At 43.0% G+C, this 57,671-nt stretch carries 47 protein-coding genes and 1 pseudogene (1 of these 48 running past the window's edge); 24 read left to right on the forward strand and 24 right to left on the reverse strand.

The features are described 5' to 3' along the window. The 3 genes from W293_RS0112440 to xthA all read right to left on the reverse strand — a co-directional run. On the reverse strand, window positions 1-422 hold a 422-nt coding region (locus W293_RS0112440; RefSeq protein WP_025652747.1), incomplete at its 3' end, for a helix-turn-helix domain-containing protein. 187 nt (window positions 423-609) lie between these two features. After that, entirely contained in the window at window positions 610-1,833 is a 1,224-nt protein-coding gene (gene argJ / locus W293_RS0112445) for a bifunctional glutamate N-acetyltransferase/amino-acid acetyltransferase ArgJ (RefSeq protein ID WP_025652748.1), read from the reverse strand. A 68-nt stretch (window positions 1,834-1,901) separates the two neighbouring features. Beyond that, entirely contained in the window at window positions 1,902-2,726 is an 825-nt protein-coding gene (gene xthA, locus W293_RS0112450; protein ID WP_025652749.1) for an exodeoxyribonuclease III, read from the reverse strand. A 204-nt stretch (window positions 2,727-2,930) separates the two neighbouring features. On the opposite strand from xthA, the gene W293_RS0112455 reads away from it, so the two are divergent. From W293_RS0112455 to W293_RS0112475, 5 genes are all read left to right on the forward strand, one after another. Then, window positions 2,931-3,548: a hotdog domain-containing protein gene (locus W293_RS0112455; protein WP_025652750.1), complete on the forward strand. Its 618-nt coding sequence runs from the start codon at window positions 2,931-2,933 to the stop codon at window positions 3,546-3,548. 12 nt (window positions 3,549-3,560) lie between these two features. Next, window positions 3,561-4,418 (forward strand): ATP-binding cassette domain-containing protein, encoded by an 858-nt coding sequence (locus tag W293_RS16440; RefSeq protein ID WP_025652752.1) that lies wholly within the window; start codon window positions 3,561-3,563, stop codon window positions 4,416-4,418. 390 nt (window positions 4,419-4,808) lie between these two features. Continuing rightward, entirely contained in the window at window positions 4,809-5,600 is a 792-nt protein-coding gene (locus W293_RS0112465; protein ID WP_025652753.1) for an ABC transporter permease, read from the forward strand. A 417-nt stretch (window positions 5,601-6,017) separates the two neighbouring features. After that, complete coding sequence (locus W293_RS0112470) at window positions 6,018-7,715, forward strand: AMP-binding protein (RefSeq protein ID WP_025652754.1); 1,698 nt, start codon at window positions 6,018-6,020, stop codon at window positions 7,713-7,715. Between the two features lie 765 nt (window positions 7,716-8,480). Then, entirely contained in the window at window positions 8,481-10,181 is a 1,701-nt protein-coding gene (locus W293_RS0112475; RefSeq protein ID WP_025652755.1) for an AMP-binding protein, read from the forward strand. A gap of 541 nt (window positions 10,182-10,722) precedes the next feature. Here the strand turns inward: W293_RS0112475 and W293_RS0112480 are convergent. The 5 genes from W293_RS0112480 to sohB all read right to left on the reverse strand — a co-directional run bounded on the left by W293_RS0112480 (window position 10,723) and on the right by sohB (window position 16,546). Continuing rightward, window positions 10,723-11,592, reverse strand: a complete 870-nt coding sequence (locus tag W293_RS0112480) for an SDR family oxidoreductase (RefSeq protein ID WP_025652756.1) — start codon at window positions 11,590-11,592, stop codon at window positions 10,723-10,725. Window positions 11,593-11,764: 172 nt separating this feature from the next. Next, window positions 11,765-12,529 carry a histidine phosphatase family protein gene (locus W293_RS0112485; protein WP_025652757.1) on the reverse strand — a complete coding sequence of 255 codons (765 nt, stop codon included), beginning with the start codon at window positions 12,527-12,529 and terminating at the stop codon, window positions 11,765-11,767. Window positions 12,530-12,577: 48 nt separating this feature from the next. Then, window positions 12,578-13,861 (reverse strand): phosphotransferase family protein, encoded by a 1,284-nt coding sequence (locus W293_RS16445; protein ID WP_025652758.1) that lies wholly within the window; start codon window positions 13,859-13,861, stop codon window positions 12,578-12,580. 201 nt (window positions 13,862-14,062) lie between these two features. Then, a complete protein-coding gene (locus tag W293_RS0112495; protein ID WP_025652759.1) occupies window positions 14,063-15,313 on the reverse strand; it encodes an acyl-CoA dehydrogenase family protein in 1,251 nt (416 codons plus the stop codon). Between the two features lie 258 nt (window positions 15,314-15,571). Further along, on the reverse strand, window positions 15,572-16,546 hold the full coding sequence (gene sohB / locus W293_RS0112500) for a protease SohB (protein WP_025652760.1): 975 nt from the start codon (window positions 16,544-16,546) through the stop codon (window positions 15,572-15,574). Between the two features lie 507 nt (window positions 16,547-17,053). Here sohB and aspS point away from each other — a divergent pair. The 3 genes from aspS (at window position 17,054) to W293_RS0112520 (ending at window position 20,849) form a co-directional block, all read left to right on the forward strand. Further along, window positions 17,054-18,868, forward strand: coding sequence for an aspartate--tRNA ligase (gene aspS / locus W293_RS16450; protein ID WP_037025616.1), 1,815 nt, complete (start codon window positions 17,054-17,056; stop codon window positions 18,866-18,868). Window positions 18,869-18,947: 79 nt separating this feature from the next. Further along, window positions 18,948-19,922, forward strand: coding sequence for a lysophospholipid acyltransferase family protein (locus W293_RS0112515; RefSeq protein WP_025652761.1), 975 nt, complete (start codon window positions 18,948-18,950; stop codon window positions 19,920-19,922). A gap of 210 nt (window positions 19,923-20,132) precedes the next feature. Beyond that, entirely contained in the window at window positions 20,133-20,849 is a 717-nt protein-coding gene (locus W293_RS0112520; RefSeq protein WP_407074194.1) for a glycosyltransferase, read from the forward strand. A gap of 16 nt (window positions 20,850-20,865) precedes the next feature. Here W293_RS0112520 and W293_RS17445 read toward each other — a convergent pair whose 3' ends face one another. Both W293_RS17445 and W293_RS16455 read right to left on the reverse strand, forming a co-directional pair. After that, window positions 20,866-21,204, reverse strand: coding sequence for a glycosyltransferase (locus W293_RS17445; RefSeq protein ID WP_227502373.1), 339 nt, complete (start codon window positions 21,202-21,204; stop codon window positions 20,866-20,868). After that, on the reverse strand, window positions 21,120-21,875 hold the full coding sequence (locus W293_RS16455) for a glycosyltransferase (protein WP_227502372.1): 756 nt from the start codon (window positions 21,873-21,875) through the stop codon (window positions 21,120-21,122). Before W293_RS16455 ends, W293_RS17445 begins: the two co-directional genes overlap by 85 nt. Before the next feature lie 573 nt (window positions 21,876-22,448). Between W293_RS16455 and W293_RS0112530 the strand changes: the two genes are divergently transcribed. From W293_RS0112530 to W293_RS0112545, 4 genes are all read left to right on the forward strand, one after another. Continuing rightward, a complete protein-coding gene (locus tag W293_RS0112530) occupies window positions 22,449-23,459 on the forward strand; it encodes a Stealth CR1 domain-containing protein (protein ID WP_025652763.1) in 1,011 nt (336 codons plus the stop codon). Window positions 23,460-23,503: 44 nt separating this feature from the next. Further along, window positions 23,504-24,670 (forward strand): nucleotide sugar dehydrogenase, encoded by a 1,167-nt coding sequence (locus W293_RS0112535; protein WP_025652764.1) that lies wholly within the window; start codon window positions 23,504-23,506, stop codon window positions 24,668-24,670. Between the two features lie 305 nt (window positions 24,671-24,975). Further along, window positions 24,976-25,725, forward strand: coding sequence for a hypothetical protein (locus tag W293_RS0112540; RefSeq protein WP_025652765.1), 750 nt, complete (start codon window positions 24,976-24,978; stop codon window positions 25,723-25,725). Between the two features lie 5 nt (window positions 25,726-25,730). Next, window positions 25,731-26,582, forward strand: a complete 852-nt coding sequence (locus tag W293_RS0112545; protein WP_025652766.1) for a glycosyltransferase family 25 protein — start codon at window positions 25,731-25,733, stop codon at window positions 26,580-26,582. Between the two features lie 35 nt (window positions 26,583-26,617). Here W293_RS0112545 and W293_RS0112550 read toward each other — a convergent pair whose 3' ends face one another. The 5 genes from W293_RS0112550 to glnE form a co-directional block, all read right to left on the reverse strand. Next, a complete protein-coding gene (locus tag W293_RS0112550; protein ID WP_037025597.1) occupies window positions 26,618-27,712 on the reverse strand; it encodes a glycosyltransferase in 1,095 nt (364 codons plus the stop codon). A gap of 7 nt (window positions 27,713-27,719) precedes the next feature. Next, window positions 27,720-28,550: a glycosyltransferase family 25 protein gene (locus tag W293_RS16820; RefSeq protein WP_025652768.1), complete on the reverse strand. Its 831-nt coding sequence runs from the start codon at window positions 28,548-28,550 to the stop codon at window positions 27,720-27,722. A gap of 102 nt (window positions 28,551-28,652) precedes the next feature. Continuing rightward, a complete protein-coding gene (locus tag W293_RS0112560; protein WP_025652769.1) occupies window positions 28,653-29,495 on the reverse strand; it encodes a glycosyl transferase in 843 nt (280 codons plus the stop codon). 110 nt (window positions 29,496-29,605) lie between these two features. Continuing rightward, the gene (locus W293_RS0112565) at window positions 29,606-30,535 is read right to left on the reverse strand and encodes a branched-chain amino acid transaminase (protein WP_025652770.1); all 930 of its coding nucleotides are present in this window, start codon (window positions 30,533-30,535) and stop codon (window positions 29,606-29,608) included. Between the two features lie 426 nt (window positions 30,536-30,961). Then, a complete protein-coding gene (gene glnE / locus W293_RS0112570) occupies window positions 30,962-33,811 on the reverse strand; it encodes a bifunctional [glutamate--ammonia ligase]-adenylyl-L-tyrosine phosphorylase/[glutamate--ammonia-ligase] adenylyltransferase (protein ID WP_025652771.1) in 2,850 nt (949 codons plus the stop codon). Between the two features lie 727 nt (window positions 33,812-34,538). Between glnE and tusD the strand changes: the two genes are divergently transcribed. The 4 genes from tusD to W293_RS0112590 all read left to right on the forward strand — a co-directional run bounded on the left by tusD (window position 34,539) and on the right by W293_RS0112590 (window position 36,119). Continuing rightward, window positions 34,539-34,973 (forward strand): sulfurtransferase complex subunit TusD, encoded by a 435-nt coding sequence (tusD, locus tag W293_RS0112575; protein ID WP_025652772.1) that lies wholly within the window; start codon window positions 34,539-34,541, stop codon window positions 34,971-34,973. 64 nt (window positions 34,974-35,037) lie between these two features. Then, the gene (locus tag W293_RS0112580; RefSeq protein ID WP_025652773.1) at window positions 35,038-35,361 is read left to right on the forward strand and encodes a hypothetical protein; all 324 of its coding nucleotides are present in this window, start codon (window positions 35,038-35,040) and stop codon (window positions 35,359-35,361) included. 69 nt (window positions 35,362-35,430) lie between these two features. Next, window positions 35,431-35,760, forward strand: a complete 330-nt coding sequence (locus W293_RS0112585; protein ID WP_025652774.1) for a hypothetical protein — start codon at window positions 35,431-35,433, stop codon at window positions 35,758-35,760. Then, complete coding sequence (locus W293_RS0112590; protein ID WP_025652775.1) at window positions 35,757-36,119, forward strand: TusE/DsrC/DsvC family sulfur relay protein; 363 nt, start codon at window positions 35,757-35,759, stop codon at window positions 36,117-36,119. The genes W293_RS0112585 and W293_RS0112590 overlap by 4 nt, the downstream gene beginning before the upstream one ends. Window positions 36,120-36,194: 75 nt before the next feature. Here W293_RS0112590 and W293_RS0112595 read toward each other — a convergent pair whose 3' ends face one another. Further along, a complete protein-coding gene (locus W293_RS0112595) occupies window positions 36,195-36,758 on the reverse strand; it encodes a tRNA (cytidine(34)-2'-O)-methyltransferase (protein ID WP_025652776.1) in 564 nt (187 codons plus the stop codon). Between the two features lie 376 nt (window positions 36,759-37,134). Here W293_RS0112595 and W293_RS0112605 point away from each other — a divergent pair, with 376 nt between their 5' ends. Beyond that, window positions 37,135-37,275, forward strand: a complete 141-nt coding sequence (locus tag W293_RS0112605; RefSeq protein ID WP_037025595.1) for an entericidin A/B family lipoprotein — start codon at window positions 37,135-37,137, stop codon at window positions 37,273-37,275. A gap of 122 nt (window positions 37,276-37,397) precedes the next feature. On the opposite strand, the gene hemW is transcribed toward W293_RS0112605, so the two are convergent. Further along, the gene (hemW, locus tag W293_RS0112610) at window positions 37,398-38,717 is read right to left on the reverse strand and encodes a radical SAM family heme chaperone HemW (protein ID WP_037025603.1); all 1,320 of its coding nucleotides are present in this window, start codon (window positions 38,715-38,717) and stop codon (window positions 37,398-37,400) included. Between the two features lie 692 nt (window positions 38,718-39,409). Between hemW and W293_RS0112615 the strand changes: the two genes are divergently transcribed. The 5 genes from W293_RS0112615 (at window position 39,410) to accC (ending at window position 45,438) form a co-directional block, all read left to right on the forward strand. Further along, a complete protein-coding gene (locus W293_RS0112615) occupies window positions 39,410-39,883 on the forward strand; it encodes an EVE domain-containing protein (RefSeq protein WP_025652779.1) in 474 nt (157 codons plus the stop codon). A 195-nt stretch (window positions 39,884-40,078) separates the two neighbouring features. After that, a complete protein-coding gene (locus W293_RS0112620; protein WP_025652780.1) occupies window positions 40,079-41,119 on the forward strand; it encodes a hypothetical protein in 1,041 nt (346 codons plus the stop codon). 652 nt (window positions 41,120-41,771) lie between these two features. Then, window positions 41,772-43,139: an MATE family efflux transporter gene (locus W293_RS0112625; protein WP_025652781.1), complete on the forward strand. Its 1,368-nt coding sequence runs from the start codon at window positions 41,772-41,774 to the stop codon at window positions 43,137-43,139. Window positions 43,140-43,508: 369 nt separating this feature from the next. After that, window positions 43,509-43,937, forward strand: coding sequence for an acetyl-CoA carboxylase biotin carboxyl carrier protein (gene accB / locus W293_RS0112630; RefSeq protein WP_025652782.1), 429 nt, complete (start codon window positions 43,509-43,511; stop codon window positions 43,935-43,937). A 139-nt stretch (window positions 43,938-44,076) separates the two neighbouring features. Then, window positions 44,077-45,438, forward strand: coding sequence for an acetyl-CoA carboxylase biotin carboxylase subunit (accC, locus tag W293_RS0112635; protein ID WP_025652783.1), 1,362 nt, complete (start codon window positions 44,077-44,079; stop codon window positions 45,436-45,438). 162 nt (window positions 45,439-45,600) lie between these two features. Here accC and W293_RS0112640 read toward each other — a convergent pair whose 3' ends face one another. Both W293_RS0112640 and leuA read right to left on the reverse strand, forming a co-directional pair. Next, window positions 45,601-46,221, reverse strand: a complete 621-nt coding sequence (locus W293_RS0112640) for a hypothetical protein (RefSeq protein ID WP_025652784.1) — start codon at window positions 46,219-46,221, stop codon at window positions 45,601-45,603. Between the two features lie 284 nt (window positions 46,222-46,505). After that, window positions 46,506-48,302 (reverse strand): 2-isopropylmalate synthase, encoded by a 1,797-nt coding sequence (gene leuA, locus W293_RS0112645; RefSeq protein WP_025652785.1) that lies wholly within the window; start codon window positions 48,300-48,302, stop codon window positions 46,506-46,508. Window positions 48,303-48,505: 203 nt separating this feature from the next. On the opposite strand from leuA, the gene W293_RS0112650 reads away from it, so the two are divergent. Continuing rightward, a complete protein-coding gene (locus W293_RS0112650; RefSeq protein WP_227502371.1) occupies window positions 48,506-49,009 on the forward strand; it encodes an Lrp/AsnC family transcriptional regulator in 504 nt (167 codons plus the stop codon). Here the strand turns inward: W293_RS0112650 and W293_RS0112655 are convergent. The 5 genes from W293_RS0112655 to W293_RS0112675 form a co-directional block, all read right to left on the reverse strand. Next, the gene (locus W293_RS0112655) at window positions 49,006-50,256 is read right to left on the reverse strand and encodes a YbfB/YjiJ family MFS transporter (protein WP_025652787.1); all 1,251 of its coding nucleotides are present in this window, start codon (window positions 50,254-50,256) and stop codon (window positions 49,006-49,008) included. The genes W293_RS0112650 and W293_RS0112655 overlap by 4 nt on opposite strands. Window positions 50,257-50,396: 140 nt before the next feature. Next, the gene (locus tag W293_RS0112660) at window positions 50,397-51,749 is read right to left on the reverse strand and encodes an ABC1 kinase family protein (protein ID WP_025652788.1); all 1,353 of its coding nucleotides are present in this window, start codon (window positions 51,747-51,749) and stop codon (window positions 50,397-50,399) included. A 71-nt stretch (window positions 51,750-51,820) separates the two neighbouring features. Beyond that, a complete protein-coding gene (locus W293_RS0112665; RefSeq protein WP_025652789.1) occupies window positions 51,821-52,624 on the reverse strand; it encodes a HesA/MoeB/ThiF family protein in 804 nt (267 codons plus the stop codon). A gap of 47 nt (window positions 52,625-52,671) precedes the next feature. Next, window positions 52,672-53,532, reverse strand: a complete 861-nt coding sequence (gene prmC, locus W293_RS0112670) for a peptide chain release factor N(5)-glutamine methyltransferase (RefSeq protein WP_025652790.1) — start codon at window positions 53,530-53,532, stop codon at window positions 52,672-52,674. Window positions 53,533-53,559: 27 nt separating this feature from the next. Further along, window positions 53,560-55,383, reverse strand: coding sequence for an AmpG family muropeptide MFS transporter (locus tag W293_RS0112675; protein ID WP_025652791.1), 1,824 nt, complete (start codon window positions 55,381-55,383; stop codon window positions 53,560-53,562). Window positions 55,384-56,204: 821 nt separating this feature from the next. Between W293_RS0112675 and katG the strand changes: the two are divergent. Further along, window positions 56,205-57,671 (forward strand): annotated as a pseudogene (gene katG / locus W293_RS16465) (catalase/peroxidase HPI); it runs 726 nt beyond the window's last position.

Genomic DNA, 57,671 nt, shown 5'->3' on the forward strand with positions numbered 1-57,671 from the left:
ATACGACCACGAGTCTCAGCAGTTAAACGCTGCCGATAAGGCTTGGCTTTACGTCTGAGACACTGCCATAACCTGCCGCCCTTACGCTTGTTTGTCCATATATAGCGATAAATGCTCATATGACTGAGTCCACCATGAACACCTGCTATTTGCTGGGGACTCCAGTTCTCTTTAAGCTTGTCTGTGACCCAGTCCCATACGTCAGCGATGATGCTGAGCGCATTGTTTGATCGTCTTGCACAAGCTTTCTTGTGAGCGTTATTGACTCGGTAACCGCGCAGGCTTTTATTGCGTCTGATTTCTCTTAATATGGTACTGGGACTTCTGTTTAACGCCCGCGCTATAAAATTAATACTATGTTCTGCCCCTATAAGGGCATAAATCTGGTATCGTTCCCCTAGGCTTAGATGCGTATAGTTCATGGTTGCAATCTCACTTTGGTCGGTGGATAAAGACTTTGATGCTAGCGCATCTAGGTCTTTTTTTCACCTCATATTTGGTATTGCACTTCATGTGTTAATCTAAGCAACATAAAAAATGGCCGAAGTAAGCATTACTCCGGCCATTTTTCACCATCTACTTTTTGCTAATTAGCACTTAGTACCATCATTAACTTCGGTAATCAGCATTTATCTTGACATAATCGTAAGACAAATCGCAGGTATAAACGGTATCGCTAGCGTCGCCACGTGCCAGATCAATATGAATGGTAATCTCAGGACGACTCATGACGGTCTTACCCGCCGCTTCCGTATAGCTGGGAGCAACACCACCATTTTGGCAAATCATCACCTCATCTAGATAAACATCGACTTGCTCGGTATCCAAATCTTCGATACCCGCATAACCCACTGCGGCAAGGATACGACCCCAGTTGGCATCACTAGCGAAGAACGCGGTCTTGACCAACGGAGAATGTGCAACCGCGTACGCCACATCGCAGCACTCTTGCGTCGTCTTGCCGCCCGTCACTTTTACAGTCATAAACTTGGTAGCGCCTTCCCCATCACGTACAATCAATTGTGCCAGACGGACGAACACCTCGGTCAAAGCTGAAACTATAGCCTGATAATGCGGGTGTTCTGGACTGTCAATCATATCAGCGCTGGCTGTACCGGTGGCAATCAATACGCAACAGTCATTGGTCGAGGTATCACCATCGACAGTAATACGGTTAAAAGACTGCTCATTAATGGCACTTAGCATCTCTTGTAATAAATCAGCCGCAATATTGGCATCGGTCGCCACATAGCCAAGCATGGTCGCCATGTTTGGTCGTATCATGCCTGAGCCTTTTGACATGCCGGTAATATGATAGCTGCTACCTGCGGCGTCGACCTTTTGGCTAGCAAGTTTAGGGACAGTGTCTGTGGTACGGATACCATTCGCCGCCACCAGCCAATTATCAGCGGCTAAACTGGAAAGCGCTTTATCTAAGCCTGCGATGACCGCCTCACTGTTTAGTGGCTCGCCAATCACTCCAGTCGAAAACGGCAACACAGAACTGACATCCACGCCTGCTTTACTGGCCAGCGCTGTACAGATATCAACTGCGCGGCGTTTGCCGTCTGCACCCGTCCCAGCATTGGCATTGCCCGTATTGGTGACCAAATAGCGCGGACTGGCTTTGGCAAAATGCTCACGCAATACTCTTACTGGCGCAGCGCAAAAGGTATTTTTAGTCGTGACCACGGCACTGTTTGCCGTCTCAGCAATCTCAATCACCACCAAATCATTACGATCTTTGTAGCGTACGCCTGCAGCGGTCGCACTTAACTTAATGCCATCGATAGGATAAATAATATCAGGTACTGCAACATTTCCAACAGCCATAGTGACTTCCTTACTTTCCAGTTTTTATGATTATAAATAGAATGTTATTTGTGAGTGTTCAACACGCCCTAGGGTTTGCTTAAGTTAAATGCTGACCAGATAGGCGCATGGTCAGAGGGTTTTTCCATGGCACGTAGCTCATAGCTGATACCGGCATCGACACAATCATCAACTAGATCTGAGGTGCACAAGATATGATCGATACGTAGACCACGTTTAGGGTCATCGTTGAAACCGCGGCTGCGGTAATCAAACCAGCTATACAACTCTGTACTCTCTGGATAGTGCAAACGATAAGTATCGGTCAACTCGCGTGACATTAGTGCTGCATACCATTCACGCTCTTCTGGCAAAAACGAGGTCTTTCTGTTTTTCAACCAACGTTTGGCATTAACTTCACCAATACCAATATCGATATCTTCTGGGGCAATATTCATATCACCCATGACGATGAGCGAGCGACCTTCTGTTATTAGGGTATCGATATATGCTATCAAATCGGCATAATAAGCACGTTTCATGGGAAATTTGGTCGGGTGGTCTTGGCTTTCACCTTGAGGGAAATAGCCATTGAGCACATCAACTTCACGACCGTCAAATTCATAACGCGCATGGATAAAACGCTTTTGTGCCTCAACGTCTTCACCAGGAAAGCCTTTTTGCACAAATATAGGCGCAACCTTGGACAAGAGCGCCACGCCATAATGTCCTTTTTGCCCAAAATACTCTACGTGATAGCCAAGGCTTTCTATGTTCTCTAGAGGAAATTGCTCGTCATGTACTTTGGTTTCTTGTAGACCCATCACATCAGGATCGATTACCTCACGCACCGCCTCTAGCTGATGTTGACGAGCGCGAATACCATTGATATTAAAACTGACAAAACGGGTCATAAATTATCCTATACTGATTGATTAAAAGACGGTGCTGATACGCGTATATAAATCACTATGATAACAGACGTAAGCAAGCCTGACTGTTGCGTGCCCTGATATCTTAAGCTAGAGTAGCTGTTATTACGACGATGGCTATTAAATGAAAGCGAGCGCCTCAGGCCGATTACACAACACTTATTAAAATAATTATTGAGCATTGTTATGACAACCACTATTAGCAAAAACGCCAACACCTTGCCAAAGACAAAAAAACAAATCACGCCATTATTTGCAAAAGACTACAACGTCTATATTAACCATACTGACGCTGGCGGTATAGTCTACCACGCCAATCATTTGGTGTTTTTTGAAAACTGCCGCCGCGATTGGTTTGGCCAGCTGGGTTTAAATGGGTATTTCTTACAGACTGATGAGGGTCAAGTACAGCATTTTGTGGTGAGTCAGGCAGACTTACAATATAAAAGAGCCATTCTGCTGGATGAAGTCATTAGTGTGCGTGTCGATAAAATCGAGTTAAAACCTGCCAGCATCGTTTTTTACCAGAGCATTCACCGTCATAGTCCAGACAAGGCCTCTACTGATAATAACCTTACCGATAACGCTTCTACCGATAGCGTCAAGAACAGTGCCAAGAACAACGCCAACGCCAATAATAGCTTATTAAGTAGTGGTAAAATCGTCATCGCTTGCGTGCAAAATCAAGTCAGAGCAGAGCCGGATGTTGCCGTTGCGAGCGCTGCACCAATGCGTCCAATTCGTGTGCCAAACAAACTGCGTGAGGCCTTACAAGAAGCGATTGATCAACCTATAAATACATAATGATGCCGACCTATGAGCGTTGATAATGACATGCCTATCGTTGAATTTAAAGACATCTGTGTCCATAGTAAGCGTATCACGCTAATCGATACTGGTGATAAACAGCCCACTATTAGGGCACAAACAAATAACTTGTCTGCCACCTATGATAAGTGGACGCGCAAATTCAGAAAAAACGCTTCTTCTAAGCAAATATTATCGACACCCAAAAGAGTCTTGATAAACAACGTTAGCGGTACATTATTAGCAGGTCAAGTGACCCTTTTGACAGGGTCTTCTGGCAGCGGCAAATCCGTTTTACTGCGTGTGCTTGCAGGCTTACTGCCGATGAGCAGCGGTAAAGTCTGTTTGCGTAATGATAAAGAGTTAAATAATAGAAGTGATAATAGCAGCCTTTATCATAGTATTCATAATACGCCGCCGCCTGAGTGGCGCGCGCGTATCGCCCTACTGGCTCAGCAGCCACAATTGCTAGAAGGCACGGTACTTGAGAATTTGCAAATGCCCTATCGCCTACAAGCGCATCAACACCTTGACTTTGATATTGACTGGCATATCGCTCAGCTTGTTAAGCTCGAACGCCGCGCTGATTTTTTACAGCAAGCGGCTGGTTATTTATCTGGTGGCGAGCGCCAACTGGTCAACACTTTACGTCTTTTACAACTAAACCCACAAGTGCTGTTATTAGACGAGCCGACAGCAGCTTTAGACAGCGATACTTCAGCCCAGCTGGTATACTTACTGATTGACTGGTTACGCGGTGATGCCCAGCGCAGCGTATTGTGGGTGACGCATGATATGCAAGACATTATGCCATTAGCCGACAGACATTGGCACATGCAAGCAGGCGTCTTAACCGAAGTGAGGTAGCATTATCATCAGCCTTCAGTCGTTACTGTTGCTGCCAATAGTGACGGCATTTAGGGTCTGTTGAACATTCAAATGTGGCACTGGCAGTGGCTATTTTTTAAACAATACGCAGTGAAGTTTTTGACGCCTAGTCATTCTAGGTTAGATAATTTCGCCATGTATTGGCAAAAAATAGCCCTGCCCTGAAAGGCTGATACTAAAATCACCCCAAACGTTGTTGTAAACCTAGCTAAGGTCTCGACATTATCGTCGGTTTACGCCTGATTTGATAAAAGGTTTGGGACGATTTTAGCAATCAGCAGTCCTAATATTTGAATGTTCAACAGACCCTAATATTTATTGACCTACATCACACCTTAACTCCTTAAACCCCTTTGATAATGAGCCGCTATGAACGCGACGGACGATATGCAAATATTCCTCACCTATGGTGATATTGCGCTTGCCAGCAGTTTAATTATTATCGTGCTTATCATCTCTTGGCGACTGCGTTTAGCTTTAACCAAAACACTATTAACAGCTGCTATTCGCACCATCGTTCAGCTCAGCTTTATCGGTCTGATTTTGGCATGGATTTTTGCTCGTGAACAGTGGTACGAAGTCCTACTCATACTGACTATCATGACCGTAATCGCTGGTGCTGCAGCCAAAAATCGAGTCAAACGCAGCTACAAAGGTTTATTCACTGACACCTTGCTCGCTGTCAGTCTATCAGCCGTATTGGTCACCAGTATCGCAATCATGCTTATATTAAGAGTACAGCCGTGGTATACACCGCAATTCGTCATTCCCATATTAGGCTTAATATTAGGCAATTCTTTGACCGCCATCTCCTTGACCAGCAACCAGTTGATTGAGGCCTTTCATGAGCAGCAAGGACGTATTGAAACGATGTTGAGTCTCTCTGCCAGCCCGTTCGAAGCTGTGCATGAGCAGATAAGAGCCGCCATTATTAATGGCATGACCCCAACGCTAAACTCTATGCTGGTGGTTGGTATTGTCAGTCTGCCAGGGATGATGACTGGGCAAATACTAGCGGGTGCAGATCCTACTCAAGCGGTACGCTATCAGATTATCACTATGTTCTTGATCTGTGTTAGTAGCACGTTGGGATGTACTATCAGTGCGTTACTGATTTACCGACGTTTTTTTAATAGCAAACAACAGTTTACCTTGCCTTAGTGACCATGCGTCTTATTTATCTTGCCTCAGATATAAATCTAATTATCTAATTTTTGTATGTACTGCTCAGTACTTGCATGCTAATATTGCCTACAATTAGATTCATGCTAATGTGTTACTCAAATGTATCATTATATTCTCTCTAGTTGATATAACAGGTAATTAATAAGACGTTTTTCGTACCAATCAGATCTTTTGGTATGGATTTACCCATACGGTTGCTTCGCTTATTTACCACTTTTTATCATGATATAAAATATATAATGGCAACAAAATCTTAGCAGCCAGTCAATAGATAAGGATGTTATCGCTCTCAGCGGCAAATGGTTCACGTCAGCGCTGATTTGTTTTATTGACACGGATATGACTGCTTTCTCACCAAACCTTAATCTATATTAAACCTCAAGGACGCTGACTATGACGTTAAATAAACCTTGGCTTGCCCAATATCCGGCAGGCATGCCGAAGTCGATCGATCCAGATAGATATGGCAGCATAGTAGAGCTATACGAAGAATGCTTTGATCGCTTCCGTATGCATCCCATGAGTATCTGTATGGGCGTCACCCATACGTATGACGACATTGATAAAGCGTCGCTCGCCGTTGCTGCATGGCTGCAAGCTCAAGGGTTACCTCAAGGTACGGTGGTTGCGCTCATGATGCCAAACGTCCCGCAATATTTGCCAACCATGATTGGTATTTTGCGCGCCGGTTATGTCTGTACGCCTGTCAATCCCCTATATACCGGTCGTGAGCTACGCCATCAATTGAATGACTCGGGTGCTCAGGTTATTTTTGTGGTTGATAACTTTGCCCAAGCGCTCGAGCAAGTTATCGACGAGACCAATATCAAGCGTATTGTCCTATCGAAAATGGGCGATATGATGGGTCTAAAAGGTATCTTAGTAAATACTATTATTCGTCAGGTTAAGCGTCTGGTACCCAAGTACAAGCTGAACGATCCTAAGCATGAAGTCACTAAGTTCCCTGACGTTCTTAAAAAAGGTAGAAACCTACCGCTACAAAAACCAAGAATGGCCTTGGACCAAAAAGCTTTTTTACAGTATACAGGCGGTACTACTGGTCTATCTAAAGGGGCGATTTTATCGCAGCGTAATATCGTGGCAGCTTCTATGCAATCAGAAGCATGGACACGCCCTATTACCTCGGAGATCAATGAAGTCTATATCAATATGGTCATGGCCTTACCGCTGTATCATATCTTTGCCTTTATGTTGAGTTTGCTCGGCATGCGCTCGGGCTATACCTTTATCTTGGTACCCAATCCACGTGATATCCCTGGATTTATCAAGACCTTGTCAAAACAACCGTTCCATATCTTCCCAGCGGTCAATACTCTATTTAAAGGATTGCTTGATAATCCAAACTTCAAAGATCTCAATTTTAGCTCATTGCGTATCTCACAAGCCGGTGGTATGGCAGCGACTGAGCAGACAGCGACACGCTGGCTTGAGACGACGGGCTGTGCGATGATTGAAGGTTGGGGCATGACTGAAGGTGTCGCGGTAGGCACCGCCAACGTCATTACAGATCGTAAATTTAACGGTACGATTGGTGTTCCCGTCCCTAGCGTCGATGTGATTGTCATCGATGATGAAGGCAATCGTGTGGGCGTCAACCAAGCTGGCGAGATGTGTGTCAAAGGTCCTAACGTAACCTTAGGCTATCTGAATAGAGACAGCAGTGATGACTTCACCAGTGACGGTTATTTCCGCACTGGCGATATCGTTAGCATGGACGAAAAAGGCTACTTTAGACTGTTAGACCGTAAAAAAGATATGATTTTGGTCTCAGGCTTCAACGTCTTCCCGAACGAAATCGAATCGGTCATGCTCGATTGTGAAGGTATTCTTGATTGCGCGGTCATTGGTATCCCTGATGATCATCAAGGCGAAGCGGTGAAAATCTATGTGGTACCAGAAGATAATAACGTCACCAAAAGTACCATTAAAGAGTTTGCATTGGATAATTTGACTGGCTATAAATGTCCACGTTATATCGAATTCGTCAGCGAGCTACCAAAGAGTAACGTCGGTAAAGTGTTGCGTCAAAAACTGCGTGAAAAGCATGACGCGGATCACCCTCAGTTATAAATAAACTGAACGCAGTCACATATAACTGCTCTATAAATTTGGTTGTAAAAAGCGCTTTACCTATATGGTAAGGCGCTTTTCTTTGCTCAACTCTTCAAAAAAGTATAGTGCTGATTCTTATAAATTTGATTTGACACTCTGTGTCCTACCCCTGAATGCTAATCGTTAAAGTATGATTCTGGTTAGAAAACGCATCAATATATTGTAAAGCCAATTTTAAAAAAGGTGACTCGAACAGCGTGCTATATAATACTGTTATACTTCATTAGATTTTTTCTATGATATAGAAAAGCTTATCCTGACTTATCTACCGCTTATCGTTTTTACTTGCAACACATATCACTTTATTTATCAAATTTATATATGTACTGTGAAGTACGCTTATCATAATGTTGACTTCAGTTGTATTTGTGTTAATGTATTGCCAAAATATGTCAGTCTACGTTCTAAAATTTAATTGATAAGGTTTTTATTGAAAGTAACTTATAAGGGTTATTGAGACTAAGGGTTATTGAGACGTGACGATATTTTCTAAGTGACATTTAGATCAATAAATGTACTTATTTGCCGTTTATTCTACAAAGGTCTTCATTCTTTGTAATTAGACAAAATTGTGTAAGGGCCACCGTATGTTAGCAGTCAGTTAATAGTTAGGATAGCACTCAGCACCGCGTTTATTACTACGCAATGATTTATGGTGTTGACAGGGATGTGACTACTTTCTTCTAAGACCTTAACTTATATTAATATTTAAGGACGCTAAATATGACCGTGAATAAACCTTGGCTTGCTCAATATCCTGCAAGCGTGCCCAAGACGATCGATCCTGACCAATACGAAAACCTGATAGAGCTTTATGAGGAATGCTTCGACCGCTTCCGTCAGCATCCCTTGTCTATCTGCATGGGTGTGACGCACACTTATGGAGACGTTGATAAGGCCTCCCTAGCCGTTGCAGCATGGCTACAAGCGCAAGGCATTCCTAAAGGCAGTGTGGTTGCGCTCATGATGCCAAACGTCCCGCAATACTTGCCAACGATGATTGGTATTTTGCGCGCCGGTTATGTGTGTACCCCTATTAATCCGCTATATACGGGTCGTGAGCTGCGCCATCAATTGAATGATTCAGGTGCTCAAATTATCTTTGTGGTCGATAATTTTGCTCAAGCACTGGAGCAAGTCATCGATGAGACAGCCATCAAGCGTATTGTCCTATCAAAAATGGGCGACATGATGGGCCTTAAAGGTATCTTGGTCAATACAGTTATCCGTCAGGTAAAGCGCCTCGTACCCAAATATAAGCTTGATGATCCTAAGCACGAGGTAACCAAGTTCCCTGAGGTCCTTAAAAAAGGTAAAAACTTACCGTTTCAAAAGCAGAAGACCTCTTTAGAGCAAAAAGCTATCTTACAGTATACTGGCGGTACCACGGGACTGTCTAAAGGTGCTGTATTATCTCAGCGTAACGTGGTAGCAGCGGCGCTACAGTCAGAAGCATGGTATCGCCCTGTGACCTCAGAAATTAACGAAGTCTATATTAATATGGTCATGGCCTTGCCGCTGTATCATATTTTTGCCTTTATGCTAAGCCTACTGGGTATGCGTTCAGGCTATACCTTTATCTTGGTACCAAATCCGCGTGATATGCCGGGCTTTGTCAAAACCCTGTCAAAACAACCGTTCCATATTTTTCCTGCGGTTAATACCCTATTTAAAGGCCTGCTGGATCAACCAAGCTTTAAAGATCTCAATTTTAGCTCGTTACGTATTTCACAAGCTGGTGGTATGGCTGCTACTGAGCAGACTGCGAAACGCTGGTTAGAAGTGACTGGTTGCCCGATGGTTGAAGGTTGGGGGATGACTGAAGGTGTGGCCGCAGGTACGGCCAATGTCATCACTGACCGTAAGTTCAATGGTACTATCGGCATACCCGTACCTAGCGTTGACATCATTATTGTCGATGACAATGGTAAACGTGTAGGACTACACGAAGCGGGCGAGATGTGTATCAAAGGGCCGAATGTCACGTCAGGTTACTTTAATAAAGACAACAGCAATGACTTTACCAGCGACGGTTACTTCCGTACCGGCGATATTATTAGCATGGACGAAAAAGGCTACATTACCTTATTAGACCGTAAAAAAGACATGATTTTGGTCTCAGGCTTTAACGTCTTTCCGAATGAGATTGAGTCTGTCATGCTAGATTGTAAAGGTATTATTGACTGTGCGGTGATTGGTATTCCTGATGAACATCAAGGTGAGGCGGTCAAAATCTATATCGTTCCTACCGACAATAATGTCACTAAGAGCGATATCAAAGAGTTTGCGCTAGATAATTTGACTGGCTATAAATGTCCGCGTCATATCGAATTTGTGAGTGAATTGCCTAAAAGTAACGTTGGTAAAGTATTACGCCAAAAGTTACGTGAGCAGCATATGCTGGATAACCCACAAACGCTTTAGTCAAAATATCCAAAAAACGCGACACTATTGCTGATATTGGTTTTTTGTAGCCTCTGTCTGCGCAGGCGCAGCAAGCAAAAAAAATTGATATCAGCAGTGCGTGATGGTTCGATATTATTTTTCACTCACTATATAACGATTAAAACGAAGCTGTTTTATTTTTATTGCTAGGGTCTGTTGAACATTCAAATGTGGCACTGGCAGTGGCTATTTTTTAGACAATACGCAGTGAAATTTTTGACGCCTAGTCATTCTAGGTTAGATAATTTCGCCATGTATCGGCAAAAAATAGCCCTGCCCTGAAAGGCTGATACTAAAATCACCCCAAACGTTGTTGTAAACCTAGCTAAGGTCTCGACATTATCGTCGGTTTACGCCTAGTTTGATGCGATTTTAGCGATCAGCAGTCCTAATATTTGAATGTTCAACAGACCCTAAATTGCTATACCAGAAATTAGCGAAAAAAAGCCCTCTACAGATGATGTAGAGGGCTTTTTTTCTGAATTTACTTTTACCAAAATTTACGTCAAGAAAAACATCATCAGCTGAACTTATTAAGCACTCGTAACGGTAAATGCTTCATGGCATGACCGACCACTGCCCAAGGTAAGCTAGGTACACAAGCTTCTTGAACGCCTGCTTCGATTGCAGCAACCATTGCTTTCGTACCCGTATCTACATCCACTTCAAACGGTAACGGCTTAGCGTTTTCGTTAATTTCCGTACGGATATAGCCTGGATAAATAGTAGAAACGTTAATCGGTAATTTGGTCAACAGCATATCAGCTCGGATGCCTTCTGCCAAATGAGCGAGCCCTGCTTTAGTCGCACCATAAGTGGTCAGGTGTCTCGGTAAACCGCGCATCGCCGACATACTGGATATGACGACCAAATTGCCGCTATTCTGGGCTCGAAAAATACTCATGGCCGCTTCACACTGCGCCAGTGCTGAGATAAAGTTAATTTCAACCGTACGGCGATTGGTCTCAAAGCGACCTTTACCAATACGGCGACTCTCACCGACACCTGCATTGACCACCACACGATCGATACCACCAAAGTCGGCGGCAAAAGCATCAAACACCTCAAAAACTGCATCGTAATTACTGACGTCTAATACGCGATATTCAACGCGAATATTGGGATAAGTGGTCATCAGTTCTGACTTCAAACGCTCTAAGCGCTCAGTACGGCGGGCACAGATAGCGAGGTTGTAGCCAAGCTTGGCAAACAGTCTCGCCATCCCCTCGCCTAAGCCGGAGCTGGCACCCGTGATTAAAATGGTCTTATCACGCCCTACTTGCTGCTTATTCAAGCCTTTAAGATAGCGTGCCGGTTGCACAGCACTCAATATCTGCTGCTGGCTTTGCTTAGTGGTTTTGGTGACTAAGCCAATTAATTGATTTTTCATGACCAATCCTTTGTATAACGATAACGAAATAGCTTCAATACCTCATAAAACGATACTTATGAGGTATTGAAATCAATTGCTTACACTTATATTCTAACAGCTGATGAGTAATCACTGAGTCATGGTTATGTATTTAGGCCAGTGTGTATGACTAAAAGAATAGTCTGGTCACCTATCGCCACGTCACGAAGCGTTTACCGTCGCCAAATAGATGACTATATTCATTGAGAGACATCAGGCGTGTGCTTTGATCTTTTAGCGTAAGAGAGGTTACCCCGGTATTGACCAAGCTTTTATTAAGCTGATACGCAGTCTGGCTACCTTGCTGCAACAGTTGTGCGGTGATAGCAGCGATCACACCGCCAGAGGTGAAGACCAGTACCGTACTGTGGCGATCTAAGTTTAAACTGGTGACTTGCGTGCGGATTTGCTCAAGCGCTTGTTGAGTACGGCTATTGAATTGTGACCAGCTCTCAAGATAGTCATGATCATTATCACCCGCATGCCAGCGCTGCATCGCCAGATCGAACAGCTCAGCTAAGCGCCGCGCTGGAACCTCTGCCTTGGCAATCTCAATAGCAATTGCCGATCTACTGGCAAAAGTAGGATCTGATTTAATCAACACGTCTTTGTGATTAAACTCATCAAACTGCGGAATGATGTAGCTGTCAGGCTCATTTATATCGAGTGCCGCTAAAAGAGGCACATTATCATTACCATTATGGTTAATAGAGGTCTGGTAACTCTCCCAAAAGTGCCGCGCCGAGTCTTTTTGCCGTTCTAAACTGCCACTAAAAATAGCGTCAATGCGGCGCTGCGTCGTTGCATAGTGCTGGCCGAGCATCTGCGCTTGCATACTCCCTAATTCTGAGAGCTTATCATAATTCTTTTGCCCAAACGATGCTTGACCATGACGTGCCAGAAGGATGGTTGTCATAAATAATCCCTTGTTATTATATTCACTAAACGGCTGCTTTTAAGAAGATTATTCGTCAGAAGCATCAATACTCTTGGCAAAATAGCCTTTTGGCAAAATACCTTTGACCACCTTTTGTACAGGGCTCGGTAGCTGCTCAATCGTCGTAGCGTCGACCCCCATCTCTTTTAGGTGTGGCTGTACATGAGTGTTAAACAGTGCCTCACCTTCATACTGAGCAATCAGCTTAAGACATTTGGCGTGGAGAACGTGGACGATAAGCCAAAAATTCTTAAAGGCGGGATTACTTGTTTGCTTATGGTAGTAACGATAGTAAATTTGCTGCACGATACCCGCTAAGCGAAACAAGCCAAACACTTCATAAAAGGTCCAGTTGTCTACCGCTAACCCTGTCTGCTTCAAGTAATAGGCAACCACTTCGTCACGCGTCATCATGCCCTTTAAATGGGTGGGCTGACGGCGTGACTGTTGCATGACGATATTGTCATCTTCTTCAATCCAATACGCCAAGGCACTACCCAAATCCATTAAAGGATCACCAAGGGTCGCCATCTCCCAATCAAGCACACCAATGACTTTGGTCGGATCATCAGCTGCCAAAATGACATTATCAAAACGCCAGTCATTATGGATGATGCAGGTTTTGCTATCAGCAGGCGTATGCTTACCAAGCCACTGCCGTACTAGTGCAAAGCTTGGTACGTTGGGCGTTTTTGCTTTGACGTAGCGTTTATCCCAGCCGCTAACTTGGCGCTCACAATAGCCGTCACCGCGACCTAGCGTGACCAAATCTGGATGCTCTTTATAATCTACTTGATGCAATTCGACCAACGCATCGATGACATTGGTACACAATGCACGCGTTTGCTCAGAATCTAAATAGATGCCTTTTGGCAAATTGGCACGAGGAATGATGCCTTCCATGCGCTCCATGACATAAAAATCGGCACCGATCACAGCTTCATCGGTACATAACGCCACCATCTTTGGCACATAAGGATAGGCGTCTTTTAAGGCTTTTTGCACGGTATATTCGCGCACCATATCATGCGCTGACTTGGCCTTGGTGCCTTTTGGCGGACGACGTAGAATTAAATCTTGGCCATCACCATCACCGCCGTATTGTAGACGATAAGTCCAGTTTGAGGCGCCGCCAGAAAACTGAGTAACCGTTGGCTCACCTTTTATATCGACGCCTTGCTCGCGTAGCCAAGCGCTGACTGCTTGTGCGTCAAGCTCTTCGCCTTCGCGCACTTCGCCACCTTTATCCAAGACTTTATTAAGTGTTTGATGGTCATTGTCAGTATTGTTGGCATGATTATCAGTTGCCATGAGATATTCCTTATCTTGTTGTCATTTTTATTTATAAAATATGTTGGTAATAAAAATTCACTATCGATATTTGATAGTGAATTTTTAATTAATTCTTACGTTAAGCACATGGATGTTCAATATATTGCTATTAAATGCATGGCTATTCAGCGAACCGTCATTGAAGCCGATAAACACACGCCCTAACAACAGAAACTATAACTATGCTTTTGCAGATTTAGACGGACGGCTAAAACCTTGACGTTTTAGCTCTAACTTAGCAATCATGGTTTTATGTACTTCATCAGGGCCATCGGCCAAACGCAATGCTCGCGCTTGAGCAAAGAAGCTTGGCAACATGGTATCTTGGCAAACGCCCATACCACCATGAATTTGAATCGCCATATCGACCACTTCTTGTAACACAGTCGGTGCAACGACTTTAATAGCAGAGATTTCTGTGAGTGCTGCTTTGGTACCTTGGGCGTCCATTTTCTGCGCCGCGTATAGTGTCAGCAAGCGTGCTTGATCAATCTTGATACGCGCTTCAGCGATACGCTCGAAGTTGCCACCCAATTGTAGTAATGGCTTACCAAAAGCGCTGCGTTGCATACCGCGATTGACTGCCAACTCTAGCGACTTTTCGGCCGCCCCAATACAACGCATGCAATGATGAATGCGACCTGGCCCTAGACGACCCTGCGCAATTTCAAAGCCCATACCCGGTCCACCAATAAAGTGGCTGACGGGCACGCGGACATTATTAAAGCTGACTTCACCATGACCGTGCGGCGCATCATAATCACCAAATACTTTGAGCATACGCTCGATATTAACGCCTTCGGTTTTTGCCGGTACTAGTACCATAGAGTGCTGTTGATGACGGCCTTTACTATCATCAGGAGTGTAAGCCATCACAATCAGCACATCGACAGCCGGATCACCCAGACCCGATGACCACCATTTACTACCATTGATAACAATCTCATCACCATCGACAACAGCAGTCGCTTGCATATTGGTGGCATCACTTGAGGCAACATCAGGCTCAGTCATACAAAAGACCGAACGCGTTTTACCCTCTAAAATTGGGGTCATCCATTTGTCTTGCTGCTCCTTAGAACCATAGCGCCATAGCAATTCCATATTGCCGCTATCAGGGGCATTGCAGTTGAATACATAAGGCGCGAGCAAACTGCGACCAGTCAACTCGGCAATCGGTGCATAATCAGTCACTGAAAGCCCAGCGCCTAAGGTGTCGTCAGGTAAAAATAAATTCCATAAGCCTGCTTCGCGTGCTTGTTTACGTAAGCTCTCATACTTTTCTGGCCATTGCCAATTTTTCCAGTTACCATCCGGATTTTGCTCATGACAATCCGCCCAAAACTGCGCCTCGATTGGCTCAATTTGGGTTTCGATAAATTCCTTAACTCTGGCATGCATGGCTTGACCATGTTCTGTCGCCGTAAACATCAATGTATTGTTAGACATAATGACTTCCTTTTCTGTGTTGATTATTTTAATCAAGCATTAATTAAAAACTGAATAAAACTTTATAGTGTACGTACGTATACTCTGCTTTGTATGCACCATTTATAACACAGCAATTACGATTAAACAGCAAAAAGGCGCGACCAGCTAGGACACGCCTTTTACAAAATGCAAACAATGCACGATTCAGAATATAGCGACTACAATATCAGCTGTTGAATACCCTGATGATATCTAAAGCTATTTAAGAATATTCAGACGACTGTTAAAATCAAAACGTGCTAAGGCGTCTGGCAGCTTATCGATGGCTATGCTGAGTGTCGCTTCTGCCGCTTGAGCCAATCCTAGTTTTTCAGCAAAGGTTGGTTTTTGACGAGAATGCAGCGCATACACTTCATTGTTTTCCATCAACTCTAAAAGGTAGCTGTCTGAGGTTTGCAGTTTATCAACCAAGTTCAGATGCACAGCGTCCTCACCATACCAATGCTCACCCGTGGCGACTTTATCTAAGTCTAGCATTGAACGATAACGATTGACGAAATGCTTAAACAACTCATGCGTCTGCTCTAGCTCTTCTTGGTACTTAGCGCGATCTTCGGCATCGTTTTCTCCAAATACCGTCACCGTACGCTTGTAATCACCAGCGGTAAACATCTCATAATCGACGTCATGGTTTTTGAGCCATTTATGGAAGTTGGGCAATTGTGACACCACACCAATCGAGCCGATAATGGCAAATGGTGCGGCGACGATATTATCCGCGACACATGCCATCATATAACCGCCACTCGCCGCGACTTTATCGACACAGACCGTTAGTTTTAGACCGGCATCTTTTAGACGCGCCAACTGTGCCGCTGCCAATCCATAACCATGAACCAAACCGCCACCTGATTCTAGGCGCACCACGACTTCATCACCTTTATTGGCAGTACTGATGAGCGTACTGATTTCTTCACGAAGATGCTTGACCGCCGTGGCTTTGATATCACCATCAAAATCGAGGACAAAGACCTGATGTTTATCAGCCACGTTTTTTTTCTTACTTTTGGCTTTTAGCGCTTGCTTGGCTTTTTTAGCCATGGCTTTTTTGAATTGCTTGAGAGCAGCTTTGCCTTGAGTGGCCTCCATAAGATCTTCACGGCGTTGCTTTTGGCTTTCATTCAGATGTAGTACTTTTAGCTCAACAGGGTTTTTGGGGGGATGAAATAGCATAATACAAATCCTCAAGTCAGTAGATATATCTATATATAGTCGATTCAATTTAAAAGTAGTACAAGGCAACCGAGTGGTGATGTATAGGTGATACTTCAAGCGAGGTCAACGCAGTAATATTTTTATAGTGGAATGACTATAGCTGTTTTTATTAGCGTGCGGTTGATATGCGCACGCTTCGCAATATTTTCAAGCAAAATGACAATATTTAACCCAATACAGATGTTACTGAATAAATACCTTTGATGCCGACTCTCGAGACCGACGCGCTCGTGTGTTTTGATTGGACTGGGCTAGTTGTATAACTTAGCTGGTTGTATAACAAAGGCAGTTTAGGCATAATATGCGTTTATATCATATTTTCTGCAGCCAACGTGATGACCATTTGTCTTAATCGCGTTGTTTGTGCTTTTTTTTGCGCATCGCTTGAATCGCGCAACAATGGCTGCATTATTGTATTTCGAATTGGGCTGACAACTGGATAACCTTATTATGACGCAAAGCACTATGACGCATAGCGAATACCGAGACGAATATTGCGGAGCCGTAACCGAAAGCTTCATTGAGCAAACCATTAGTATCGTAGGTTGGGTACATCGTCGTCGCGATCACGGTGGCGTAATTTTTTTAGACATGCGTGACCGCGCTGGTATCTTGCAAGTAGTCGTGGATCCTGATACCCCAGAAGCCTTTGCTACTGCTGATGCGGTACGTCCTGAATATGTGCTAAAAATTACCGGTCGCGTACGTCGCCGTTATGAAGGTACTGAAAACAATAATATGACCAGTGGTCAGATTGAGCTACTGGCGAAAGAAATCGAAGTATTGGCAAAATCTGAAACCCCACCGTTCCCATTGAATGATGAGAAAACCACGGTATCAGAAGACTTGCGCTTGAAATACCGCTACCTTGATATGCGCCGTCCGCAAATGCAAGAGCGCATGGTGTTCCGTGCCAAAGCCACTTCAACGATTCGTCGCTATTTAGATGACCATGGTTTCTTAGACGTTGAAACCCCTATCTTGACTCGTGCAACGCCAGAAGGTGCGCGTGATTATTTGGTGCCTTCTCGTACACGTCCTGGTAACTTCTTTGCCTTGCCGCAGTCGCCACAGCTATTTAAGCAATTGTTAATGGTGTCAGGATTTGACCGTTATTATCAAATCGCTAAATGCTTCCGTGACGAAGACTTACGTGCCGATCGTCAGCCTGAATTTACTCAGGTGGATATTGAAACTTCTTTCTTAAACGAAGAAGAAATCATGAACATTAACGAAGGTTTGATTAAGCATTTATTCAAAACCATGATGGATGTGGAGTTTGAAGATTTCCCACGTATGACTTACGCTGAAGCGATGCGTGACTATGCCTCAGACAAGCCTGACTTACGTATTCCATTAAAATTGGTCGACGTTGCCGATTTAATGAAAGACGTTGATTTCAAAGTATTTGCCGGTCCTGCGAACGATCCTAAAGGTCGTGTTGCTGCTCTACGTATTCCTGGTGGCGCATCACTCAGCCGTAAGCAAATCGATGCTTATACCAAGTTTGTCGGTATTTATGGTGCACGTGGTTTGGCTTATATCAAAGTCAATGACGCAGCTAATATCAATAACGGTGTCGATAAAGAGTCTGGCTTGCAGTCTCCTATCATTAAAAACATGCCCGACGATGTGTTGGTAAGCTTAATTGAGCGTACTGGTGCAGAAAGCAATGATATTATCTTCTTTGGTGCAGATAAAGCCAGTGTCGTAAACGATGCAATCGGTGCCCTACGCCAAAAAATCGGTCTAGACCTTGAGATGACCACTTGTCAGTGGGCACCACTTTGGGTGACTGACTTCCCAATGTTTGAAGAGACTGATGATGGTCGCTGGACGTCGATGCATCATCCATTCACGAAGCCAAAAGGTTCTGTTGAAGAGCTAAAAACCAATCCTGAAGCTGCCCTTTCTATCGCTTATGATATGGTACTGAATGGCACTGAAGTTGGTGGTGGTAGCTTACGTATCAATACTTTTGATATGCAACAAGCTGTACTTGAAGCTTTAGGTATCGGTGAGCAAGAAGCTGAAGACAAGTTTGGCTTCTTACTTGATGCGCTAAAATTCGGTGCGCCTCCGCATGGTGGCTTGGCCTTTGGTTTAGATCGTTTGATTATGCTGATGGTAGGCGCGGACTCTATTCGTGATGTTATCGCTTTCCCAAAAACCAAAACTGCTGAGTGTCCACTAACTCAAGCACCTGCTGAAGTTGATAGCAAGCAGCTACGTGATCTTGGTATTCGTGTGCGCGAAAAAGCACAGGCTGATGCCAAATAACCTGCTAAATAAATGGTCTCATGATGCTCAGATGTGTTTTAACTGATTTGCTATGTGATTCATTATCATGTGAATGGTCATGAATCCGTATGATGTTTTCAAATTCGTGCCACTGTCTGTGTTACAGATACTGGCACGTTTTGTTGCTTGGGTAATCGTAAAAATACCCAGTCTGAGTATTATGCGTACTGTCAATATTAATCTGGCGCTGATTCATCATGCACTACCAGATAATCAAAGACAGGCTTTAGTCAAAGACATTATTTATCATCAGTCTATGACCAGTATCGAGTCTATCAAAAGCTGGGCGATGCCACCTGAGTGGAGTATCGCTCAGATTCGTGATGTGCATAACAAAGACATTTTGTTAGAAGGACTGGCTAGTACCAATGGTATGCTAGCTATCGTTCCACATCTCGGTACCTGGGAGATGATGAACGCGTGGCTTAATCAATTTGGCTCACCGACCATCATGTACAAGCCAGCCAAGGGCAATTTGACCGACGACTTCATACTACAAGGTCGAGCACGCCTTAACGCCACGCTAGTACCCACTGATGGTAGCGGTGTCAAAGCCATCTTTAAGACCCTCAAACAAGGGGGCTTTAGTATTATACTACCCGACCATGTCCCCGATCCCTCAGGGGGCGTTGTCGTGCCTTTTTTTGGTATTGAGACCTTAACCAGTACGCTCGCCTCCAAACTCGCTAGCAAGACCAAGTGTGCGCTGGTCGGCTTATCTTGTATTCGCCGTGACGACGGACGGGGTTTCGATATTTATTGTTACCGACTTGATGATCCTGCCCTTTACAACCGTGATGCGTCTGTCGCTGCCTACGCCCTCAATCAAGCAATGCAATATATGATAGAAGACAAATTCAGTCATTATATGTGGGGCTATCGACGTTTTAAGCATATCCCTATTTTGGGCAATCCTTATCGCGCTGATGACACAGTATTGGCAAATTTTATTCGTACCAACCAGTCTCATTCTTCATTGCCTTCTAATAGTAAAGATGATCATAAAAAACTTCCTAACGATGATCAGCAGTAATAACCATACAAATTTTTAAACGTTTAAACATATCGCCAATGACAGCTGTGCTAACATTGACTCATACTTTCATGCCTCCTAATTTTGAATGTAATATTTTTTTATTCATATCAATACGAGTACACCATGGTAACTGACGTAGCCGAAAACTTATCAAAAAATAGAACCAAAAAAGATACTTCGCGAGCGGGACAGCGATATATTATTTGTATGAAATGGGGTGATAAGTACGGTCCTGAATACGTCAACCGTCTATACAATATGGTCAATCGCCATTTGACCTTAGATTTTCAGATGATTTGCTTAACCGATGACAGCACGGGCATCGACCCTGCGGTCATTTGTCATCCTATCCCTGAGATGGATTTACCAGCAGGACCGGAGCGTGGTTGGAAGAAACTCACCACTTTTAAGCCAGAACTATATGGCCTTAAAGGTGTCGCCTTATTCTTAGACATCGATATCGTTATCGTTGATAATATTGATAGCTTTTTTACTTATAAAGCCAAATACGATGATAGCGTCGTCATCATTCGTGACTGGAAAAAGCCATGGCGGATGATTGGTAATAGCTCGGTTTATCGCTTTAATATTGGGATGAACACCTACCCTGATTTGCTGACAAACTTTGAACGTAACTTTGAGACTATTCGTACTCAAGTTCGTCATGAGCAAGCTTATTTATCCAATTACTTACGTGAGCATCACCACTTAGAATATTGGGATAAGACGTGGTGCGTCAGCTTCAAGTACCAATGTATCGCGCCCATTCCTCTTAATTTGGTACGTACGCCTACGCTGCCTGATGGTGCAAAAATTGTTGTCTTTCATGGTGAGATTAACCCGCCAGATGCCATTAAAGGCGGCGGCGGTAAATGGTATCGCCACGTAAAGCCAAGTCCTTGGCTGATACCTTATTGGCAGTGACCCTGTCAACAATCCTTTATTCGAGTTCTTGCGATGCCGATGGTTTACTCAACATTTGAACGAATAAAAGAGGCTTCGGTAAAAATCTGGAAAGGTAATATAGAACTAACGCCCGGCTTACCTCGTGTCGTTGAAGATAACTGTGCGGATGAGCCGTTACTTGATTCATCAGCGATGCTAAGCCCTCGATATCGCCTAGGGAGACTAGGTTCTGCGCCGGCAACAACTCTCTTGGGCCAAACGGACAATCTGTACTGATTATCGGTACGCCTAGCGCTTGTGCCTCGACGATGGTATAACCAAAACCCTCAAACCTAAAGGATAGCTGCGTGCTGTTTTGGCGTAAGCATGCAATAACTCATGATGACCTTTCATACTATCGAATGAGGCCACGTGAATCATATATTTTTTATACGTAATACCGAACTGGCTGAGAGCCAATGGCTGCTTAGCTGCTTTTTTTATATCATCGATAGCGCAAGGATTATAAATGGTCGTCGTCTTATTCACATTGCCTATCAATGCTAACAAATCCTGTCGTGCACCATCGCTAACACAGCTACACGAATGGGCACCATACACCATTTTTAGGTGGGTAATGGTTGTTTGCAGATCGCTGATTAGCTTCTCTTGAAACTGTCTGGACACTGCCGTATGCAATACATTGATGATATTTGTTAATTGGCTATACGCCATTATGCAGTTGATTTTGTAGATATTGGCTAGAATAAGATCAGGTACGCCTATATTGCCGAGTACATACTCATCTATCCGTTGCGCCACCGCTCTATAGGCATTTGCTTGCTCGGAATCGGGTGCAAATACTTGCTCAGCAAACACTTGATCGTACGGCACCACATGAACATGCACGCATGAATCTAATGGCATATCTCGGGTATATTCGAGACAAAGTACATGGACGTCGTAATTTAAATCGGCATAGGCCCGTGCCAAGGTCGTGACCATGCGCTCAGCACCGCGACCTTCAAGCGCCTTTAGTATCAGTAGAATAATGGGTTGCATCATAGCGATCTTAATATAATTGCCGTTGTTGTATAAATTCGTATTTTTAATATGGATAAAGAACAAGCAGGTTGCGTGGATTGCCAAAGCGTCGCTTATCCGTTAATTATTGCAGCAATCTTGCCTTGTATGATAGTCTCCCCTACTTTTAGTTTGATAAACTTTTTAAATATATCGCCTGTTTAGAATGAACAGCATTGATACAATATATTACCTGTCCCACTCACTTAGGTGTCATTAGCAGACTTTTATCTTTTATAATAGCGGAAACCTGTTAGATACTGGCCTTAAGCCAAATGCCACGAACAAAGTGAATAAGCGCGCGATTAGATATGATTATCTATAAGGGCTTAATATATTGGGGCTCAATTTCTGAATAAGTGCTTTGTGAATACTTGAACAATGTTTAAATTAATAATTAGCCTTATCCTTGACTATAGTCGCTTAAATTTAAAAGTGGCACAAGGCAAACGCGTGCAGAGGTATAGCTCATACCTCAAGCGAGGTTAACGCTGTAACCTTTTTACAGTAGATTGACTATATAAACGTATTGGTAATAAAACGATAGGAACACTCATGACAGCAGCTGGTGAAGAGCAGATAGATATCGTGATTGCTTGGGTAGATGGTGCTGACCCGATCCTAAAAGCAAAGAGGAACCAATACAAGTCCGACAAATCAGTGGCCTCAGATGCGATAACTGCCACCCGTTTCGCTAGTGATGATGAAATATATTATAATATTGCTTCTATTCTAAAGTACGCTCCTTTTTGTCGTCATATTTATATTGTTAGCGATCAACAGCAGCCTACGTTTATAGATGAGTTTGCCAAACAAAATATCTGTGCCATGGATAAAATACGTATTATTGATCATAAAGATATATTTTTAGGCTATGAAGAATTTTTGCCTACTTTCAATACTCGCTCAATTGAAACTATGATAAGTAATATTGAAGGCTTATCCGATTATTTTATTTATATGAACGACGATTTCTTTTTTAATCAGCCCGTCGCTATAGAGGATTTTTTGGATAAAGAAAAGCTTGTGATTCATGGTCATTGGCGTAAAAGTACAGTTCTGAATGCCAAGCTCAATTTCCGAAAATCTCGATTTAAATTCTTGGCAACACCAGTACAACCAAGCCACACCGTAGCACAGATGTTAAGTGCCAAAATATTGAATATGGATGAGTTCTTTGAAATTCACCATTATCCACATATCGTTGATAAAAAGGTACTACAAAACTATCTGCTTAGCCATCCACAATTTTTAGAAAGCCAAATTAAATATAAATTCAGAGACGTAGCTCAAGTCAACCCTATAACCCTGATGAATCATTTAAAAATCCAAAAAGGCCAAGCCGAGTTGAAACCCGATACGTCTATTAACTATCTAAAGAATAATGATGGTGTTAAGGGCTTTATAGCCGCGTTAGAGGATAATGCTATCAAGTACGGCTGTATTCAAAGCTTAGATTTACTTGAGGCAGAATCTTATATGAGGGTCAGTCAGGCCATGAGAGATAAATTCTCAGCTTATTTGCCTAACTCAGTGCTAGCAGATACTAACAAACCTAAGCGCTAACGCTAACGCTTTTAAACCTAACTTAGCAATCATTTGGATGCATTATGAAAATATCAGTAGTAGGTACAGGCTACGTAGGCTTATCAAACGCGATGCTACTAGCGCAGCATAATGAAGTGATCGCGGTCGATGTGGTTGCTGAAAAAATTGATATGCTCAATGCTAAAAAATCACCAATTGAAGACAAAGATATTGAAGATTTTTTATTAAACAAGGCCATTGATTTTACCGCTACTTTAAATGCTAAAAAAGCCTATGAAAATGCAGACTTTATCATTATAGCCACACCAACTGATTATGACCCTAAGACCAATTATTTTAATACCTCAACCGTAGAAGCGGTGATTGAAGAGATATTATCAGTCAATACACAGGCGTTAATCGTTATTAAGTCAACGGTGCCAGTTGGTTATACTATGAGTGTAAGAGAGCGCTATAACACCGATAATATCATCTTCTCCCCTGAGTTCTTAAGAGAAGGCCAAGCGCTACATGATAACCTTTATCCTTCTAGAATTATCGTCGGGGAACAATCGGAGCGCGCAGAACAGTTTGCAAACTTACTATTACAAGGGGCGATAAAAAAGGACGTACCACTGCTGTTTACTGAGCCGACAGAAGCTGAGGCCATTAAGCTGTTCTCAAACACTTATCTAGCTATGCGTGTGGCTTACTTTAATGAGCTGGATACTTATGCGCAGACGTTTGGGCTGTCCACCAAGCAAATCATTGAGGGCGTTGGCTTAGACCCACGTATAGGTAATCATTATAACAATCCGTCATTTGGCTATGGCGGCTACTGCCTACCCAAAGATACTAAGCAGCTATTGGCAAATTATGATGAAGTCCCGAGCAATCTTATAAAAGCTATTGTCGATTCTAATAGAACTCGCAAAGACTTTATTGCTGATAAAATTATCGAAAAACAGCCAAAAATCGTGGGCATACATCGATTGGTCATGAAAAGTGGATCAGACAATTTTAGAGCTTCTGCGATACAAGGTATTATGAAGCGCATCAAAGCAAAAGGCATAGAAGTCGTGGTATATGAGCCAGTGCTGGAAGAGAGTGAGTTTTTTAACTCAAAAGTGATAAAGGACTTGGAAGAGTTCAAATCAATTAGTGATGTTATCGTAGCCAATAGACTTTCTGCTGATATAGAAGATGTCGCGGACAAGGTATTCACTCGCGATTTATTTGGGAGCGACTAACCATTTTATAATATTCAAAACAAAGAAGTTATTATAATGAACGTATGTTTAGTAAAAAATTAGGAATCCATGTTTCAATATCTATCCATTGTAAGAAAAAATTACTTGAATTAGAGTGTGTTAGATTTAAATACTAATATATTGCACTTTTGCCATTTAACATTATACAAGCACTAGAGTCACCTAATGGCGCAAAAATCGTTATTTTCCATAGTAAGACTAATTCATCAGCAACCTAATGCTATCGATGGTGATAAATATCATAAACATACAAAATCAAGTCCGTAGTTACAGGAGCACTGGTAATGAAAACACCTAAATCTAAATTGGCCAGTCTTTTTTCCTTAAATCAGCATCGCAAAAGGCTTGGCGCAGCTACCGTAGCAAAAAAGTTTGATCAGTTGGGCTGGGATGAAATGCGTGAGCAAATGATAAATGGCTCCCATATTGAATATACTTATGGCTCTGATAAAAACCTGCAAAATCATCTTGAAAACCTAAGATGTGAATTTGTTGGTCAGTCAGAGCTTGCATATTATCATGCCACCTTGATAGTGCTTATTCGTCGAGGCTATCAAATTGATAAAGAGTTTAAGCTATTTGAACAACTTTGGTATGAGCAAAAAGAGTACTTGATCCACGCATTAAATACCCGCTGGCTTATTTCTGCTTGTGATACATTTATCGACTATAGTAATGATGATTATCTAAAAGCCCTGCTAATGAATGCGGTTATTTTAGTCAATACCATTAAGTTACAAGAAAGCGAGCGTTATCTTACTGCAATAGATAATTCTAAGCCTGATGATGGACGCTATACCTCTTTACAAAATGAGAGACTAGCTTTGTTTGATGGCGTAGCAGGATTTGCTGTTGGTACTGATGATACGCTGCGTAATATGCGCTGGCGTTTAGATAAACTAGCCCAGTCTCATCCGCTAGGCGATTTAGTCATTGAAATTTTCGAACGAGTACAAAAACCTGAAGCTAGTACTGTATATTCACGTTTTCGTGATTTACATACTCGCGATAAAACTGCTTGGTGGAAGGGATAGAGATAATGTCATATCAGTCAAAAATAACCGCCTTGGTCATTAACCTAGATAGCGCCAAACAACGTTGGGACTTTCAGAGTAAGCAGCTAGATAAACTTGCAATCCCCTATCAACGCTGGGAAGCTATTTCTGTAGATAGCTTGACAGAATATGAGTATGAAAAATGGGCAAATGACTGGCAACGTAAACTTAGGCGCACAGAGGTGGCCTGTTTTTTGAGCCATTATCTAGTATGGCGGCATGTGGCTAATAGCGAGCAATCGTTTTTAATTCTTGAGGATGACGCCCTATTATCTCAAGACTTGCCAACGACTCTTTTTGAGATAAGTGGCAATCAAGATATCAAGTATGATCATATAACTTTTGAGACTCGTGGACGTAAAAAGCTTATTAATAATCATGGTATTAATATATCTGATGATATTTCTCTGCATGAGTTATTTATAGATAAGTCAGGAGCGGCAGCTTATTTACTTACCCCAAAAGGTGCACAAATTTTATTAGATTCTGTAGAAAAATTTGGCGCAGGACTAGCAGATGCACTGCTTTGTCATACCAAAGACTTAAAGAGCGCGCAAACAGTGCCTGCGCTTGCCATGCAAATGGATATGGCTCAGCATTATGGCATGCCAGAATTACAACTTAGTACTATTGCGAGCAGTAATATTTCAACACCAGCCAATAGTAAGCCACCAGCTAAAGATTTAATTGATAAGTTCAAATACAAGTCACGACGTATCAGTGCTCAATTAGGTATGGGATTTATCCAAGCTAAATATTCTAGCCAATCAAAATATTTAGAAATCGCACCCAAACAAAGTGATTTTGTATATTTAAACGCCTTACTAAAACCTTAAGCCCCGTTAGCTATGAAACCATTGAGACTATTTACTCAAACCATGTTCAGATACTGCATAGCAACTGACTTAGGTAAAAGACTTACATCAAAGTCACTGCTAAAACTATGTGGATTTTGCATCAAATCATCTAATTTATCTGCCAAGCCTTGAATATCTCCAACAGCAACCAAGTGATGTTTTGGTAATAGTTCTCTAGGGCCTGAATCACAATCGGTGCTTATCACTGGAACTCCAAGCGCTAATGATTCTGCAATCACTAGTCCAAAACCTTCATATATTGAAGATAACACCATACCTTTCGAATGAGCAATTAAAGGGTAAGGATTTGGAATAAAACCTACAAATATAACCTTATCTTGTAATCTTAGCTCTTTACATAACTCTTTACATTGCGACTGTAGCTCTCCTTGCCCTACTAAAAGTAGAGGTAAACTCTTTTTTGATTTGGCATAGGCGTTAATCAATGCAATATGATTTTTCTGTGCTTTAAACTTACCTACATGCACGATATATCCTTTTTTCAATATAGGATATTTTTTTTCAATATTTTGCAGCTCCTCAGTTTTCTGTGACTGAATTATAATGCTCTCTTGGTCAATAGGATTATGAATAGCAGTTAATGCCTTAACATTAGGGACAATAGTGAGAAAATCTTCCTTGGCCCCCTTACTTACAGCAACTACATTTTGAGACTGATACACTTCTCGTAATGCATGATCATTTAGATAGGTGTGAACTTGTTTTTCTTTAGATAATGTATTATGAATCACAAATACTTTATTAGGAAGCTGGCTATGTGTAAGTGTCTGATCAACTTGCCATAGATTGGATAAGGTTAATACAGGCTTATCAGTAATATGTCGACGCACATAGCTATCAAATACTTTGGCAAAAATACGGTGGCGTATACCTTTTGGTAACCAACGATAAGATTGATAAGACAAGAAATGTAACGGAATATCAGGCTTTTCATAATCAATTTGCGATTTAAAACAAACGATATGTGGCTCATATCCTAGTATTTTAAACCCTTCAGCTAACGTTATAACAAATCTTTCTGCACCTCCACCTTGTAGGCTGAAAATAGTAAGAATGACTGTTTTGTTTTGTTTTATATTATTAATCATTACTTAATTACCCATACATTTTTTTGATATCTTTAATTCTATGTCGCCGCGCTCGCTTTAAGAACAGTCTATGAACATGCTGCGTAATGTTCAGCTCGCATTTTTCCTCTCTTCCAAAAATATCACTATCAACCTGTTTTTGATTAATGAGTGAGGTAGAAATAAAACCCTGTCTAAGCTCACAAGTTGCATATCTCCATACATAATCAATAGGATAAAATAAATGATTGCTAGATTGTAGAAACTCAAATGCTGCTTTTCTTGAAATGATATAGCCACTACCTAACGCTGGTGCTGGATCACATTCACATATTGTTAATTCATCAGTTATTGGCTTTAATTTATAAATTCGCCATTTGTTACGCCACTCTAACAACCTCCACTCTTTAAAGAGCTGTGGGCATTTAGGACGAGTATACATACCCTTATCTATAAAATTGCGTGCCACTTGACTATTATAAGAGTATGGAGTTGTTGTAGAGAAATTAATAAAATCAAAATATTGATAGTTCTGACAATCGCTGATAACTTCGACCAATCTTTTATCAAAGATTACGTCGTCTTCCATGACTAATGCATAGTCGATATCATTCTCTAAAACATAATTCCAAATTCTGTGATGTGATAGTGCGCATCCAATTTCTCCATCAGTAATTGTACGTTTCATTAAACATAAAAACTTATCATAATCAATAAAGGATTTTTCTTCTACACTTAGATCCTTACCAACAGAAGCAGATACCCTTTGTGCTACTAAATTCAAATTACTCATTTGTTGTATTATATTATCCTGACGATCTACTCTATTATCTAAATTAATATAGAATATATTTATCATATCTTTCCTTCAACAGAAATAATAAGTTTATCGTTAAGAACTTACTTAAATAAAGTCATCCACGAAGCTTCAATAGAACTAAATTAGTTCGTTTTAAACATTTTACTCCCGCCAATACTTTTCAACCCAAGGAGTGGGTAAAATAAAATGTCGCAAATGACGAAACGGTCTTTTCTTAGCTGTTTCCGAAGTCTTCAAAAGTTTAATATGCTCTTTAGCATCATTCGGATATTCTGTACGATAGCGACCCTCAATTGCCTCGGGTGGATTAAGAGCACCTCCAGCAAAAATAACAACACGAGTATCTTTTGGCAGTTTTGCAGGCAAAAAATAGTTCAACGGAAAGGATCGTTTACACTCAAACCTAAAGTGTCTCACCCAGCGTCTGGGATAAAACTCAACCCCACCTGGCGCATGACGAGTGACAAAACGCTGTTCAAAACGGTATTTTTCGGCAATACCTTGAGGGTCAGTGGCAAATAGCTTTTGCAAAGAGACCAATTTACCAACAGGAAACCTGAATAATGACGTCTGCCCAAGCTTTTCAAGTGGATTTGTCATATTGCGTGTCAATACCACCTCTTTTTCAGGCTTATATTCAAAAAAAACATCCAAATTGCCAACAATCACCACATCCAAATCCAAAAAAAGTACGTCACCCTCTACATTACCTAGCTTCTCACTCCATAAACGTGATTTTGGCCATTGTCCAGAAGTACCTACTGGCATAGGATAATCAATTTCAGGTAAAGGCTGGCATTCAATCTCTGAACGTACGTCTGTTGTATCATCGGTAAAACAGACAAAACGGAACGGCGGGGTAATATTGCGAGAGACCATACCATAGAGTTTATTGGCGTAATCGGCGCCGTACTTAGCACCCCATTTGATACAAATAATTTGTTTAATATTTTCGTTGTCGGTTGTTTTAGAATCTATCGGCATTGGAACTGCTCACTTTAATCGTGTGGGTAAATAATATGACGAATATATTAGCATAAAAAAAGCTGAACGATTGCGTTCAGCCTCTTCAATCTGTTCAAATCACTCTGTTATTAATCAATAAAGCTTAACCAATCCATATACTGCTCATTGCGACCATGAACCACATCAAAGTACAAGGTTTGCAATTTTTCCGTCAAGGGTCCACGACCACCATTACCGATAGTACGGTCATCGTATTCACGAATAGGCGTCACTTCAGCAGCGGTGCCAGTCATAAAGATTTCATCTGCTAAGTAAAACTCGTCACGCGTGATGCGGCGCTCGACGACTTTGATACCCAAATCTTCAGCAAACTGAATGATAGTGCGGCGAGTGATACCGTCAAGCGCACCGCCGCCCAAATCTGGGGTATGCAGTACACCATCTTTGACTAAGAATAAGTTCTCGCCCGCGCCTTGGCAGACATAACCTTGTGGGTCCATCAAGATAGCTTCATCATAGCCATTACGCGTGACTTCTTGGTTGGCCATGATAGACACCGGATAGTTGCTCGAGGCTTTAGCCTTGCACATGGTGACGTTAGGCAAATGATGAGAATAAGAAGACGTTTTTACTCGGATACCGTTTTGGATACCGTCTTCGCCCAAATAAGCACCCCAATGCCACGCAGCAACCATGGCATTGATGCTATTGTCACGTGATGATAGACCCAATTTTTCTGCGCCAACCCAAATAAGCGGACGAATATAGGCTTCTGCCAAGTTGTTTTGCTTAACCACATCTTTTTGCGCTTGCTCAAGTGCCGCTGCATCAAACGGTACATTCATTTGAAAGATTTTTGCAGAACCTAACAGACGCTCAGTATGGTCTTTTAGGCGAAAAATTGCCGTGCGCTTATCATCAGTTTGGTAAGCCCGCACTCCTTCGAACACAGCCATACCGTAATGCAGGCTATGCGTTAGTACATGGACTTTAGCATCTGGCTGTTCGATCATTGTGCCATTCATCCAAAGCTTACCATCTTGTGTTGCCATATTCATTTTATAGTCCTTATGCTAGCGCTGGCGTCTAACTTTTTTGAGTAAATTTTAATTAACGGTATTTAACAACATCATATGATAACACCACAGCAGCGATTTTTATTATCAAAATAAAGATTCATTATTGCAAACGTCTGCTATGTAGTCGGTTCAAGATAATTCAGATATCGGGTTGGCATGTGAAAGCGCGTCGAAGCATTACTAGTCGCAAACCGAGCGAGCCCGACACCGTATCCGATTCATATAGGATTAACTATACAATTATGATGATGTGCTAGCGATTATATCACTGGCAATACTGGCAAATGCAAGGTTTTAGTTTATGTCTGGATGGCTTTTGTTTATATTAAAAATTTGAATCAATACTTTGCATTTAAGCCTATTGCTCTACATATATAAATAATAATGTAGAGGCGTAATATTATTTTACTCCGTTGAGTCTACGCCCATAAGATGCTGCCACTGCGCTTGTACCAATGCTCGCGTCTCTTGCCACAGAGATTCATCAACCAATAATGACTGCTCGGACAAAGCCAATTGATGAGTGGCGGCGCGTATGCGCAGATAAGCATCGGTCAAATCCTGACATACTTGCTCCTCCCAAATACCGAGTGCCGCGACTTCTTCAAAAATACGCACATTGTCGCTCCACTTCGTCAAACTTGGGTGATCGTGTGAATAGGCCAATACCGCAAACTGTGCCAAAAACTCAATATCTACAATGCCGCCCGCATCTTGTTTTAGATGAAATTTACCCGCTTGTTGCTGCCATTGACTGGTGCCCAGATGTTTTTGCATTTTTATGCGCATACTGGTGACATCGATTCGAACTTGCTCAATCGTACGCGGTAGTGCCAACACATTGCGGCGAATATCACAAAAAAGTGCTGTCACTCGTTTGTCCCCACATATTGCCCGTGCTCTCACCAAGGCCTGATGCTCCCATGCCCAAGCTTTTTCGAGCTGGTAGGTCTCAAACGCATGACAAGAAACCACCATCATACCGGCGTTACCAGATGGGCGCAGGCGCATGTCAATCTCATAAACACGGCCATCACGAGTTTGAGTATTGAGGTAATTCATCAGTTTTTGCACCAGACGAGCAGCGAACTTCATACCACTCACTGATTTTTCACCCGTAGTCATACCCTGCTCTTTTATCTTATGTAAAAATACCAAATCCAAATCAGAAGAATACGATAATTCAAGACCGCCAAGTTTGCCATAACCGATAATCGCAAAACCACAATCGGCTTCAGTGACCGGATCGCCATCTTGACCGATAGGATATCCATAGCGTTTGACAATCTCTGCAAAGGCGCGCTCAAGTGCTGCCTCTAATACCACTGCCGCGATATAAGTGAGTGAATCAGACACTTTCATAATTGGCCGTTCAGCCAACACATCACTGGCAGCAACAGCCAGTACCTGATTTTTTTTGAACAGTCGCAATACGCTAAGCAGCTCTTCTTCGTCGTTAGGCTCTACACGCAGTAGCTGCTGGCGCAAGATATCATGCAGCTCTAGCTTGTCTGGCAAGTGACGGTAGCGCTGTTGTAAGAAAGTATCTAGCAGTACTGGGTAATGCGCCAGCTCTTTTGCAATCCAAGGGCTAGCTGATAGCATTGGTATCAGCTCAATGGTTGCATTGGGGTTTTCGGCAATCATGACCAAATAAATAGAACGGCGGCAAATCGCTTCTAGTAAGGCAATCAAGCGTGGCAGAGCGGTATTGGCCAGCTGCTGCTGTTCTTGATGCGCCAGTAACGCATGGACAATCACAGGATACGCATCATCCAGGCGCTCTCTGGCTTCATCACTCAAGTTGGCGACCATCTTTGATTGCCAAAACTCTTGCAACTGCGCGCGGTTCTCTTCTGTCAATACTTGATCCAAACTGGCAATTTGTTCTTCAAAATGAGCTGGTTCGAGCTCGGTATCTTCTTTAGCGGGAACCTGACGTTCGGTCACCATGCGCTCAAATGGTATATTTACATTGTTTCGATGACTGTTCAGTGTGTTCAGCAATGCCTGCCAATCTTCAAACCCAAGGGTAATGGCGAGATTGTGCTGCCAATAGTGGTCATGGGGTAAGCGCTGGGTCTGCTGATCATTGATGGCCTGAATGCCATGCTCAAGTCGACGCAAAAAGCGATAGGCCGCTTGCAGCTGCTCATAAGTTGACAGCTCTAAATATTTGAGCTCATATAACGCCTGCATGGCTTGTAAACACGACTTAACCTGTAGCTGTGGATGCCGACCGCCATAAATCAATTGGAAAGCTTGTACGATAAACTCAATATCTCGAATCCCGCCCGCACCCAGCTTAATATTATCCAAATCTTCACGCTGCGCCACTTGGTTCTGAATCAAAGACTTCATTTCTCTGAGCGCTGAAAAAGCACTGTAATCGACATAATAGCGAAAGACAAAAGGCCTAATGAGCGCTTGTATTCGGTCATAAAATGGCGACTCTATTTGTCCCACTACACGCGCCTTTAACCATGCAAAACGCTCCCATGCGCGCCCATGCAAGGAAAAATACTTTTGCAAGGCGGATAGATGAATAGCCAGATCGCTGCCATCACCCCACGGCCGCAAGCGCATATCGACACGAAACACAAAACCATCAGCGGTATTGTTATCCAATAGCTTGATAATCCCTTGACCAAGCCGGGTCATAAAACGCTTGTTATCGATGCTGCGAGTGCCTTTTGCTTTGTCACCATCGGTAGCGCCGCGGGCTTGATGAACAAAGATAAGATCGATATCACTCGATAAGTTCAGCTCGTGAGCACCAAGCTTACCCATCGCCATAATCGCCATGTCATCAGTTTGAACGTTGCCTTGCTCATTGATGAAGGTTGGCTTGCCATAGCGGGTCACCAGCTCCTGATAGGTATATTCCTTGGCGAACGAAATACAACCATCAGCAAACTCAGACAGCTCATCGGTCAATTGCTCGAGGGCAATCATACCGAGGGCATCTTGCCAAATCCAGCGCATCATCAGCAGCATGCGTAAGTGTCGTAGGCCACTCATGACCTTGGCTTCATTAGCCAGTTGGTAGTTTTCATCCAAGGTATAATCTTGTATCAGATCATCAATTTGCTGACGTGTTAAGGTATGATCAAGTGGATAACTGCGTAAAAATGTCTGACAGGAGGCGGTTCGGCTCTGCCAAATCTGATAAGCAAACTCACTCGCCGTCTGCAATACTTGGATTTGCGCCGATGTCGGTTGATAGTCATTATTATTGGTTGCAGCTGATGGCATAGTAATAAACGTTCCTTGCAATATAAATTATAGCGAGTGTCATTTTTATTATAATAGCATGAAAATTTTATGCTCAAAGCTATGCTAAAAAAACATATTACCATTTTGGAAAGTTGCGCTAAAAACTCGTGCTACCGATGAAGGTTATCTGATGATGAAGGCTATCTTATAAAGAATAAACATCTCAAGCTATAGGACTGATGCACATGTTCATCAAAACAGTGTCAAAAAGAACTGCCATTATATAGTCAGTTCAATTCAAAAATCATACAGCAAAACTGAGACAAATTTTTCGCAGCCTCTGCCAGCACAGACACAGCAAACAAGAAAACAAGAAAACAAGAAAAATGTGTCTCAGTTCTGCGTTACGACACCATGTACCTATTTTATTGAGAATCTACTATAGTAGGCTTTGCATTTTACGACTTGAACAACAGATTTGATGAGGAAAAAAACAAATCGTAGAATGGTATAATAATGAGCAAATCAAATATCGAGAAAACTTTGTTGAAGGTTTTGAAAGTATACCGGCTGTCTTTTTTTTGCCAATACATGGCGAAATTGTCTAACCTAGAACGACTAGGCGTCAAAAATTTCACTGCGTATTGTCTAAAAAATAGCCAGTGCCACATTTGAATGTTCAACAGACCCTAATACTGATCCATACCTTCAATAATTGAGTGCTAATCCTTATTATCAACAACTGCTAAACAGCGATACCACATTTATGACTACAGATACCCCGCTACTACTTGTTACAGCCGATCCCAGTCATCCGCTTGCCCAGTTAGCCTTACGCTATGCTCGCGCCTATCTTAAGAGCACAGTCATGAATACTAAGACAACGGATAGTGATGTTTCTAAACAGCAGGCTACCTTAAGTGTGTTTTTTTATGCAGATGGCGCCCACACCGCCAATCGCTTACGTTGGCAGTCAGCCGAACAAATCGACCTCACTCAACAATGGCAAAATCTGGCTAAGCAATATCAATTGCCATTACCCGTCTGCGTCAGCACTGCCCTCAGTCGCGGGATTAGTGATCGCGAAAATGGTGCTCGCCATCAGCTTGAAGGGGACAACCTAGCAGCAGGATTTAGCTTGGTTGGGCTGAGTGAGTTGGCAATGATGATGCAAAGCAACTGCCGCCTCATACAATTCTAGCAACGCATGATTGACGGTATTCTGTTTGACAACTGCTTGTGACAACCAACCTTTGGAATAAACCATGAAATTACTGATTCAGCTGCGGACACCGACAGAAATGGCAAGTTATGAAGGTTGCGCCCTCGCTTTAACCTTGGCAACGTTTGGACACGACGTCCAGCTGTACTTAGATGCCCCTGTCTTTGGTTTATTAATGCAACCAACATCGCGTTTACATGGCATGATTCAATCGCTTGAGCTGTATGACATGCCAGCGGCGTGGCTACCTGCGGATGTATTTAGTGGATGGCTCACCGGTATGGTGCCAACCGATTTGGCTAGCCAATTAACTCTGATGCCTGAGGTCATTGACTCCCAAGACTTTGAGCAAGTACTCACTTTTTAATATCATCATACTATCGTTAAATGACACTCTCTTTGACCAATCAAAATATAACCAACAATCGGATCCATTATGGCCACCTTATACCAATTACATAGCAGCATGGATAAGCTCGAACGCAGCACAGAAGAGCTATCACACACGTGGCACACAGGCGACAGTATTCTGTTACTGGGCACGACTGTCGCTTTTATTGATTGGCTCAATGCCTCTTTAGGTGAAAATGATATCGATGGTATTGCGGGTGTTTATGCGCTCTCCGATGATGTGGCACAGCTAACGCCGAACATAGTTACGCAGCTCAACCTAGCGGCCAAGCTAACCGGTCTGCTAACGGATGATGAATGGGTCACTCTGACTCAAGACAGCCAGTTTGATAAAGTGGTGACGGTTGCCTTATGACTAATGATGTCCTTACTACCGCTACCACGTCTGCTGAAACGGCAGATAATATTGCGCTCGATCAAGACGGCCATTTATGTGATCACACTATTTGGTCACCTGCGATTGCACAGCAGTTGGCAAATACGCTAGATGTCAATTTGACAGTGGAACATCTAGAGATTCTGCAACAAGTGCGAGCCTTTTTTACTAAGTTTAATCACGCGCCAGCGACAAGACCGCTCATTAAGTGGTTACAAAAGACCTTACCAGAGCACGATATTAGCAATCAAAAACTCCAGCAATTATTCAATACTGGCTTGGTCGCCCGTCATGTCAATCGTCTTGCTGGACTACCGAAGCCGCCTAATTGCTTATAAAGTAGCACTGATTGCTGCTCGCGTTCAGACGTTTAAAGCATGACTTTCAGTAAAAATCGATCAGTATATCAGCCGCTACTTTGGGTCATAAACCGTTAGCGTGTCATACCCAACACTGCGACCTTCATCACCCATAAAACCCTGCTGACGCCATATCTCATACAGACATATCGCCACGCTATTGGACAGATTCAAGCTGCGTGAATCTGCCAGCATAGGCAAGCGCAACCAATGATCAGCGCCGATACTTTCACGAATATCATCCGCCAATCCTGCTGTTTCAGAGCCGAATACTAAAGCAATATTGGGGGGCGATGTCAGCGCATCTTGCTCATTGTCAGCAACTTGCCCACTAAAATTATACTCATAAAATGGCTTGCTCAGCTTGGTGGTCAATGCTGTGATGACATGACAGTCCGATGCTATAAGCGCTTGCCTAGCAGCTGCCCAATCGTCATGTACTTGCAGATGGGCATACTCATGGTAATCCAATCCTGCACGGCGTAGTTTTTTGTCATCAAGCTCAAACCCTAATGGCTTCACCAAATGCAACTGCGCCCCACTATTGGCACATAAACGAATAATATTGCCAGTATTACTGGGCATTTTTGGTGCTACCAGCACGATATGAATAGTCATTATCACTCCATCAATTGTCTGAACATCATTATTTTAGTGCTATCGCCAATCCTATATAAACAGATTTAGCTATCGGGCTCGTTCAACCCACTACTGCTAGTAGCTTTTGCTAATCGATTCGCTCGTTGTCTTTATATAAAAATTACCTTGAATGGAATATATATGCCAAGCGTAATCAAAAGTTACAGTTTACTGGCAAAAATTACATTTTGATACTGGGCACAGATTTTAACTTTCTTTATTATGGCTTTACTGGATTGCGAGATAATATACACACATTGTTGTCGCATCCTGTAATCCTTCAGTGAGGCTTAAGCAAACTGCTTAGCATCGCTGTTGTTATTTATAACCACCTATCTATTTTGAGGAAATTATTATGAAAAAATTAATCATTGCATCTTTGACGGCTATGTTTGTATTGACTGGTTGCAACACTTTTAAAGGTCTAGGTCAAGACGTATCTAGCGCTGGCGATGCTGTAACTGGCGGTGCTCAAGACGTACAAAACAAAATCTAATTATTCATTTATTAGACTTGTTTTTAAAAGGCTTACCATTTGTTTGGTAAGCCTTTTTTTGCTTTGTTACATTATTTCTTTTAAGTAGTCATTTCAGAATATCTAAAATAAGCAGTTTTCTATTATAAGAACGCTCTTAATATTTGGTTGAGGTATCTGCTGCCTAATGCAGTCGGTTTTAGATACTGACGATCATCCACGAGTAACCCCTGCTTGATTAGTTTATTGATTTGCTCAGCGATACTGTCATAGCAAAGCCCTGTTCGAGCCTCAAACAATGCCCATGACACCCCAGCATGTAAACGTAGTGCATTGAGCATAAATTCGCTGACCAGCTCATCACTATCAATCTGCTGCCAACCAATCATTTTTGGGAAATTCTGGCTGGTGTTAGATGGGTCAGTAATATCTTGATAGTCGACATAATCCTTCGGTAAGCGTGACTTACTAAAACGATAAATACCTGATTCTGCTAATAACTCACTGCTTTGACCTTCATACTTTTCTAACGCTTTAAATGTATTTTCGCTTAATAGTGCCACTTGATTACCTGATTGCTTATTATCGCCTGAATCTTTATTATCACCTAATTCGTTATCATCTGACTTGTTATTAGCAACAGTCACCTTACCATGAGCACCTGCGCCAATCGCCAAATAATCACCAAACTGCCAATAATTGACATTGTGGCGGCACGGCTTATCGGAAGCGCCAGACCATGCCGACACTTCATAATTATCGTAGCCCAATTGCAGTAGCAATGCCTGACCGGCTTGCTCAATATCAGCGAGGCTGTCCTCATCGGGCAAAATAGGCTGACTGCGGTAAAACACCGTGTTAGGCTCGATCGTTAGCTGATACCATGAGATATGGGTCGCGCCAGCAGTGTGTGCGGTTTGAATATCATTTAGTGCTTCGGTTAAGCTTTGCTGCGGCAAGCCATGCATCAAGTCGACATTGACGCGTTCAAACCCAGCACTTCGTGCCGCCTTAATCGCTGATAATGCTTGCTTTGGATCGTGTATGCGCCCGAGAGTTTTAAGTTTATCCGCAGCGAAGCTTTGCACCCCAATTGACAAGCGATTGATACCGACATCCAAATACTGAGCAAATGGCGCGTGCTCAAGCGTACCCGGATTGGCCTCCATCGTAACCTCAATGTCATCTGCGAATATAAAACACGCACGCAAGCCAGCAAATAAACGCTGGTATTGCGCAATCGGCAGTAGCGATGGCGTACCACCGCCAATGAATATCGAGCCAATTTCACGCCCTTGAGTCAATGGTTGCTGCATTTGAGCATCCAATAACAAAGCATCGACGTATTCCTCATACATCGATAGCTGACTGTCTGCTGGTAGCTCATGCGAATTAAAATCGCAATACGGGCACTTCTTTACACACCATGGAATGTGAATGTAGAGCGCTAACGGAATATCCATCACGCTTATATCCGTCGTATGAGCATCGCTATTGATAATATCGACGCCGTTACTCTCTTTTAAATGGCTTTCAGATTCAGTTTTGGGCATAGATAGACTTATTAATTATTGAGCCATTATTATATAGTCGGTTCAATATAGTTTAGATACAAGGAAGGCGCGTGAAAGTACTACAAATAGTAGGCTAAGTGAGCCTGACACCGTATCTGACTTATGTAGGATTGACTATAGCTATAAAAAGTATCGCTAGGATAACGGTTAGAAGCCTTAATGAAAAGCATCATGACAACAAAATAACTCACAAAACCACTCACAAAATCCATGTTAATACTGGCATCTGACAGGCAATATAATCGTTACTGATAAAAATTGGTTACTAGGGTCTGTTGAACATTCAAATATCAGGACTGCTGATTGCTAAAATCGTCCCAAACCTTTTATCAAATCAGGCGTAAACCGACGATAATGTCGAGACCTTAGCTAGGTTTACAACAACGTTTGGGGTGATTTTAGTATCAGCCTTTCAGGGCAGGGCTATTTTTTGCCAATACATGGCGAAATTATCTAACCTAGAATGACTAGGCGTCAAAAATTTCACTGCGTATTGTCTAAAAAATAGCCACTGCCAGTGCCACATTTGAATGTTCAACAGACCCTAATAAACCACTGCTAATAATAAAGGAATACAAGATATGGCCTATTGGCTTATGAAATCAAACCCAAAGTTTTTTAGTATTCACGATTTGCAACGCTTAGGCACAGAAGGTTGGGATGGCGTGCGCAACTATCGAGCCCGTAACTTTATGCGCGATGATATGCAAGTCGGTGACAAGGTGTTCTTTTATCACTCTAGCGCCAAGCCTTCTGGCGTTGCTGGTATCATGACCGTCAGTAAAGCCGGCTATCCGGACCCCACCCAGTTTCATCCGGAATATCGTCACTACGACCCTATCGCCACCGAAGATGAGCCACGATGGTATATGGTAGATGTCACCTTTGAGCAAGCGTTTATAGAAGTATTGCCCTTATTAGAACTCAAGTTTTTGCCTGCACTTGAGGATTCATTATTGCTTAGAAAGGGCTGTCAGCAGCTAACCGTCATTCCTCTAGAGCCCAAGCACTGGCACGCTATTATAGAGATGTCGGATCATATGGATTTATTGTGAGATGATTTATTGTCAGATAATGATCATCTTGCGCGGTAACTATTGGGTATACTTTCTCTGACATCAATTAACACTTATCCCTGCGCTCGTCGTTTAAATTTTGCTATATTTATTAGCAGATAACAACATCTCCATACTCAATAGTAATATCTCATCTTTTTATAACTATCATATTTCAATTATCAGGACTCGTTTATGAGCGCACCCAAACTAGTATTGTCTTTATTAACCGTTAGTATGTTTGGCCTAACACTGAGCGCTTGCGGCAGTGATGGCGATAAGGTCAAAGAAGAGTACGACCGCGTAGAAGATCAGGTTAAAAACGAATACGATCGTATAGAAGACAAAGTCAAAGAAAAATATAAAAAAGCCGAAGATAAGCTGACTGATGACGAAAAAAGTATGGCAGAGATTTTAGAATCTGTGTTTTTACCAGAGGAATCATTTGATAATTTCTTAGACAAGCTCACTCCAGAAGGCGGACGAGGCGGCTTATATGTCGGACACTTCATCGAGCTAAACGACGGTGATAGTAATGACATCGATATTGGTGCGGTCTACTTCGATATCAGTGAGCAAGGTGCGGGTAGCGTCGATGGCAGCTTTAGTTATCAGCAGCAAGCTTGCCAAGAAAACAACGCTTTGGGCATCAACTCAGGGCTAAAAGTCGACAACTATATCGCTGGCAAAGTGACTGGTAGCCTCGATACCTTGGAGTTTTTGGACGTTAAATATGTCAGTGACTTAGGCTTAGAGACACCAAACTTGCTCACCACTTTTGCAGGTAGCTTTGAGGAAAAACAAGCGGGCTCACCGTGGAAAGGCAGTTTTGAATACCTAGATGGCTTAGGCGGGCAAAAACTGTCCAGCGGTGAGGACAATTGCAAAGTGACTTATACGTTAAGCGATCGCGCCAATTTTACCACTTATCCGCTCGATTATGACCTTGGTAAAATGAACCTCGATGTAACGGGCAATGGTAGCCAAAAAATCGTCACTTGGCAAAACCCCATCAATACTCAGCACCTATTGGTCAGTCAAATTGATGTTAATAAAGCCGAGTCTGGCGCTAATGGTTACGTGCAAAACTTAGTATTGAGCAATCGTGAGACCCAGTTTACACCTGTGATTCCTAATAGCTCAACCAACTACGCTATTGTGGTGCAAGCATTTGATGCTAATAATAAGTTGATCGGCTATCAAGCAGTGGTACAAGATTTGCCAGAATCCCTGTAGGCCTAAGCCATGTAAAAGTCTGGATATAGGCACAATGTTATATGAATCTAGGCACAGTTATATGAATCTAGGCACAATGTTATAAATGTTATAGATGTCGCTCAGCATTATAAAACCTTCCTAAAACGTTGACATACTTGTCTGGCTTCTTTACCATCCTATCTACTTATGACCTGTCAATCTATCACTTGGATTGACGGGTTATTTTTATTTGAGTGTCTTCACTTTTAGTATCATATTTTTATTCTAATACTTAGGGTCTGTTGAACATTCAAGTGTGGCACTGGCAGTGGCTATTTTTTAAACAATACGCAGTGAAATTTTTGACGCCTAGTCATTCTAGATTAGATAATTTCGCCATGTATTGGCAAAAAATAGCCCTGCCCTGAAAGGCTGATACTAAAATCACCCCAAACGTTGTTGTAAACCTAGCTAAGGTCTCGACATTATCGTCGGTTTACGACTAGTTTGGGACGATTTTAGCAATCAGCAGTCCTAATATTTGAATGTTCAACAGACCCTAGTTTATATAGACTTTCTCGTCTTATTAATCGTCGCTACAACACTCCGGTTACTGTCTCGCTATTGAGTGGTTGATGGCAGTATTTGTCTATCAACACTAACCACCGTGAATCATAAAAAGTTGCTAATTATGGCGTTGCCAATATCCTTTACTGATTTTAAAAGCTACAGTTTACGCTTAGGCGTGCTCGCCTTACCCATCTTGATTACTCAGTTTTGCCAAGCGGCACTGGGTGTCGTCGATGCCATCATGGCAGGTCAGGTTTCTGCCCTTGATTTGGCGGCGGTCGCTGTTGGCTCTGGTATCTGGCTACCATTATTTTTATTAGCGACAGGTATTTTAATCGCCACTACCCCTCTCATTGGTGAAGCAATTGGACAAAATAAACACAGCCAAGTACCTCATATCACCCAGCAGTCTTTATGGACAGCAGGCGTCATCGGTATTCTTGGGTTCATTATTGTCAATCTTGCACCCAATGTTCTTGGTATCATGGGTGTCCCTGAGAATATCCAACCAATAGCGTCGCAATATTTACATGGGGTGTCGTTTGGTTTCCCTGCACTGGCGGTCTATGCCGTGCTACGTAGTTATTGTGAAGCGCTTGGGCGACCAGAGCCCGTGACAATCATTAGTATCATTGGCCTACTCGCTGATATCCCGCTCAACTATATCTTTATCCATGGTCTGTTTGGTATGCCAGAAATGGGCGGTGCAGGCTGCGGGGTCGCAACGGCACTGGTATTATGGATAAACGTCTTATTATTGGCCACTTATACCAGCTTTACTAAGCGCCAGCAATTTGCCAGCACGCGCTTCTTTTATGGTTTTGCGAGACCCAATCGCACGCAGATAAAAAAACTGCTGAAGCTTGGCATTCCAATTGGTATCTCTATATTTTTTGAAGCCAGTCTGTTTAGCTTGGGCGCTCTTGTCATTAGTCCATTGGGTGAGCTGGCCACCGCGTCGCATCAAGTCGCATTAGCGGTAACCTCGCAGCTGTTTATGATACCGATATCCGTTGCCATGGCGCTGACTATTATGATATCGAATCGCTTTGGTGAAAAGAACCTACTCACGCTGCGCCATGTGCAAGCGACTGGTCTTATCTGGACTGTCCTGATTGCCTTCGTGTGTATGCTGGGTATTTGGCTGTTTCGCCCACAACTGGCAGCGGCGTTCACAGACAATGTAGAAGTCAGAGCACAAGCCATGCACCTCCTCATCTTTGCGCTTGCTTATCAACTATTTGATGGTTGGCAGGTCAATGTCGCGGGCATACTGCGCGGCATGCAAGACACCACAATACCAATGTGGGTCACGCTATTTTGCTATTGGTTGGTTGCCTTGCCCCTTGGCATCTATTTGGTGCGTTTCACCGATGTGGGCGCGCAAGGGTTTTGGATGGCCTTAATCACTGGTCTTTTCTTATCTTCGATTCTGCTCACCCTGCGTCTACGCTATCAACAAAAGCGCCTCAGGATACTTTGGGCTTAAAGTTGCTATAGTCGGTTCAATATAATTTAGATACAAGGAAGCCGAGCGAAAGTACTACAATTAGTAGACTAAGCAAGGCTGACACCATATCCAACTTATATAGGATTGACTATATCATTTTTATCTAATTTTAGTCTTTAGTAAGTAGCGTCTAGTAACCAGTACTGGCGCTACCTCGTCACATAGACTATGATAAATCATTAGCATTTCTTACCCACAAGAAAAGCTTACGTCAAAATATGTAAAATTTCTCAGTTAACAACTGTACATTGATTGCTCATTGCCGCGAATCTAGGTATCATTAGCAATTACTTAGACAATATTTCGTTACACTATTTCTCGAATTTAGTACAAGGCATTATAAAAATTATGGATATTGAAAAAATACGTACCCTAATCGCCCTCATGGAAGAAAGTGAACTGGTCAATTTAGAAATCAGTTCAGATGATGAGCATATTAGCCTAACGCGGCACTACGATACGCCAGCGCCAACCATGATGGCTGCGCCTGCTGCTGGAGTAGCACCTATCGCAGCTGACGCTAAACCGGCGGTAAAAGCTGGTAGCGTTGAGACGTCGCCAATGGTCGGTGTTTATTATTCAGCCCCTAGCCCGAATGATCCGCCGTTTGTGAAGGTCGGACAAAAAGTGCAAGCGGGCGATACGCTTGGTATTATCGAAGCCATGAAAATCATGAATCCCCTTGAAGCGACTCAAAGTGGTGTCGTTGACGAAATCTTGGTAGATAACTCTGAAGTCGTACAGTTTGGTCAGCCTATCATTCGCTATAAAGCGTAATAAGATTCGCCATACTTTACATCGTTATGATTGACATTGCGCTATTAGTCATCGCACCCCATCATTGCATTTGATGATGCCCATCGATGACTGATATAGCGACTGCATCATTAACTGCCGCTTCGACAAGGATGACCCCATGATAAAAAAACTGCTCATCGCCAATAGAGGTGAAATCGCTCTACGTATTGTTCGTGCCTGTAAAGCGCTAGGAATCGAAACTGTAGGCGTTTATTCAACAGCTGATGCTAACTTAATGCACCTGCGTTTCGTTGATGAAGCCATCTGTATCGGCAAACCCAATGCCAATCAAAGCTATCTTGATATTAATACTATTTTGACAGCAGCAGAAATCTCTGGTGCTGATGCTATCCATCCCGGCTATGGTTTTTTGTCTGAGAACGCTGAATTTGCAGAGCGTGTTGAAGAGGCAGGCTTAACCTTCGTCGGTCCTAATGCGGATCATATTCGCCTGATGGGTAACAAAGTCTCTGCTATTAATGCCATGAAAAAAGCAGGCGTCCCTACCGTACCTGGCTCTGTTGGAGCAGTGACGTTACATAATGCTGAAGAGCAAGCACGTAATATCGGTTTTCCACTGTTGATCAAGGCGGCCTCTGGTGGTGGTGGTCGTGGTATGCGAGTGGTTGAACGCTTTGAAGATATTATCGGTCAAGTACAGGCGGCAAAGCAAGAAGCTGAGCTATGGTTTGGTGATGATACCGTCTATATGGAACGCTACCTACAAAATCCGCGCCACGTCGAAGTACAAGTACTGGGCGATGGTAATGGTAATGCAATCCATCTATATGACCGTGATTGTTCATTACAACGTCGTCACCAAAAAGTATTAGAAGAAGCCCCTGCCCCTGATATTCCTGATGATGTGCGTGAACCTATCTTAAGAGCGTGTGTCAAAGCTTGCGAGCTTGTTAAGTATCGCGGTGCTGGTACGTTTGAGTTTTTGTTTGAAAATAACGAGTTTTTCTTTATTGAGATGAACACTCGGGTACAGGTAGAGCATCCAGTTACCGAGATGATTACGGGTATTGATGTCGTCGTTGAGCAGCTAAAGATTGCGGCAGGTTATGGTTTGTCTTACCGTCAAAGCGAGATCGAAATTCAAGGTCATGCGATTGAGTGCCGTATAAATGCTGAAGATCCAGCGACCTTTATGCCTTGTCCGGGTACCGTCAATCAGTTGTTTGCGCCAAGTGGTGCTGGTGTTCGTTTTGACTCTCATCTCTATCCCGGCTACGAGATACCAACCTATTATGACTCGTTGATAGGCAAACTGATCTGTCATGGGCAAACTCGCCAGCAAGCGATTTCTAAGACGCTACACGCACTTGATGAATTGGTGATTGAAGGTATCAAAACCAATATACCGATGCACCGTGATGTGATTTTAGCGGATGATAAGTTTGTGCAAGAAGCACAAAACATCCACTATCTAGAAAGAGAATTATTGACCGCGCAAAAAGCCAAAGCAGCCTCTTAATTCACAACTTTCGTTTTCTGCAAAAATAAAGCGAACCGCTATTAGCATTGATATCCCCATTAAAGAACCCGCTATCTACTAAGATGGCGGATTCTTTAATGGGCTCACGTAAAATAAAAATCTTCTTTAGAGCTCAGTATATCAATATGACTTAATCAAAAATTATGGCAATACTCTATTGAAGTTCATAAAGCATTCTTTGCCATCAGGGTCGGCGCACCACTGCATTTGGTTGCCATCATGGTTCAAAAACGCTATCAGCGCCTCATCTGTCTGGTCAACCTTATTACCTGAGCAGTCTACTTCATTATTGTCATACACCGTTCTAATGGCAATGACAGGCAAGCCCTCTTCGCGATGAGTGACCAAATAGCGACCGTACGTCCATTCTTTACCGCTGACCGCCCACATCTCATTGTCAGCACCAAAGTTATATAACTCGCGACATTGATTGGCGCGCGCAGCAGCATCTATCAAGTTGCTAGCGCTGTTCGGCTGAATATTTAGGACACGCTCTTCGCTTTGGGTAAGGATGCCACCATCTGTACCAGCGGTTATTTTTGGCTCGTCGCTTTTGCCATTTTGGGTATTAGCCAAAGCCGCTTGCCGAGCTTCTGCCTCTTTCGTCATGGTAATACTACTGTCTAAATCTATTTCCCATTGTCCAGCAATGGCAGGACTAATATGCGTCGTAATCGTCGGCTTACTAACTACTTCGCCATTCGCTGGCAAGGAGGCCAGAATAGAGGCCAATGTAAATGAAGCAAATGATATCGGTTCCATAATTAACCTTTTTATTTATAATAATAGAGTAATACGAACATTAGCGTAAGTCTTAGACACCAAAAACACAAGTAACATTATGCTATTGGCTTTTACCATTCGTCCAAGATCTTATCTAATGACACCTTACTTATCTTATCATAAGTTAAGTGATTGCTATCTCCGTGAGTTTCAACCACTCAAACAATAACGCCATGGCTCTCATTGACGAATCGCAAAGAATCATGACGTTATGAGTGTGCAGTATTAACGCTACGAGCGCACTATGTACTACTGTTAAGATATTAAGCGGTCGTAGTGCTGATTGCTTGTGCAAAGGCAGATAACGCGCCTTTTAGCATGGCTGATACCGTACTGCTACAGGTACCAATACCAGAATACACGTCCCCATCGACATTCAATTGAATATAAGCGGCAGCATTGGCATCGGTCTTATTGTCGCTATTGGTATCATCATCGATACCGTTACCATCACCATTAATATTGTTGTGCTGCGGATTGATGGCGTGCTCAGCATAATTGATGATGTGTAGCGACTTGCCAGTGTGCTGCGCTAGGCCATTGATAAATGAGGATAATGGGCCATTACCCGTACCATCAATAGTAATGATATCGTCATTCATCTGTACTTGACCGTTAAAATAAACCTGTCCGCCTTTATTGTTCACGCTGTAATCGAGTAGCTCAAAGCTACCTTGACGTAAATAGGTGTCTTCAAAGGTTTGTAAGATTTCATCATTTTGTAGTTCGCGCGCCACTGTCTCAGCCTGCTGCTGCACCACGCGACTAAAGTCGATTTGCATCCAACGTGGCAAGTTAAAGCCATAGTTGCGTTGCAAGATATAAGCAACCCCGCCTTTACCAGACTGGCTGTTAATACGTACTACATCTTGATAGCTGCGGCCAATGTGCGCCGGATCGATGGGTAGATAAGCCACATCCCAAACATTATCCGTTTGGTCTTTGTGCTGCTCGTTATAATCGAGAGATTTTTTGATGGCATCTTGATGCGAGCCACTAAAGGCGGTAAAGACCAGTTCACCAACATAAGGATGACGTGGATGAAGCGGCAAGTTATTGCATTCGCTAACCACTTGGACGATTTCGCTCATATTGCTAAAATCAAGCTCAGGATCGATACCTTGGCTAAACAAGTTCATCGCCATTACCATGATATCCATGTTACCGGTACGCTCACCATTACCAAGCAACGTCCCTTCGATGCGATCTGCACCTGCAAGTACCCCTAGCTCGGCAGCCGCAACGGCACAGCCACGATCATTGTGCGTATGCAGACTGACAATCACATGCTCACGCATCGCAAGATGACGACAGAAATACTCAACTTGATCGGCAAAGACATTGGGCATGGATGCTTCGACAGTCGCTGGCAAGTTAAAAATCACCTCCTGACCATGCTGCGGTTGCCAAACCTCACACACGGCATCGCAAACTTCTACAGCATATTCAGTCTCTGTCTGGCTAAAGCTTTCTGGCGAATATTGAAACACCCACTCTGTCTCAGGGTACTTTGCCGCGTATTCCTGCACTAGCTTGGCACCTGTGATAGCAATCTCTTTAATCTCAGCTTTGTCCTTGCCATAGACTTTTTCACGTTGGACGCGGCTGGTTGAATTATAGACATGAACCACCGCCCGTTTTGCGCCTTTTAACGACTCAAACGTACGCGCAATTAAGTGCTCACGTGCTTGTACCAAAACCTGTAACGTCACATCGTCAGGCACATGATTTTCTTCGATTAGTTTACGGGCAAAGTCAAACTCTACTTGCGCCGCGGATGGGAAACCAATCTCGATTTCTTTAAAACCCACATCAACCAAGGTCTCAAAAAAGCGCATTTTTTGTTCAATGGTCATTGGATCGATCAGAGCCTGATTACCATCACGCAGATCCACACTTGCCCATATTGGTGACTTTTCAATCGTTTTGCTTGGCCATGTGCGATCTGGCAGTGACGGCGCAAACGCAAATGGACGATACTTTTTATAATCAAAAGCGGTGCTTTTTGGTGTCATCTTAGCACTCGGCGTGGCTGCAGTGCGTGTGGCTTGGTCAGACATAATCAATCCTTAGATAATATGGAGATTTATATTTTAGCGGGTAAGGCTACTGATTAGATCCGTATTTTTCATACGAGATAACTAAAACTTATAGCCTAATAATAGCAAAGTTTATGAAATAGAAATCAGCTTTATTACATTATAATTGGAGTCAATTTAGTGAAATAATACGTTTTTATAGATATAATTAGATTATTTCACTAATGAGTAATTATGCCATGCCTAACAGTTGCCCTGAAAGCGCTATGTTGACTGATATTGATGAGACCGATAGGCGCTTATTATGCTTATTGCAGACTGAAGCGCGGATGAGCATTACCGAGCTTGCAGAACGGGTCAATTTATCCGCAACCCCTTGTGCACGCCGTATCAAGCGCTTAGAAGACACTGGCGTCATCACCGGCTATCATACCCAAATCGACGCGCAAAAGCTGGGTTACCCGCTCGCGGTATTCATCGCGGTCAGTATGGATCGTCATACGGCTGAACGCTTCAAAGAATTCGAATGCAAAGTTCAGAGTTTTGATGAAGTCATCAGTTGTAGCATCGTCACTGGACGTACAGAAGACTATTTGATCAAAGTGCGGGTACGCGATATGGCGCATTACGAAGAGTTTTTATTACACAGGCTCAATCGTATCGAAGGCGTCGCTCAAGTGCATACCAGTTTTGAGTTACGAGAAGTATTTAGTCGCAGCGTTATTTAACGGATCATTCGCGATTGGCGGCGAAAAAAGTAAATTAAAATCAGCCCAATGACCAAGCCTATAGCCGCTACTAGCAAGCCCGCGTTAAAGTTATCGTCCTGCCCCGCCAGCGCCACTGTGACTAATGGGCCAATAAACTGCCCTAGCGCATAGGCCAATGTCGCCAGACCCATCAATAAGTTTGAGTAGGCAGGGTTGATGTTTTTCATCAACGTGAGTGTCATCGATACCATACCGACGAAGGTTAAGCCTAGAATAATAGCATTGCCATATAGACCGACACTGCCTTCAACCCATATGGGCAGACACATTCCTAGCACTTGCAACAACGTTAAGCCCATCAAGGTTTTGGTTTCACCAATGCGCTTGGCAAGCGCACCCCAGAGGGGGTTTGACAACATCGCAAAAATACCAACGACTAGCCAAATCAGTAGTCCAGCATAGGTTTGTGTCGTTAAGCGCTGCGCTGCCATGACAGGCAAAAATGTCGCAGACGTAATATAACCAAAGCCTGCTAGCAAATAGCTGGCGGACAATAACACAATCGACTTGGTATGACCGGCCACAGCTTCATACAACGACCGTTTAAAATTAACATAAGTCTGCAATATTGATGAGCGTTGATAATCACGCGGTAATTCGGTTGGGTGCGAAGGGCTTGGTCTTATAGCAAATAATAGCCATAACAACGGTAAACTGCTGATACCAGCGCTTAGCCAAATGACATCGAAATGATAGCCTAGCGTCAAAAGCCATAAAGTAAGGATAGCGGAGGCACTAATCCCCACCCCAATACCAGCATAATGTAAGGCTGAGAGTACAGAGCGGCGCGCGTGACTAAAGCGTTGGATGACCAATGATGAACTCAAAATCATCGCAACCCCGCTTGCGATACCAGAGAGCAGACGAATGACATACCATGTATTTAGAGACATCTCTGGCACCATGAGCAGCATCGTCGTGACAATGCTGACCATCGTCCAGAGTATCAACATCAGCCATGTCAAGCGTTGAGGCACAAACATGGCGATGAGTGCACCGATGAAATAGCCAATATAATTGATTGATGCTAGCCAACCAGCAATGCTCGTCGAGACTGACAGTTGCACCATAATATCAGGCAAGGTTGCGGTGAACAAAAAGCGCCCGTAACCCATAACCACGGCCAAGCAATAAAGACCGATGCAAGCAATGGCAGTTTCATTGGTAATAGGTGATAGCGCGCGGCTTTTGAGAGCAGTCATCATAACAGAGCCAGTTTGTGGCGGTTAGCACACAATCCATTGTGTCAAATAGTGTTAAATACTCAAAAGCAATGAGCGATCAATCATGAAGGGCTGTTTAGCATTCACAAATAATGTAATTGAAAATTAGGAGACTTGTAATATTAGGAAACTTGCAGTGTGGTTGAGGTGTTCGACTGACCCTCTGTCTGTCCTAGCATTTGTACCCGCTGATCACTAAACATATCCATATCAGGCGCCAGCGTGCGCATAAAACGGTCAAAATAGAGCATCTGCTTGGTTAATAAGGCAAAATCACGCGGGAAATGAATACCGTGACGCTTACCGACATCTACAATCTCTAGCATCATTTGATTCAATTCATCGGCCTGCTCTTTACTATTGAAAGGCACACCGCTGGTAAAGGCTTTGTCTTCTGCCATGATGGTCTTCATCATACGCTGCAAGTCATTACCCAGTGCCACCACATCGACCTGATTGCCGCCATGGGTCATCTCCATATCAATCATATGGCGTGCCATCGCTTGGTAGTCGTTGTCCTGCATCGCTTGCATCATACCCATACAGGCGCGCCAACTCTCCGCTTTTAATTTCCCAACGATACCAAAATCCAAAAAGCCAATACGACCATCGGTTAGCAGCATCAAATTACCCGCATGCAAATCAGCGTGAAAGCTATTGCATAACATTAGACTGGCAAACCAAGTATTCAAGGTATCTGCCATTACTTGTGCCGGATCAGCACAATATTGACGCATTACCGACTCATCGACCATGGAGACGCCGTATAAGCGGCTCATGGTTAGCACGCGCTTGGTCGTCAGCGCCTCATAGACCGCTGGCGCCACCACGCGGGTATTTCCTGATACTGCTAAGAACTGCTGAAAATCACGGATGTTTTGCGCCTCAGCGATAAAGTCCGTCTCAGCCAGCATACGCAAACGAATTTCATCAATAATGGGTGCAATACTGGCAAACTTCATCGATGGCATGAGTAGCTCAACTAACTTAGTGACGCCATGCAATACACCCAAATCTGTCTGCATGATGGTCTCAACGCCCGGCTTTTGCACCTTTAATACTACCTCATCGCCATTATGCAAACGAGCGGCATGAACTTGAGCGATGGAGGCTGAGGCTAATGGTTCTGGGTCGATATGAGCAAACTTATCATCCAGCGTCATGCCATCAACAGCTAGCTCTTCATTCAATACGTTTTCGATATAGGCGTAGGATAAAGGCGTGGTTTGATCCAAACAGCTCTGAAATGCTTTGACATAGTCACGTGGAAACAATGACGGCGTACTAGCGATAAATTGGCCGATTTTAATATAGGTCGTGCCCAACTGCTCAAAGGTTTCTTTTAGCAGCATGGCATCTGGCTTCTCGCCTTTAGCCACTCTGAGTGCAGACAGACCAGCGACACTCGCTGTCTGGCGAACACGATTAACGACATTAAACGTATGTTTTAATAAATGCGGACGATGAATTTTCATAAGAAACAACTATGGTAATAAAAGAAATATTTGGGAACAGATGATTGCAAAAGCTCAATATTGAGCCATTGCTAATGACTGGCGCATACGGGACATTGTGAATCTTGACGATAGCCCATCAGCCGTTGCTGCATTTGACTACCATCCCATATCAGCAGCTTGTTTGTCAGTGGATTTTTGGTTAATCCCAGATATTGCAAGGCAGCATTGGCTTGCAAATTTCCCATGATGGCCGTGGTACTGGCTAGTACCCCTGAATTGGCACAAGTACGCTCATCAGCTACGGCATCAACGGCATCAACGGCTACTGAACCAAACACACAATGATAGCAGCCGGTATGAAGATGCGGCTCATATAACGCCAACTGCCCTTGCATCGCAATCGCTGAGGCAGATAGTAAGGGAATCTGGTAGCGCACGCTAATGCGATTAATCATATCACGCGTGGCAAAATTATCGGTACAATCGAGCAGTAAGTCAGGCTTAGCTGTCGCCATATCGAGTAGCTCATAAGCGTTGTCTTCACTCAATCGAGCCACCGTACCACGAGCACGAATTAAAGGATTAATGCATGTCAACATCTGCGCCGCTGCTAGCGCCTTGGATTTGCCAATGTCGTCAGGTAAAAACAGCGTCTGACGTTGCAGATTACTGGCTTCAATCTCATCATCATCTATCAGATGAAGGTGCCCAAGTCCTGCACGTACTAGCGTCTCAGAAGCCGGACAACCCAGCCCGCCTGCACCAATCATAACGACGCGCGATGCTTTTAAGCGTAATTGAGCATCGATATCCCAGCCATCGAGTAGTATCTGCCGCGCATAACGCAGCAGCTCTTCATCCAACAACTGCCCTGCATTTAATGAATGCGACATAGCCATTTAAAACCTATTATTAAAAAACTGTTAAAAAAATCCAACTATTAAATTTGCCCTAGCGTTACACGATCGTTACCACCAAAGTCTTGCACAGTATGGACAGCATTAAAGCCATTGTCCAAAAATAACTGACGTACTGCCGCTCCTTGATCAAAGCCATGCTCAATCGCTAGCAACCCACCTACACGTAAATATCTCGGTGCCTGTTGTACGATGTGCTCTATATCGGCAAGACCCTGATTAGGCGCACTTAACGCACTGATAGGTTCCGCTATTAAGCGTGCTAAATGCTCATCTGCCTCATCGATATAAGGAGGATTGGAGACAATCACATCAAATAACCGTTCGCAATCAGTGGATAGCTCGCTATACCAACTGCTTTGTATAAAATCAACATCGGCAACCCTATTCATAGCAGCATTAGAATGTGCCACCTTAAGCGCTTCTGTTGAGACATCGACCGCGACCGTTTGCCAATTATTGTGCTTTAACTCATGCGCCAAACTAATGGCAATACAGCCTGAACCTGTTCCCAGATCTAGCAAGCGCTTCGGTGTATTGTCATAATCGCTACTTTTTGGCTGAGATTTTATCCAATTTAATACTTGCTCAATTAGTATTTCGGTATCAGGTCTAGGAATTAAGGTATGTTCATTAACGTGAAAGTTCAGCGACCAAAATTCCTGCTGACCCGTCAAATACGCTAAAGGTGTGCCCTGCTGCATCTTGGTCACGCCAGCATTGAATTGCTCAAGCTCACTGTCAGTTAGCTGGTAGTCGTCGTCAGTAATTAAAAACGAGCTTGGTTTTTGTATTATATGCAAAAGCCAAGCTCTTACCCAATATTTGGATACATCTTCAATTAAACTATTTTTGATAGCCTTAATACTACTTAGATGAGTCATATGTATTTATTCACTTATTAGGATTAATTACTCCAGTTTAATAGGTGGTTCGACTGGATCGTCATTACTACCAATAACGACATGTTTATCAACCAAATAAATCAGTATTAACACAGGAATACCAATTAAAAAAGTAATCAAGAAAAAGTTTGCGAAGCCAACATTATCTGAAATACCACCCGAATATCCACCCAATACTTTTGGAAATAAAGTCATTAGCGATGAAAATATCGCATACTGTACCGCAGTAAATTTCACAGAGGTCAAAGCAGATAAGAAGGCAATAAATACTGCAGTAGCAAAGCCTGCCGCCAAATTATCAATAACAACTGCCATATACATATAGTTCATATCGCCTGGGTGATAGGTCAATAAAATAAATAGTAAGTTAGTTGCACTTGACGCTATAGCACCAATTAGCATGACATGCATCATTTTCATTTTTTGAGCAATAAGACCCCCTAAAAACCCCCCGCCAATCGTCATAAATAACCCAAGAAATTTTACCGCATCAGCAATTTGAATTTTGGTAAAACCCATTTTAGCGTAAAAAACATTTGATAAATTACCCGCTACTATGTCAGATACACGGTAAAACCCTATGAGCAATAGCAGCAGTATTGCTTGCTTACCATATCGGCGGAAAAAATCTGCTATAGGCTCTACCCATAACTGCTTAGCGACAGCTTTTTTTGCCAGCCCAACGGCTATCAATGCATAGCCTACAACGATGGCTACAGCTAAGCTACCAAGTAGTCTCACGACTTCTAACAAAAACTTTAATAATACGCCTTCAGGGCTCTCAAATATCTTGCCAATCAATATAAACGCGCCTATGAATGCCAGCACTGATAAGATAAATAGGAATAATATTCTAATATTATCATTACGTGTCTGCACTGCTGAAGCCACTTTATTGACTATTTTAGGTTGGTTCAAAATAAAATAGACTAACAAAAATGGGGCACATGCCATTACAATCAAGAAGTACGTATTTATCGTGGGCAAATATTCAACAGGTATTAACGTTAAAGGTATATTTAGTATTCTAGTGAAAAAAGTGCTAAGGAACACTGGTACGCCATAGACGATACCCGGAATCAACAAAAAAGCAGCATAAACAGAAAAAATCTTTAAATTTCTTTTTTGCTTCTTTAGATTCAATGATTCTGCTGTAGGCTCATAGATGGCGAACGTCGTCAGCAATCCGACCGACATAACCGCCATCATCGTATAATACGTATTACGCCACGCTTCATAGCTATACGACGTTTCAGACGAGCCAAAATAAGTCGCTAGATAAAGAGCGCCTGCGCCAGCAACAATCATCCCTATACGATAACCTGCGACATATATCGAAGATAAAGTGGCCTGCATCTCAGCACCTGCAAGCTCAATACGATAAGAGTCCACAACAATATCCTGCGTCGCGGATGAAAAGCCTAATAAAACTGCGCCAAGCGCCATTAACCAAAGTACATTGTCTACAACTGGGTTGACACTTGCCATCGTAAAAATTGCCAGCAAGATCAGTAGTTGGGAGATAAACATCCACGCTCTACGCCGTCCTAACCATTTGGTTAAAAAAGGTAGTGGCATAGAGTCAATCAAGGGTGCCCAAATAAATTTAAAGGAATAGCCAAGTCCAGCCCAACCAAACATCGTGATAACGCCTGTTTCAAGACCTGCTTCACTGAGCCATAATGATAAGCTCGAAAAAACCAACAGAATAGGTACACCCGCTGAAAAACCAAGAAAAAGAATTATCATGACACGAATATCTGAAAAAGACTTTAACGCTTCAGACCAAGATTTTTCCGCGACTGGCGGAGCAGATTTGACAGCAGACATAATAACTCACCAAAACTTGAAACAAAAAACACAACTGCACACAATTTTTATCAATCATATATAACAGAAATCCGCTATCAGCTATCGCTAACAAGGATTGATAAAAATTGCTCAGCGTTGCACAAAACGAGCATTACCATAAAATTCAATTATGGTACTTGAGAACGCCTACCTTGACTAGATATTTTTGCATTAACTTATCATAGACAGCACTTCGTCAAAAATGCTATTTCACAGTCGCCACATGGAATGTGATAGTCTGCAATGAAGGGTAAATTTATCCTGATTTTTTCTTATGCTTCTTATGATGTTAAAAATAAGTAAATAAGTAAGTCGTTAACTATTAACCTATTTGTATATAAAAAGAATGAAATCAACGCGAGTGGCGTTATTGATAAGGGGGAATGGCGTTTACAGCATATTGAGTAGGACAAAAAATTAAAACCGCTTATGATTGGTTATTTAAAACTTATGATTCTTATATATCAGTTTTATAAATACATGGTACTTAGTTATGCTTCACGTATAGGCATACATATATCAGCAAGCTTCCCTACTAATAAACGTCACTTCTAAAAATTACCATAGCTAGCTATTTTTCCTTTCTCTCACTACCGCCCAGGAGTTATTCAATGTCCAACTCGACCCCCAGCTCAGCTGACAAAAATGCGACCCCAGACGCTGCACGTTGCCCTATCGATCATGAAAGCAATAACAATAATGGTGCCGCCACTAACACAACTTATGACCAAGGTGATGATAAAGGTCCGACGATTCATAGTGAAAACGTAGACCATACGCATGCGCCGCAGCGCCCTAGTATGGGCGGCTGTCCTGTCATGCATCAAGCACACACTACTGCTGCTTCTACAGCAACTGATTGGTGGCCGAACAGCTTGAACTTGGACATCTTACATCAGCAAGATCAAAAGACTAATCCCATGGGTGCGGACTTTGACTATGCTGAGGCCTTTAAGCAGCTCGACCTAGAAGCCGTCAAACAAGATTTGAAAAACTTAATGACTGAATCACAAGAATGGTGACCAGCAGATTGGGGGCATTATGGTGGTTTGATGATTCGTATGGCATGGCATTCGGCTGGTACGTATCGTAGTGCTGATGGCCGCGGCGGCTCCAACACTGGTAATCAACGCTTTGCGCCATTGAACAGCTGGCCTGACAACGTCAACTTAGACAAAGCGCGTCGCTTACTATGGCCTATCAAGAAAAAATACGGCAGTAAACTGTCTTGGGCTGACTTAATGATTTTGGCAGGAAACATGGCCTATGAGTCAATGGGCTTTAAAACCCTAGGTTTCGCTGGTGGTCGTGCTGACATCTGGCATCCAGAAAAAGATATCTACTGGGGCTCTGAGCGTGAATGGCTCGCCGCTACAGAAAACCGTTACGATAGCGATGAAGATCGTGCGTCACTCGAAAACCCGTTAGCAGCGGTACAAATGGGCTTGATTTATGTCAACCCTGAAGGGGTCGATGGCAACCCTGACCCGCTCAAAACAGCGCAAGATATGCGTACGACCTTTGCTCGTATGTCGATGAACGATGAAGAAACCGTGGCGTTGACCGCTGGTGGTCATACCGTTGGTAAATGTCATGGTAATGGTGATGCGACGATATTAGAAGATGAGCCAGAAGCAGCTGATGTCGCCGAACAAGGCTTAGGCTGGCGCAATCCTAAAGGTAGTGGCAATGCAGGCGATACGGTATCGAGCGGTATCGAAGGTGCATGGACGACCAATCCTACCCAATGGGATTACAATTATTTTGAGTTACTCTTAGGTCATAACTGGGAGCTAACCAAAAGCCCAGCAGGCGCTTGGCAATGGGAGCCTACCGATATTCGTGAAGAAGATCGCCCATTAGATGCGCATGACTCAAGCGTACGCCGCAACCCAATCATGACCGATGCCGATATGGCGCTAAAAAAAGACCCTATCTATCGTGAAATTTCAGAGAAATTCCATCAAGATCCAGAGTACTTCGATGAGGTCTTTGCCAAAGCGTGGTTCAAACTAACGCATCGTGATTTAGGTCCAAAAGCTCGCTACTTAGGCGCAGACGTGCCAAGCGAGGACTTCATATGGCAGGATATCGTTCCTAAAGGCAATACTGACTTAACCGCTGATGATATTGCAGCTTTAAAATCGCAAATATTAGACAGTGACTTGAGCCGCCGAGAGTTGATTATCACTGCTTGGGATAGCGCCCGAACCTTCCGTGCCTCAGACTATCGCGGCGGTGCCAATGGTGCGCGTATTCGCCTTGCT

Origin of the sequence: Psychrobacter sp. TB67, assembly GCF_000511065.1 — a bacterium.
Lineage (GTDB): Bacteria > Pseudomonadota > Gammaproteobacteria > Pseudomonadales > Moraxellaceae > Psychrobacter > Psychrobacter okhotskensis.

Coding starts and splice junctions, on each gene's coding strand:
- W293_RS0112520 (WP_407074194.1), top strand. CDS start 20,133: ATGAAATGGGGTGATAAGTACGGTCCTGAATACGTCAACCGTCTATAC.
- W293_RS0112615 (WP_025652779.1), top strand. CDS start 39,410: ATGGCCTATTGGCTTATGAAATCAAACCCAAAGTTTTTTAGTATTCAC.
- W293_RS0112580 (WP_025652773.1), top strand. CDS start 35,038: ATGAAATTACTGATTCAGCTGCGGACACCGACAGAAATGGCAAGTTAT.
- W293_RS16455 (WP_227502372.1), bottom strand. CDS start 21,875: ATGATGCAACCCATTATTCTACTGATACTAAAGGCGCTTGAAGGTCGC.
- aspS (WP_037025616.1), top strand. CDS start 17,054: ATGACGCATAGCGAATACCGAGACGAATATTGCGGAGCCGTAACCGAA.
- W293_RS0112495 (WP_025652759.1), bottom strand. CDS start 15,313: ATGTTTACGGCGACAGAACATGGTCAAGCCATGCATGCCAGAGTTAAG.
- W293_RS0112620 (WP_025652780.1), top strand. CDS start 40,079: ATGAGCGCACCCAAACTAGTATTGTCTTTATTAACCGTTAGTATGTTT.
- W293_RS0112550 (WP_037025597.1), bottom strand. CDS start 27,712: ATGATTAATAATATAAAACAAAACAAAACAGTCATTCTTACTATTTTC.
- accC (WP_025652783.1), top strand. CDS start 44,077: ATGATAAAAAAACTGCTCATCGCCAATAGAGGTGAAATCGCTCTACGT.
- W293_RS0112585 (WP_025652774.1), top strand. CDS start 35,431: ATGGCCACCTTATACCAATTACATAGCAGCATGGATAAGCTCGAACGC.
- prmC (WP_025652790.1), bottom strand. CDS start 53,532: ATGACTCATCTAAGTAGTATTAAGGCTATCAAAAATAGTTTAATTGAA.
- W293_RS0112545 (WP_025652766.1), top strand. CDS start 25,731: ATGTCATATCAGTCAAAAATAACCGCCTTGGTCATTAACCTAGATAGC.
- W293_RS0112605 (WP_037025595.1), top strand. CDS start 37,135: ATGAAAAAATTAATCATTGCATCTTTGACGGCTATGTTTGTATTGACT.
- W293_RS0112530 (WP_025652763.1), top strand. CDS start 22,449: ATGACAGCAGCTGGTGAAGAGCAGATAGATATCGTGATTGCTTGGGTA.
- W293_RS16820 (WP_025652768.1), bottom strand. CDS start 28,550: ATGATAAATATATTCTATATTAATTTAGATAATAGAGTAGATCGTCAG.
- W293_RS0112475 (WP_025652755.1), top strand. CDS start 8,481: ATGACCGTGAATAAACCTTGGCTTGCTCAATATCCTGCAAGCGTGCCC.
- W293_RS0112595 (WP_025652776.1), bottom strand. CDS start 36,758: ATGACTATTCATATCGTGCTGGTAGCACCAAAAATGCCCAGTAATACT.
- W293_RS0112650 (WP_227502371.1), top strand. CDS start 48,506: ATGAGTAATTATGCCATGCCTAACAGTTGCCCTGAAAGCGCTATGTTG.
- W293_RS0112665 (WP_025652789.1), bottom strand. CDS start 52,624: ATGTCGCATTCATTAAATGCAGGGCAGTTGTTGGATGAAGAGCTGCTG.
- W293_RS0112480 (WP_025652756.1), bottom strand. CDS start 11,592: ATGAAAAATCAATTAATTGGCTTAGTCACCAAAACCACTAAGCAAAGC.
- W293_RS0112540 (WP_025652765.1), top strand. CDS start 24,976: ATGAAAACACCTAAATCTAAATTGGCCAGTCTTTTTTCCTTAAATCAG.
- W293_RS0112470 (WP_025652754.1), top strand. CDS start 6,018: ATGACGTTAAATAAACCTTGGCTTGCCCAATATCCGGCAGGCATGCCG.
- W293_RS0112565 (WP_025652770.1), bottom strand. CDS start 30,535: ATGAATATGGCAACACAAGATGGTAAGCTTTGGATGAATGGCACAATG.
- W293_RS0112655 (WP_025652787.1), bottom strand. CDS start 50,256: ATGATGACTGCTCTCAAAAGCCGCGCGCTATCACCTATTACCAATGAA.
- W293_RS0112485 (WP_025652757.1), bottom strand. CDS start 12,529: ATGACAACCATCCTTCTGGCACGTCATGGTCAAGCATCGTTTGGGCAA.
- argJ (WP_025652748.1), bottom strand. CDS start 1,833: ATGGCTGTTGGAAATGTTGCAGTACCTGATATTATTTATCCTATCGAT.
- W293_RS0112465 (WP_025652753.1), top strand. CDS start 4,809: ATGAACGCGACGGACGATATGCAAATATTCCTCACCTATGGTGATATT.
- W293_RS0112640 (WP_025652784.1), bottom strand. CDS start 46,221: ATGGAACCGATATCATTTGCTTCATTTACATTGGCCTCTATTCTGGCC.
- xthA (WP_025652749.1), bottom strand. CDS start 2,726: ATGACCCGTTTTGTCAGTTTTAATATCAATGGTATTCGCGCTCGTCAA.
- tusD (WP_025652772.1), top strand. CDS start 34,539: ATGACTACAGATACCCCGCTACTACTTGTTACAGCCGATCCCAGTCAT.
- sohB (WP_025652760.1), bottom strand. CDS start 16,546: ATGCTATTTCATCCCCCCAAAAACCCTGTTGAGCTAAAAGTACTACAT.
- W293_RS0112515 (WP_025652761.1), top strand. CDS start 18,948: ATGAATCCGTATGATGTTTTCAAATTCGTGCCACTGTCTGTGTTACAG.
- hemW (WP_037025603.1), bottom strand. CDS start 38,717: ATGGATATTCCGTTAGCGCTCTACATTCACATTCCATGGTGTGTAAAG.
- leuA (WP_025652785.1), bottom strand. CDS start 48,302: ATGTCTGACCAAGCCACACGCACTGCAGCCACGCCGAGTGCTAAGATG.
- W293_RS16440 (WP_025652752.1), top strand. CDS start 3,561: ATGAGCGTTGATAATGACATGCCTATCGTTGAATTTAAAGACATCTGT.
- W293_RS0112560 (WP_025652769.1), bottom strand. CDS start 29,495: ATGCCGATAGATTCTAAAACAACCGACAACGAAAATATTAAACAAATT.
- W293_RS0112535 (WP_025652764.1), top strand. CDS start 23,504: ATGAAAATATCAGTAGTAGGTACAGGCTACGTAGGCTTATCAAACGCG.
- W293_RS0112660 (WP_025652788.1), bottom strand. CDS start 51,749: ATGAAAATTCATCGTCCGCATTTATTAAAACATACGTTTAATGTCGTT.
- W293_RS0112455 (WP_025652750.1), top strand. CDS start 2,931: ATGACAACCACTATTAGCAAAAACGCCAACACCTTGCCAAAGACAAAA.
- W293_RS0112675 (WP_025652791.1), bottom strand. CDS start 55,383: ATGTCTGCTGTCAAATCTGCTCCGCCAGTCGCGGAAAAATCTTGGTCT.
- glnE (WP_025652771.1), bottom strand. CDS start 33,811: ATGCCATCAGCTGCAACCAATAATAATGACTATCAACCGACATCGGCG.
- W293_RS0112590 (WP_025652775.1), top strand. CDS start 35,757: ATGACTAATGATGTCCTTACTACCGCTACCACGTCTGCTGAAACGGCA.
- W293_RS0112625 (WP_025652781.1), top strand. CDS start 41,772: ATGGCGTTGCCAATATCCTTTACTGATTTTAAAAGCTACAGTTTACGC.
- accB (WP_025652782.1), top strand. CDS start 43,509: ATGGATATTGAAAAAATACGTACCCTAATCGCCCTCATGGAAGAAAGT.
- W293_RS16445 (WP_025652758.1), bottom strand. CDS start 13,861: ATGGCAACTGATAATCATGCCAACAATACTGACAATGACCATCAAACA.